Raw genomic sequence first — 55,677 nt, 5'->3', positions numbered from 1 at the left:
TGGAATACCCGCTGGTGCTGCTGCCGTTCATCTGCAGCTGGAAGGAGCTGGACGGCAAGAGCCAGACTCCGCCCAGCTTCCAGGGCGAGGAGGGCAAGGTGATCGAACTGGCGCGCGGCAAGGACCTGGCCGAGGCCGCCTACCGCCTGGCCAACGACGAACGCCTGGGCGAGGACATGCGCCTGCTCTACGTGGCCCTGACCCGCGCCCGCCATGCCCTGTGGCTGGGCGTGGCGCCGCTGGTGGCGGGCAACGCGAAGAACCCCGAGCTGCACAAGGGCGCCTTCGGCTACCTGCTCGGCGGCGGCGCGGCCATCGCCCTGGATGGCTTTGCCGGCTGCCTGCAGGCCCTGGGCGGCGGCTGCCCCGGCATCCGCATCGAACCCGTGCCGGCGGTGGACGCCACGGCCTACGACGAGGCCCGCGCCGGCCTGCTCGGCCAGGCCCGCGAACCGCAGCGGCGGGTGGCGGAGAAATGGTGGATCGCCAGCTATTCCGCGCTGGCCACCCTGGACGCCGAAGGCGACGCGCCGGCGCCGGCCAGCGAACCCATCAGCGCCGAAGAGGCCACCCTGCGCGAAGGCGACGCCGACAGCGCCGCGGCCGAACTGGCCCAGGCCGCGCCGGCCGCCGGCAGCCTGCACGCCTTCCCGCGCGGGCCCAACCCCGGCAGCTTCCTCCATGGCCTGCTGGAATGGGCCGCCGACGAGGACTTCGCCGCCGTGGCGGAGCAACCCGAGGCCCTGCGCGACCTGATCGCCCGGCGTTGCCAGCTGCGCGGCTGGGAAGCCTGGATCGAGCCCCTGGCGCAGTGGCTGCCGGCCTTCCTCCAGGCCAGCCTGGCGGTGCCCGGCGCGGCGCCGGTGCAACTGGCGGCGCTGGCCAGCTACCAGAAGGAAATGGAGTTCTGGTTCGCCGTGAAACCCACCGACAGCACCCGCCTCGATGCCGCCGTGCGCGCCCACGTGCTGCCCGGCGAGGCGCGCCCGGCGCTGCAGCCGACGCAGCTGGGCGGCATGCTCAAGGGCTTCATCGACCTGGTCTTCGAACACGAGGGGCGCTACTACGTGGCCGACTACAAATCCAACTGGCTCGGCCCCGACGCCGCCGCCTACACCGCGCCGGCCCTGCGCGCGGCTGTGCTGGAGCACCGCTACGACCTGCAGTACGCGCTCTACCTGTTCGCCCTGCACCGCCTGCTCAAGGCGCGCCTGGCGGACTACGACTACGACCGCCACGTGGGCGGCGCGCTCTACCTGTTCCTGCGCGGCGGCGAGCACGGCGTGTTCCACGAACGCCCGCCGAAGGCGCTGATGGAGGCGCTGGAAGCGCTGTTCAGCCAACACGCCGAGGAGGTGCCGGCATGACCCGCGAGCAACTGCTGGAACTGCTCGGCCAATGGGCCGAACGCGGCTGGCTGCGCGAGCTGGACCGCGCCTTCGCGGCCTTCCTGGTGGAACAGGCGCCCGACGCCGAGCCGCTGCTGATCCTCGCCGCCGCCCTGGCCAGCCACCAGCTGGGCCGCGGCCACGTGTGCCTGGACCTGGCCGCGACCCTCGCCGACAGCCGCTTCGCCCTGTCGCTGCCGCCGGACGGCGAACTGGAAGGCACGCCGCTGACTCTGCCCGGCGAACTGCTCGACGGCCTCGACCTGGCCGCCTGGCAGGCCGCCCTGGCCGACCCGCGCCTGGTGGGCGAGGGCCCCGGCGCCACGCCGCTGGTGCTGGCCGGCCCGCGCCTGTACCTGCGCCGCTACTGGCAGTACGAACGCGAGGTGCGCGCCGGCATCGACCAGCGCCTGGCCCGCGGCGAGGCCCTGCGCGCGGCATTGCCGGTGGATGCCCTGCGCCAGGCCCTGGACGCGCTCTTCCCGAAACGCCCCGGCGCCCCGGCGGACTGGCAGAAACTGGCCTGCGCCCTGGCCGCCGGCAACGCCTTCGGCATCGTCACCGGCGGCCCCGGCACCGGCAAGACCACCACCGTGGTGCGCCTGCTGGCGCTGCTGCAGAGCCTGGCCCTGGGCGGCGAGGGCGGGCGGCCACTGCGCATCCGCCTGGCGGCGCCCACCGGCAAGGCGGCGGCGCGGCTCAACGAATCCATCGCCAACGCTGTGGACCGCCTGGACCTCGGCGCCTTCGCCAACGGCGAGCAGATACGCCAGCAGGTGCCCAAGGAAGTCACCACCCTGCACCGCCTGCTCGGCAGCCGCCCGGACAGCCGCCAGTTCCGCCACCACCCCGGCAACCCGCTGGCGCTGGACCTGCTGGTGGTGGACGAGGCCTCCATGGTCGACCTGGAAATGATGGCCGCGCTGCTCGGCGCGCTGCCGGACAAGGCGCGGCTGATCCTGCTCGGCGACAAGGACCAGCTGGCCTCGGTGGAGGCCGGCGCGGTGCTCGGCGAACTGTGCAGCCGCGCCCGCGAGGGCCACTACCGTGCGGCGACCCGCGATTGGTTGCAGGCGGTCAGCGGCGAGCACGTCGACGACGACCTGCTCGACGCCCACGGCCAGCCCCTCGACCAGGCCGTGGCCATGCTCCGCCACAGCCACCGCTTCAGTTCCGCCAGCGGCATCGGCCAGCTCGCCGAGGCGGTCAACGCCGGCGACGTGGCGGCCATGCGCGCGGTCTGGGAACAGGGCTACGCCGACCTGGCGCGCCTGGCCCTGGACGCCCGCGACGACCGCGGCCTGCGCGAACTGGTGGTGGAAGGCGGCGGCCGTTATTTCCTCGACGCCGCCGCCCGCCCGGATGTGGCCCCGCCCCAGGGCTACCGCCACTACCTGCAGGTGCTGCGCGACACCCGCCCGGCGCCGGACGCTGCCCAGGCCGAGTTCGACGCCTGGGCCGGGCGCGTGCTCGCCGCCCACGGCCAGTTCCAGGTGCTCTGCGCCCTGCGCCGCGGCCCCTGGGGCGTGGACGGGCTGAACCTGCGCATCGCCGACCTGCTGCAGGACGAGGGGCTGATCCAGCCCCACGGCGGCGCCTGGTACCTCGGCCGCCCACTGCTGGTCACGCGCAACGACTACGGCCTGGGCCTGATGAACGGCGACATCGGTATCACCCTGGCGCTGCCCCGGGAGGAGGGCGGCGAGCGCAAATGGCCGCTGCGCGTGGCCTTCGCCGACGGCCGCGGCGGCATCAAGTGGGTGCTGCCCAGCCGCCTGCAGGCGGTGGAAACGGTGTTCGCCATGACCGTGCACAAGTCCCAGGGCTCGGAATTCACCCACGCCGCCCTGGTGCTGCCCGACGCGCTCAACCCGATCCTCACCCGCGAGCTGGTCTACACCGGCATCACCCGCGCGCGCAGCTGGTTCAGCCTGGCCAGCGCCGGGCGCGGCCAGTGGGTGCTGGAGGCGGCGATCGAGCGGCGGGTGCAGCGGGCCAGCGGGTTGCTGGAAGCTTGAGGGGCAAAATTGCGATAGGCATCACAATTAGAATTGTCTGATGTCAGATTGAGGTCATTGCCTACAAGCTGACGGGATGAAGTTAGGACAATTCCTTCGTCCGCTGGACGCCTCCTTTTCCACTCCCAGCGCCGCCCGCAAACTGCTGCGCCTGCTCAGCGGCGCGCTGCTGCTGTGCCTGCTGTGCAGCCTGGCGTTCGCCCTGAGCATGGCGTTCAACCATGAGGTGTCGATCCGCCGCCGCGACATGAATGCGGCCATGTACGAGGCGCAGCTGTACTTCAGCCAGCGCGAGTCGCTGCTCGACTACCTCGGCCGCGGCCAGTTGCCGCTGGCCACGCCGGCCGGCGCGGCCACGCGGCTGCCGGCCTGGCCCGGCGAAGGCCCGGCGCCGCTGTTGCTGCCGCTGCCTGGCGCCGCGCGGGCGCTGCTGCTGTTCCCCGGCGACCTGGCCGAGCTGCGCGACAAGCGCCTGGGGCTGATCCACGTGGCGTCCGGCGCTACGCCGCAGGTCAGCCGGCTCAACGAGGCGGGCCACCCCGACGCCGCGCTGCCGGCCGGCGTGCTCGCCGCCCTGGCGGGCAGCTCCGGGGCGGGGCCGGGCACGCGCTGGCTGGCCGACCCCGGCGACCCGCTGGGTCGGCTGTTCCTGTTCAAGCGCCTGGAGGACGGCTGGCTGGGCCTGGAAATCCGCGGCGACGACCTCGACGCGGCGCTGCAGCGGCCCGAGGCCGGCGACTACCTGCTGCTGGACCGCCGGCACCGGGTGGTTTTCTCCAGCCCCGCCGAAAGCCCCGACGGCGAGGTGTTCCGCAACCTGTGGAATGGCGACTGCTTCGACTTCGTCGGCCTGGGCCCGATTCCCCTGCAGGTGGCCCTGCTCAAGCACCTGGGCGCCTCGAACTGGGCGCTGGTCTACCACCAGGGCGTCGGCCAGCTGCTGGTCGCCCTCTGGCTGCCGATCCTGCTGGCCAGCGGCCTGGCGCTGGCCGCCGGCCTGCTGCTGCAGCGCCTGGGGCAGCGCATCGACCAGCGCCTGATCCGCCCGGCGCAGCAGCGCCTGGAGGCGCTCAAGGAAAGCGAAGCCTTCTCCCGCGCGGTCATCCGCGCAGCCCCCGTGGCGCTGTGCGTGCTGCGCCGCGCCGATGCCGCGGTGGTGCTGGAGAACCCCCAGGCCGAGCAGTGGCTGGACGGCGGCCAGGTGATCCCCCGCGACGGCGTGCGCTGGATCGCCCAGGCCTTCGCCAGGGAGGGCGGCGCGGCCTGCGAGGAACTGGCGGTGGGCGGCGGGCGTCACCTGTACCTGAGCTACACGCCGACGCGCTACAACGGCGAGGACGTGCTGTTCTGCGCCTTCAGCGACATCAGCGCGCGCAAGCAGGCCGAGGCCGAGCTGTCCCGCGCCAAGCAGCTGGCCGACGCCGCCAACCAGGCCAAGACGCTGTTCCTGGCCACCATGAGCCACGAGATCCGCACGCCGCTGTACGGCGTGCTGGGCACCCTGGAACTGCTCGGCCGCACCCGCCTGGATCTGCAGCAGACCGGCTACCTGCAGGCCATCCAGCGTTCCTCCTCGACCCTGCTGCAGCTGATCAGCGACGTGCTCGACGTGTCCAAGATCGAGGCCGGGCAACTGGTGCTGGAGCCGGAGGAATTCTCGCCCCTGGAGCTGACCGAGGAAGTGGTCCAGTCCTTCGCCGGGGCGGCGCGGGCCAAGGGCCTGCAACTGTTCAGCTGCATCGACGCGCAGCTGCCCCTGCGCCTGTCCGGCGACGCCACGCGCATCCGCCAGATCCTGGGCAACCTGCTGAGCAACGCGCTGAAGTTCACCGACAGCGGCCGCGTGCTGGTGCGCGTGCGCCAGCGCGGCGAGGAGGGCGGCAAGGCGATCCTGGACTGGCAGGTGATCGACAGCGGCTGCGGCATCGCCGCCGAGGAGCAGGTGCGGCTGTTCGAGCCCTTCTACCAGGTTGGCGGCAGCGCCCGCCAGGTGGGCGGCACCGGCCTGGGCCTGTCGATCTGCAAGCGCCTCACCCGCCTGATGCACGGCCGCCTGCGGGTGGTCAGCGACCTCGGCCTGGGCAGCAGCTTCACCCTGAGCCTGCCGCTGGAGCCGGTCGAGGCCGCGGCGCAGCAACCGATACTGGAGGACGGCCCGGTGCTGGTGCTCTCGCCCATGCGCGAGCTGGGCGAGGCGCTGTGCGGCTGGATCGCCCGCTGGGGCGCGCGGGCGCGGATGGCCACGCCGCAGCTGCTGGCCGAGGCCGACGACCAGTCGGTGCTGGTGGAGGTCCGCCTGCACGGCCCGGCGGCGGCGCCGCTGGAGGGCTGGCCGGGCTGCCGCGTGGTGCTCAGCGCCGAGGGGCACCTGCAGCCGGCGCGCCTGGGCTGCGACTGGCTGGTCGGCCTGCACAGCCTGGGCGCCCTGGGCCGGGCCATCGGGCTGGCCCAGGGCTGCCTCAGCGGCGGCGCCCAGCGCGAACGCCCGGCGGGCGCCGCGCGCGACCTGCTGGGGCTGCGCGTGCTGGTGGTGGAAGACAACCAGATCAACCAACTGATCCTGCGTGACCAGCTGAACGCCCTGGGCTGCCGCGTGGAACTGGCCGGCAACGGCCAGGAAGCCCTGCAGCGCGGGCGCGCCGAAGACATCGACGTGGTCCTCACCGACCTCAACATGCCACGCATGGACGGCTACCAGCTGGCCAGCGAACTGCGCCAGCGCGGCTGGCAGCAGCCGATCATCGGGGCCACCGCCAATGCCATGCGCGAGGAGCGCGAGCGCTGCCTCGCCGCCGGCATGGACGACTGCCTGCTCAAGCCGGTGGACCTGGAGACGTTGTACCGCTGCCTGGCGGCAGCGAAGGAGATTTCATGAACCCCCTGCCTTACCGGGTGCTGGTCGTCGAAGACCAGGCCTTCCAGCGCGAGTACCTGCTGGAGCAACTGCGCACCCAGGGCGTGTGCTACCTCGAGGCGGCCGCCGACGGCGCCGAGGCCATCGAGCGCCTGGAGCGCCAGCGCTTCGACCTGGTGCTCAGCGACCTGCTGATGCCGGGGATGGACGGCGTGCAGCTGATCCAGCACCTGTCCACCCTGGAGTGGCGCCCGCAGCTGGCGCTGATGAGCTCGGCGCCGCAGCGGGTGCTCGGCGGCGCCTGCCAGGCGGCCCGGGCGCTGGGCCTGTCGGTGCTCGACCTGATCGCCAAGCCGGCGCCGCCGGCGGCCATCGCGCGGCTGCTGGAGCGCCTCGGCCAGCGCCAGGGCGCCGCGCGCGAACCGGGCCGGCAGGCGACCTGCTTCAGCCGCTCGCAACTGCTGCTGGCCCTGGCGCGGGGCGAGCTGCAGGCCTGGTTCCAGCCGAAGAAGTCGCTGCGCGACGGGCGCATCGTCGCCGCCGAGGCCCTGGTGCGCTGGCTGCACCCGGAGCACGGCCTGCTGCTGCCCGGCGCCTTCATCGACGACCTGGCCCGCCACGGCCTGGAGCAGGTGCTGCTGTGGACCATGATCGAGCAGTCGCTGCGCGCCCAGGCCGGCTGGCGCCAGCAGGGCTACCGCATACCGGTGTCGGTGAACCTGCCGACGCACCTGCTGGACGACCCCGGCCTGCCCGACCGCCTGGCCGACTTCGTCGTGCTGCAGGGCGGCGAGCCGGCCTCGCTGTGCTTCGAGTTGACCGAAAGCAGCACCACGCGCCGGCCCGGCAACTACCATGCCGGGGCCTGCCGCCTGCGCATGAAGGGCTTCGGCCTGGCCCAGGACGACTTCGGCCAGGGCTACAGCTCGCTGTACAACCTGGTGTCGACGCCCTTCACCGAGCTGAAGATCGACCGCGCCCTGGTGCACGGCAGCGTCGAGGACGAATCCCTCGCCGCGGCCCTGGAGAGCACCGTGGCCCTGGGCCACCGGCTGGGCCTGGAAGTGGTCGCCGAAGGCGTGGAGAGCACCGCCGAGCTGAGCCTGCTGCGGCGCCTGGCCTGCGACCGGGTACAGGGCTTCCTGATCTCCGAGGCGGTGTGCGCCGAGGCCTTCGACCGCCTGCTGCACGAAGACGGGCCGGCGGGGGCTCCCTGAGCCTCGTCCGGCGCCGCGCCGGCGGCGCAGCCTCGCGGGCTCGCCCGGGGCCATCTACAGTCAGCGAATCATGTTCTGCATGTTTCATGCGCGGAGCCCATTGCACCTTGGAACACAACGAAGGCTCGATCGGCAAGCTGGCCCGCAGCTCGCAGCGCCTGAACTTCTGGCTGTTCGGGCTGCTGGCGCTCAGCCTCGGGCTGGTGGGCGTGAGCTTCTGGGCGATCAAGCGCGTGCTGCAGGAGGAGTACGACAAGATCGACTTTCACTTCTCCCGGCTGATGGGCGACATCCGCGAGCACGAGGCGTTCCTGCTGCGCATCGCCCAGCAGAGCGACGAGGCCACGCGCAAGCGCGACCAGGACGTGGTGCCGCTGCAGCTCTCGCTGCAATGGCGCGAGGGGCCGATGGAGGTCTACGAGGGCCGCGAGTTCTCCTTCGCCATGCCCTTCACCCTGGCCGCCCGCGACCATGCGCCGGCGGACGGCGTTTCCACCGGGCCGTTCTCCCTCGGGGTGATGCTGGCGAACTTCTACTCCAGCGTCTGGAGCACTTCCAGCTACCCGGCGCCGCAGGCGCTGCTGTTCGACCTGGACGGCACCACCAGCATCGCGGTGCCGGCCCTGGCCAGCTCCCCGGGGCGCGGCGGGCTGGCCCGCGACACCTTCCTCGAAGTGGCCGCGCGGGTCGCCGCCGGCGTGCGCGAGCGCCCGCCCCCCGCGCACGACTACCAGGTGCACTGGGGCCGCGCCGACACCTACCACGGCGACAGCCGCGCGCTGCTCGGCTACGTCACCGTCGACCTGCCGGACAGCCTGTGGTGGGAAGGCGAGCGCGAGCGCCAGGTGATCGCCGCCAGCCTGCTCGACCTGGACCGCATCAACGACTACGAGCAGACCCTCCTGCGCCCGCTGTTCGGCCAGCTGACCCTGCTGGCGCCGGACGGCCGCCAACTGATGGGCCCGCCGCGCCCGGCGGAGCTGGACGACGGCCTGAGCCTGGGCAGCCGCGGCATGCTGTTCAAGCTGCGCAGCCAGCCCCACGGCGGCTGGGTTGCCGTCTACGGGGTGGACTACACGCTGTTCTTCCGCAACCTGGAGTGGCTGTTGCTGAGCCTGCCGGCGCTGGTGCTGACGGGCGTGGGCATCGGCCTGTACAGCGTGCGCTGGTACGCGCGGCGGGTGGTGGGGCCGGCCAGCGCGGCGCACCTGCGGGTGGTGGAGAGCGATGCCTTCAGCCGCACGGTGATCGACACCGCGCCGGTGGCCCTGTGCGTGCTGGGCCGCCATGGCCAGCAGCTGATCATCCACAACCAGCTGGCCGCGCAGTGGCTGGGCAGCGAGGCCGACATCCTCGCCCTGGCCCGCGACTGGCGGCTGTTCGACGGCGGCTGGCAGCACGGCGAGCTGTGCATCCGCAACGACGGCCTGTACCTGCAGGCGGCCTTCGCCGCCACCCGCTACCACGGCGAGGAAGCGCTGCTCTGTGTGTTCCGCGACATCACCGCCTACCACCAGGCCCAGGGCGCGCTGGCCGAGGCCAAGCGCGCGGCGGACTCGGCCAACGCCGCCAAGACGCTGTTCCTGGCCAACATGAGCCATGAGATCCGCACGCCGCTGTACGGCGTGCTGGGCACCCTGGAACTGCTCGCCCTCACCAGCCTGGACGTGCAGCAGCGCGGTTACCTGCAGGCCATCCAGGGCTCCTCGACGACCTTGCTGCAACTGATCAGCGACATCCTCGACGTGTCCAAGATCGAGGCCGGGCAGATGCTCCTCACCGAAGAGGACTTCAGCCCGCTGGACCTGGCCGAGGAAGTGATGCGCGGCTTCGCCGTCGGCGCCGCGGCCAAGCACCTGCAGTGGTACGCCTGCATCGACGCCGAGGTGCCGGCGCGCCTGCACGGCGACGCGGCGCGCCTGCGCCAGGTGCTGAACAACCTGCTGAGCAACGCGCTGAAGTTCACCGACGTCGGCCGCGTGGTGCTGCGCCTGAAGGTGCTCGGCCGCAGCGGGCAGCGGGTGCGCCTGCAATGGCAGGTCACCGACACCGGCATCGGCATTCCCGAGCACCTGCAGCCGCGCCTGTTCGAACCCTTCTTCCAGGTCGCCGAGGGCCACGGCAGCCTGGGCGGCACCGGCCTGGGCCTGGCCATCTGCTCGCGGCTCACGCAACTGATGGGCGGCGAGCTGCGCCTGGTCAGCGAGCCGGGCCTGGGCAGCAGCTTCTCGCTGTTCCTCGACCTGCCCGAAAGCGGCGAGGGCGGCAGCGCCCTGGCCGAGGTGCAGCTGCAATCCGGGCCGGTCTACCTGCGCGGTGCCGTGCGCGAGCTGGCCGGCTGCCTGGAGGCCTGGCTGCAGCGCTGGTGCTGCCTGGTGCTGCCCGGCGAGCCGCCGCCCGGCAGCGAGGCGACGACGGTGCTGCTGGAGCTGTTTCCCGATGCCCTGGAGCGCTGCGACTGGTCGGGGCCGCGGGTGCGCGTCCTGGCCGAGGCCGCCGGCCAGCCGCAGTTCGAGCGCGGCGCCTGGTGCGTCAGCCCGCTCAGCCTGCGCGGCATCGCCCGGGCCCTGGCGCTGGCGCAGAACGGCGAGGAGCAGCTGCCGGCGGTGGCCGAGCCGCCGCGCTTCGGCAAGCTCGGCCTGCGGGTGCTGGTGGCCGAGGACAACCCGGTCAACCAGGTGCTGCTGCGCGAGCAACTGGAGGAGCTGGGCTGCCAGGTGCGCCTGGCCGGCGACGGCCGCGAGGCATTGCGGCAGTTCGAGGGCGAGACCTTCGACGTGCTGCTCACCGACGTCAACATGCCGCACTGCAACGGCTACCAGCTGACCCGCGAATTGCGCGAGCGCGGCCTGGCGCTGCCGATCATCGGCGTGACCGCCAACGCCATGCGCGAGGAGGGCGAGCGCTGCCGGGCGGTGGGGATGAACGCCTGGCTGGTCAAGCCGCTGAGCCTGCAGGTGCTGCACGACACCCTGCGCGCGCTGGCGGCGCCCGGCGTGGCGGCCGAGGCGACGGCCGGCGCGGCGGCTGGCACTGCGCAGGCGCCGCAGGCCGCGGCGGGGCTGCAGGTGCCGGCGCACATGCTGCGGCTGTTCGTCGACACCATGCGCCAGGACCTGGAAAGCGCCGCCCAGGCCCGCCAGGCGGGCGACGCGGCGGCGCTGTGCCAGGCCCTGCACCGCATGGCCGGAGCCCTGGCGGTGGTGCGCGGGCAGGCCCTGGTGCGCAGCTGCCGGCTGCTGGAGGAGGGCCTCGGGGAAGGCCGCGTGGACTGCGACGATCCGCGGGTGGCGCGCCTGCTGGCGCGGATCGACGAGGCTCTGTGCAGCCTCTGAGGGCTAAGCTGAGAAGGACGGCCCGTCGCTGCGGCGGGCAACAGGCATGACCAAGAGACCGTTATGGAAAAACTCAGAATCGTGGTGGCCGATGATCATTCGATCGTACGGATGGGCGTGCGCGAAGTGGTGCAGGGGGACCCGCGCTTCTCCATCGTCGGCATGGCCGCCAACTCCAGCGAACTGGTGCGCCTGTACGGCGAGCTGGCGCCGGACATCGTCATCGCCGACTACAACATGCCCGGCGACGAGCAGTACGGCGACGGCCTCAAGCTGGTCGGCTACCTGCTGCGGCAGTTCCCGGGCACCCGCGTGCTGATCTACACCATGCTCAGCAACAACCTGATCTTCTCCAGCCTCTACGATCTGGGCGTGGCCGGGGTGGTGCCCAAGAGCAGCGACCCGGAGGAAATCCTCGCGGCGCTCGACGCCATCGCCGGCGGGCGCATCTACCGCGGCGCCTGCATGCAGGACCCGAACAGCGTGCTGCCCGGCGGCGACGACATCGAGGGGCGCATCGCCAGCCTCTCGACCAAGGAGTACGAAGTGCTGCGCCACTTCGTCTCGGGCCTGAGCGTGCGCGACATCGCCCGGGTGCTCAACCGCAGCGTGAAGACCGTCAGCGCGCAGAAGATCGCCGCCATGCGCAAGCTGGAGGTGGACAGCGACCAGGCGCTGCTGACCTTCTGCATCAAGGCCGAGCTCTTCCAGTGAGAGGCTGTAGGAATCTTCTCGTTACATTCATAGGAAGAGTTTGAAATTCCTTTGAGATTTGTCTGATTAAAGCCTTCCTGCGCACTCCCTAAAGTATGCGGCGTCGAGGCTGCCGGCCCTCCATCGCCACTGTGCTGGAAGGCGGTGGCGAGGAACCTTCGAGTGGCTCGGGTTCCTCGGGCGGGCCATTGCCGCTCGGCAGGCAGCCAGCGCAACCGCATTCAATTGGAGTTCGATCATGCACAAGAACCTGCTCGCCGCCCTGATCGTGGCCGGCGCCGGCCTGTCGCTAAACGCCCAGGCGGCCCAGACCGGGCAGATCCAGATCACCGGCAAGGTGGTGGACACCACCTGCTCGGTGGACGCCGGCTCGGGCAATGTCCAGGTGACCCTGCCCAACGTCGACAAGTCGCTGCTGCAGAACCCGGGCAGCAACACCGGCATCACCCCGTTCTCGGTCAAGGTCTCCGGCTGCACCGGCAGCTCCGGCACCGGCGCCGATACCGTGTCCATCGCCTTCGTCCCGGACGCCAACGTCGACATGAACGGCAACCTGGTCAACACCGGCGGCGCCAGCGCCGTGGCGGTGCAGCTGCTGGACAAGAACCAGCAGCCGATCAACATCCACAACGACAGCTACAGCGCCCAGGTGGCCCGCGGCGAGTCCACCGACGTGTCCGGCGGCGACATCAACCTGAACTACTACGCCCGCTACTTCTCCGCGGCCGGCGGGGCTGGCGCGGGTGACGTCGCGACCCAGGCGAACTTCCAGCTGATCTACCAGTGATCCACCCGTGATCGACCTGCCCGAGGCTCCGCCCCGGGCATCGAGGTACCCATGAAACAAGTCTTCCCCTCGCTGCGGCCGGCCTGGCTGCTGGCCGGCTTCCTGCTGCTCGCCTTCGGCGCGCCCCTGGCCCGCGCCGGGGTGGTCATCGACGGCACGCGGGTGATCTACCCGGCGAAGGAACGCGAGGTCACCCTGCGCCTGACCAACCAGGGCAAACAGCCGGTGCTGATGCAGGTCTGGGCCGACCGCGGCGACGAACGCTCCACGCCGCAGACCGCCAACGCGCCCTTCCTCATCACGCCGCCGATCTTCCGCCTGGACCCGCAGAAGGGCCAGAGCGTGCGCCTGATGTTCACCGGCGAGAAGCTGCCGCAGGACCGCGAGTCGCTGTTCTGGTTCAACGCCCTGGAAGTGCCGCCCATGCCCCAGGGCGCCGAGGCCAACTACATGCAGATCGCCGTGCGCTCGCGGCTGAAGCTGTTCTACCGGCCGGCCGGGCTGCCCGGCGACGTGGGCAGCGCGGTGGGCCAGGTGCGCTGGCAGCTGGTGCGCCAGGGCGCGGGCTATGCCCTGCGCGGCGACAATTCCAGCCCCTACCACCTGTCCTACAGCGGCCTGACCCTGGTCCAGGGCGGCCGCGACTACAAGGCGGCGGGCGGGATGATCGCGCCCTTCGCCAGCCAGACCTTCGCCCTCGACGGCTTCGCCGGCGGCACGGGCGCCGGGCAGGTGCGTTACCGCTGGATGAGCGACTACGGCGCCGCCCCGGAACGAACCGCCAGCCTGCATTGACCCCGGCCGCGCCTGGCGCGCGAGGGCCGATCCGACAAGGTACATCGATGTCTCGTCATTCCCGCCGTATTCCGGCCGCGCGCCGGCGCGCCTGGCCGTGCCCGGGGCCGCTGGCCCTGGCTATCGCCGCGGCCTGGGCCGCCTTCCCGGCGGACGCGCCGCGGGCCGCCGAGGACGCGCTCTACGCCGCCTTCAACCCGGCCTTCCTGCGCGGCCCCGACGGCCGCCCGCTGGACGTCACGCGCTACGAGCACGGCAACCCGGTCACCCCCGGCAGCTACCGGGTGGACGTCTACGTCAACCAGACCTGGACCGGCCGCCAGGAACTGCGGGTGCGCGGCGGCGAGGGCGACGCCCCGCCCAGCTACTGCTTCAAGCGCAGCCAGCTGCCGGCCCTGGGCCTGGACAGCGCCCGGCTGCCGGACGCCAAGGCCGCCGCGCGCGCCCTGGAGGACGCCGACTGCGTGGACGTGGTGCGCCTGGTGCCCGGCGCCCGCGCGGACTTCGTCCAGGGCGACCTGCGCCTGGACCTGAGCATTCCCCAGGCCTACCTGGGCCGGGTGTCGCGCGGTTACGTCGACCCGCGCGACTGGGACCGCGGCGTCACCGCGGCCTTCGTCGACTACAACGCCAACGCCTACCGCACCGAGGCCGGCGGCACCCAGGACCAGTACTACGCCGGCCTCAACGCCGGGCTCAACCTGGGCGACTGGCGCCTGCGCCACAACGGCAGCTACAGCCAGAGCCAGGGCGACCGGCAGAAGAGCACGCGGCACTACGACGCGATCAGCAGCTACGCCCAGCGCGACGTCACCGCGCTGAAATCGCAGCTGACCCTGGGCGAATACTTCACCCCCGCCGACCTGTTCGACAGCGTGCCCTACAGCGGCGTCCAGCTGGCCTCGGACGACCGCATGCTGCCCGACTCGCAGCGCGGCTTCGCCCCGGCCATCCGCGGCACCGCCGAGACCAACGCCAAGGTCACGGTGCGCCAGGGCGGCAACGTCCTCTACGAAACCAGCGTGGCGCCCGGGCCCTTCGTCATCGACGACCTGTACAACTCCGGCTACGCCGGCGACCTGGAAGTGACGGTGACCGAGGCCGACGGCCGCGTGCGCCAGTTCACCGTGCCCTTCGCCAGCGTCGCGCAGCTGCTGCGCCCGGGCGTGTCGCGCTACAGCGTCACCGCCGGCAAGTACCGCGACGACCGCCTGGACGACACCCCGAACTTCGTCCAGGGCACCTACCAGCGCGGCATCTCCAACCTGTGGACCGGCTACACTGGCAGCATAGTCGCCGAGAACTACCTGGCGCTGCAGGGCGGCCTGGCCCTGAGCACGCCGGTGGGCGCCTTCGCCTTCGACGTCACCCAGTCCCACGCCAGCGGCCTGAAGGCCGGCGACCAGGGCGGCAGCGCCAGCGGCCAGAGCTTCCGCCTGAGCTACAGCAAGCTGCTGGAATCCACCCGCACCAACTTCGCGGTGGCGGCCTACCGCTTCTCCAGCGACGGCTACCTGAACTTCGCCGACTTCGCCTACGCGCGCTCGCCGGAAGACGCCAACTACATCGCCTGGCGCCAGCGCAACCGCTTCCAGGTCAACCTCAGCCAGCCCCTGGGCGAGCGCCTGGGCAGCCTGTACCTGAGCGGTTCGGCGCAGAACTACTGGAACACCGGCAAGGGCAGCGACATGAGCTACCAGGCCGGCTACTCCAACAGCTTCAGCTGGGGCAGCCTGAGCCTGTCGGCCAACCGCACCCGCGCGCTGTCCGGCGAGACCGACACCCAGTACATGCTCAACCTGTCGCTGCCGCTGGGGCGCTCCAGCCACGCGCCGTACCTGAACAGCACCACCACGCGCAACAGCAACGGCGATATCAACAGCCAGCTGAGCGTGGCCGGCTCGCTGGGCGACTACAACCAGTTCAGCTACGGCGTGTACGGCTCGCGCAGCCGCATCGACGGGCAGAGCAGCAACACCGGCGGCGCCAACGTGCAGTACCGCGCGCCGCAGACCAACCTGTCGGCCAGCTACAGCGAAGGCGAGGGCTACCACCAGTACGGCCTGGGCCTGACCGGCAGCGTGGTGGCGCACCCCGGCGGGATCAACTTCAGCCAGGCCCAGGGCGAGACCCGCGCGGTGATCGAGGCCAGGGGCGCGGCCGGCGCTGCGCTGGTCAACAGCAGCGGCGGCGCGGTCGGCGGCAACGGCTACGGGGTGGTCTCCAGCCTGATGCCCTACCGCGAGAACCAGGTGGCGCTCGACCCCAAGGGCCTGCCCGACGACGTCGAGCTGCAGACCACCGCGCAGAACGTGGCGCCGCGCTACGGCGCGGTGGTGATGCTCAAGTACCCCACCGTCAGCGGCCAGCCGCTGCTGCTGCGCCTGCTGGACGAGCAGGGCAACAGCCTGCCGGTGGGCGCCGAGGTGCTCGACGCCCAGGGCAACAGCCTGACCCTGGTGGGCCAGGGCAGCCGGGTGTTCCTGCGCCTGCGCGACACCAGCGGCGAGCTGCAGGTGCGCTGGGGCGAAGGCCCGCATCGGCAATGCCGGGCGCGCTACCAGGTGCCGGCCGCGGCCGGCGACGGCAAACCCTTCCAGCAGGCCGAGGCGGTGTGCGTGCGCCCGTCCGCCGGCGGTGAACTGGCGGCCCGCTAGGCGGCCGCGTTCGACGAGGTATCCATGAAGAAGATTTTCCTGTTCTGCCTGCTGCTGTTGCTCGGCGGCCTGTCGACCACGGCCTGGGCGAGCTGCAGCTTCGACTCCGGCTACATGACCTCGCAGCTGAACATCAGCCTGCCGGCGACCATCAGCGTGCCCGTCGATGCCACGCCGAACACCGAGCTGTGGAGCAGCGGCTGGGTCTCCGCCAGCGGCAACAACATCAGCTGCAACAGCACCGGCGTCGTCTCCGGCGTGCTGGCCGGCGGCATCGGCGCGGCGGTGCCGGGCTTCACCAACAGCAGCGGCTACCCCTCGGTGTTCAAGACCAACATCGACGGCATCGGCATCTCGGTCTACTGGTGCAACAACGCCAACTGCAACCCGAACTACAACAACGTGACGCCCATCGCCAGCCTGGCCTGGCCGGTGAGCGCCACCCAGTACCCGCTGAAGAACTCCTGGTGGGTGCGCCTGGTGAAGACCGGGCCGATCCTCAATGGCGGCCAGCTGCAGGTCAGCGGCACCTCCACGGTGTCGTACCAGAACCTGACGGTGGCGCAGCTGACCTTCACCGGCGCCACCGCGGTCACCTCGCGGGCCTGCGAGATCAACCCCGACAGCCAGGGCATCACCGTGCCGCTGCCGACCGTGCTCAAGAGCGACTTCCCCGCCGGCCTCGGCGTGCTGGCCGACAACGGCAAGGCCCGCGCCTTCCACATCAACCTGCGCTGCGACAGCGGGGTGAAGGTCTGGTACCGCATCGACGGCGCCAGCAGCGGCAACCAGGTCCTCGACAACGCCAGCGGCGCCGGCATGGCCGGCGGCGTCGGCGTCCAGCTGTTCTTGGGCGACGCCAGCAGCATCCTGGTACACCCCCTGGCCACCCGCTCGCTGGCGGCCACCACCACGAACGCTGGCCAGGCGGTGAGCATTCCCCTGGCGGCCAAGTACTACAAGACCGCCAGCACGGTGACGGGCGGGCAGGTGGCGGTCACCGCGACCTTCACCATGACCTACGAATGAGCGACCGCTCGTCCGTTGGCGGGGGATAAAACCGACCTGCTGTCGATCCCCTCCGGCCCGGCGCGACTATAGGTATCTGCGTCCCACCGCCGGAGGAGCCGAGGATGAAATACCTGTGCCTGATCTACCTGGACGAGAAAGCCGCCGCGCAGCTGCCCGCCCATGACTACCGCGCCGTGGTGGAAGAGTGCCTGGGCTACGAGCAGCAGTTGCGCGAGCGCGGCCAGCTGGTGGCGGTGGAGGCCCTGCAGTCGGTGGAGAACGCCACCACCCTGCGCCACCGCGACGGCCAGCTGTCGGTCACCGACGGGCCCTTCGCCGAGACCCGCGAGCAGCTCGGCGGCTTCTACCTGATCGAGGCGCGCGACCTCAACGAGGCCATCCAGATCGCCGCGAAGATCCCGCCGGGGCGCCTGGGCTGCATCGAGGTGCGGCCGATCCGCGACTGGGAGCAGCACTTCGCCGCCCAGGGCTGAGCCCCGCCACCCGCCGCGGCGGCGAGCCGCGCGAAGAGGAGAGCCAAGCATGAGCATCGACAACTTCACCCTGCCGCCCGTGGTGCCCCGCGAAGACTGGCTGGCCGCGCGCAAGCGCCTGTGGCGGCTGGAGCGCGAGGCCACCCACGCCCGCGACGCCCTCAACGCCGAGCGGCGCAAGCTGCCGCTGGTGCGCATCGACAAGGACTACCGCTTCGAAGGCCCCAGCGGCCCGCTGCGCCTGCTCGACCTGTTCGAGGGGCGGCCGCAGCTGATCGTCTACCACTTCATGTTCCACCGCGACCGTGGCGAGGGTTGCGAGGGCTGCTCCTTCCTGGTCGACAACCTCGGCCGCCTGGAGCACCTGCACGCCCGCGGCACCACCCTGGCCCTGGTGTCCCGCGCGCCGCTGGCGGAGATCGCGCCGTTCCGCGCGCGCATGGGCTGGCGGCTGCCCTGGTACTCGTCCTTCGGCAGCGACTTCAACTACGACTTCCACGTCACCCTCGACGAGAAGGTGGCGCCGATCGAATACAACTACCGCGACCTGGACGAGTTGCGGCGCCTGGGCCAGGACTACCACATCCAGGGCGAGCAGCCCGGCATGAGCGTGTTCCTGCGCGACGGCGACAGCGTCTACCACAGCTACTCCGCCTACGGCCGCGGGCTGGAGGCGCCGCTGTTCACCTACCACCTGCTCGACCTCACGCCCCTGGGCCGCGGCGAGGGCTGGGGCGGCATGGCCGACCTCGACGGCAAGGGCATGAACTGGCTGCGCTACCATGACCGCTACGACGACAAGCAACCGCCGCACGGCTGCTGCGCGTCCTGAAGAGGAGGAATCGCCATGGGAAGTCCCATCGACCCGGCCATCCAGCGCCTGCTGGACGGCTGGCTGGAAGCGGTACAGGCCGGCGACGTCGCGGCCATCGTCCGCCACTACAGCGACGACGTGCTGGCCTTCGACGCCGTGGCTCAACTGCAGTTCGTCGGCCGCGAGGCCTACGCGCAGCACTGGCGCGCCTGCCTGCAGGCCTGCCAGCAGACGCGCTTCGAGCGCCACCACCTGGCGGTGGAGCAGGGCGGCGACGTCGCCTTCGGCCACTACCTGTCGTACTGCGGCGGCAAGGACGAGAAGGGCGAGGAGAAGGCCTCCTGGGCGCGGGTGACCTTCGGCCTGCGGCGGGTAGACGGGGAATGGAGGATCGTCCACGAGCATTTCTCCATCCCCTTCGACATGCACACCGGGCAACTGCTGTTCGACGCCCAGCCATGAGCCGGCCGCATGCATGACTACGCGCCGCCTTCGCTGCAGGATACGGTGGATGACATCTACCGCCGCGAATCGCGGCGCGTGCTGGCCACGCTGATCCGCCTGCTGGGCGACTTCGACCGCGCCGAGGAAGCGCTGCACGACGCCTTCGCCGCCGCCGTGGAGCAGTGGGGGCGCGATGGCCTGCCGCACAACCCGCGGGCGTGGCTGGTCTCCGCCGGGCGCTTCAAGGCCATCGACCACCTGCGCCGGCGGGTGCGCTTCGACGCCTCGCTGGAGCAGATCGCCCGCCAGCTGGAGATCGATGCCCAGGGCGAGGAGGAGACCGAGCACGAAGGCCTGGAGGACGACCGCCTGCGCCTGGTGTTCACCTGCTGCCACCCGGCGCTGGCCGCCGACGCCCAGGTGGCGCTGACCCTGCGAGAAGTCTGCGACCTGCGCACCGAGGAAATCGCCCGGGCCTTCCTGGCAGCGCCCGCGACCATCGCCCAGCGCATCGTCCGCGCCAAGCAGAAGATCCGCGACGCGCGCATTCCCTACCAGGTGCCGGAGCCGGCCGAGTTGCCGCAGCGCCTGGCCAGCGTGCTGCGCGTGGTGTACCTGGTGTTCAACGAGGGCTACGCGGCTTCTAGCGGCGAATCCCTGACCCGCGCCGAGCTTTCCGCCGAGGCCATCCGCCTGGGCCGGCAACTGCTGGAACTGCTGCCGGAGCCGGAAGTGCTGGGCCTGCTGGCGCTGATGCTGTTGCAGGAATCGCGGCGCGCCGCGCGCAGCGACGAGCACGGCGAGCTGGTGCTGCTGGAGCACCAGGACCGCTCGCGCTGGGACGCCGGGCTGATCGCCGAGGGCCAGCGCCTGGTCGGCCTGGCCCTGGCCAGCCGCCGCTTCGGTTCCTACACCTTGCAGGCGGCCCTGGCCGCGGTGCACGCCGAGGCGGCGGACCTGGCCAGCACCGACTGGCCGCGGATGCTGGCGCTGTACGACGCGCTGCTGCAACTGCAGCCCTCGCCGGTGGTGGAACTCAACCGCGCCGTGGCCCTGGCCATGCGCGACGGCCCCGAGGCCGGGCTGGCAGCGCTGGACGCCATCCTCGCCCGCGGCGAACTGGCCGACTACCACCTGGCCCACGCCGCCCGCGCCGACTTCTGCCGACGCCTGGGCCGCCCCGCCGAAGCCCGCGAGGCGTACCAGCGCGCACTGGCGCTGACGCGCCTGGAACCGGAGCGACGTTTCCTCGAACAGCGCCTGCGAGAGTTGGAAACGTAGGGCGTATAACCGTTCGCGGTTATACGCCGTTTAACCCACGCCGCAGTCAACGCCAAGGTCAGCCCAGGTGCCGCCTGAGACCAAGGTCAAACGGCGGATAACGTCGAACGTTATCCGCCCTACGCCGCGCCGAGGTGCTCTTCGTAGGAGCGAGCTTGCTCGCGAACCAACCCCGCTGCGAGGCCGGGTTCGCGAGCAAGCTCGCTCCTACGAAAAGCCGTGCTCGCCTGTAACGCAGGGCACCATCAACCCTGCGCCGCCATCTCCCGCAACTTCTCCAGCGAGACGATGCGCAACTGCCGGTAGCCCAGCTCCAGCGCGCCGCCGGCCACCAGCTCGCGCAGTTCCAGGGACAGCGTCTGGCGGCTGATGCCGAGCATCATCGCCAATTCGTCCTGGCTGATGCGCACCAGCTGGCGCTGCTCGCCGTCGATGCTGCCGTCGCCGCGCGCCAGCTGTTCCAGGCGGCTGGCGATGCGGGCGCGGGTGGAGCGCAGCATGGCGTCTTCCAGCAGGCGGTAGACCAGGCGCGTGTGCTGCGCCTGGAGCACGCAGACGGCGCGGGCGAAGCCGTTGTCGAGCATCAGCCGGTCGAAGGTCGCCTGGTCCACGCCCAGCACCTCGCTGTCGCGGCTGGCGAGCACGTCGTGGGTGCGCGGCAGGCCGTCGAGCATCGAGGCCTCGCCGAACCAGTGGCCCGGCTCCAGCACCGCGAGGATCGCCTCCTTGCCGTCCTCGCGCAGGGTCGAGGCCTTCAGCTTGCCCTGCAGCAGGGTGAGGAAGTGCTCGCCGCGGTCGCCCTGGCGGAACACGAACTCGCCGGCGCGCAGGCGCAGGCGCCGGCCCTCGGCGGCCAGGGCATGGCGCACCGCGGGGGCGAGGCGGGCGAACCAGGGGTTGGCGTCCAGCTGTTGCAGCAGCGCTTCGGTGTCGGTCATGGGGCGGGTTCGGGCAGTGGGTCGAGGCACTTTGACCGCCTTGCCCGGCCGCTGCAAGCCATGGCAATTGTCGGGTTTCCGGCAGTCCTGCATCGCGCGCTGGCCTAGCCTGCCTGGCAACGCGGGCGGTGTGCGCCCGCAGGCCAAGGAGAACAACAAGATGAGTTTCGCAGCCAAGGTAGTGTGGATAACCGGCGCGTCGTCCGGCATCGGCGAGGCGCTGGCGCTGGCATTGCTGGAGCAGGGCGCCGAGGTGATCCTCTCCGGCCGCCGCGTCGAGGCCCTGCAGGCGCTGGCCGGACGCGCCCCGCAGCGGGCGCTGGTGCTGCCCTTCGAAAGCACCGACTACGAGCGCCTGCCGGCCCTGGTGGAGCAGGCCTGGGCCTGGCGCGGGCGCATCGACCTGCTGGTGAACAACGCCGGCGTCAGCCAGCGCAGCCTGGCCCTGGACACTGGCCTTGCGGTGTACCGGCAACTGATGGAAGTGGACTATCTGGCCCCGGTGGCCCTGACCCAGGCCCTGCTGCCGCGCCTGGTGGAGCAGCGCGGCGGCCAGTTGGCGGTGGTCAGCTCGGTGGCCGGCAAGGTCGGCGCGCCGCTGCGCACCGGCTACTGCGGCGCCAAGCACGCGGTGGTCGGCTACTTCGAGGCGTTGCGCGCGGAAGTGGAGGCGGCCTACGGCATCGGCGTCAGCGTGATCCTGCCGGGCTCGGTGCGCACCGCCATCGCGCTGAACTCCCTGGAAGGCAACGGCACCCAGCGCGGCCGCTCGGACACCAACATCGACAACGGCATCGACCCGGCGGTGGCGGCCCAGACCATCCTCGCCGGCCTGGCTGCGCGGCAGCACGACATCGTGGTGGCCGAGGGGATGGAGAAGCTGGCACTGCAGTTGCGGCAGGCTGATCCGGAGAAGCTTTTTGCGCTGGTTGCGCAGGAGGGGGCGCGTCTGGCGCAGCAGCGGGAGGCGTTGGGGGCTGGGGCGTCTATCGATCCGGGGGATGTGAGTCGGTTGCAGGGGTGAGCCCGGCGCGGCCTGGGGCCATCGCGGACGGAGTCCGCTCCTACGACCGTGCTTTCCTGGACCCTCTGCGGGCGTCTCCGGGGCACCGGGGCGCTTTTCGTAGGATGGGTTGAGTATTGGCGAAACCCATGCGGCCACGGCGATGGGCATCGCTTCGCTCGACCCATCCTACGGGGCATATTTGCCGGGGGTAGGAGCGGACTCCGTCCGCGATTATTCGTCGTTGGCACGGCGGCGTCTTTGCTAAGCTCCCCGGCGCCGCAATCCATTCGAGGTCCCGCCATGCGCCGTTCCCCCCTGCTAGCCACCCTTGGCCTGCTCGCCATCCTCAACGCCCCCGCCGTCTTCGCCCACGCCCACCTGAAGAGCGAAACCCCCGCCGCCGACAGCACCGCCGCCGCCCCCAAGGAACTGCGCCTGACCTTCTCCGAGGGCGTCGAGGCGAAGTTCACCAAGGTCACGGTCACCGCCGTCGACGGCAAGGCCGTGAAGGTGGCCGGCATCGCCACCACCGAGGGCGACGCCAAGGTGCTGGTGGTGACCTTCGACCAGCCGCTGCCGGCCGGCGAGTACAAGGTGGAATGGCACGCCGTTTCGGTGGACACCCACAAGAGCAACGGCAGCTACGCCTTCAAGGTCGCGCCCTGAACCATGAGCCGCATCCGCCATGGATGACGCCCTGGTTTTCTGCCGTTTCCTGCATCTCGCCCTGACCCTGACGCTGTTCGGCGTGGCGCTGTTCCGTGCGGTGCTGCGCCGCCAGGAGCCCGCCGTGCTCGCTGCGCTGGACGGCCGCGTGCTGGCCGGGCAACGCATCGCCGCCGCGCTGGCGCTGTTCAGCGGCCTGGCCTGGCTCGGCCTGGTGGCGGCGAGCATGGCCGGCGACTGGTCCGCCGCCCTGGACGGCCCGACGCTGCGGCTGGTGCTGGGGCAGACCTTCTTCGGCCAGGTCTGGGCCTGGCACCTGCTGGCGAACGTCGCGCTGCTGGTTGCGCTGTGCCTGCCGCTGTCGGTGGACAACCCGCTACGCGTGCTGCTGTCTGGCGCCGTGCTGGCCAGCCTGGCGCCGGTGGGCCATGGCGCCATGCTCGACGGCTGGGCTGGTGTCGGACTGATGCTCAACCAGGCCCTGCACCTGCTCTGCGCCGGCGCCTGGCTCGGCGGCCTGCTGTTGCTGGCGGCGCTGCTGTACCGCGCGCCGGATTCCACCCATGGCGAGGCGCTGCGGCGCTTCAGTGGCGTGGGCTACCTGCTGGTGGCCGGCGTGGCAGCCAGTGGGCTGGTGAACGTCTGGGCGCTGGTCGGGCAATGGCCGGACCCGCGCACTTCCACCTTCGGGCTGGTGCTGACGATCAAGCTGCTGCTGGTGGCGGGGATGCTCGCCCTGGCCCTGCTCAATCGCGTGGCCCTGGCCTTCCGTGAGAAGCGCCTGCTGGCGCTGCGGCGCAGCGTGGTGCTGGAGTGGGTGTGCGGGGTGGCTGCGGTGGCCGTCGTATCGCTGTTGGGGACGTTGTCCCCGGCGGGTTGATTCGGCGGGTTCGCGAGCAAGCTCGCTCCTACAGGTGCGCGGCTCTTCGTAGGAGCGAGCTTGCTCGCGAACAGGTGTTTCAACGCGCCGGCAGGATCACTCCGCGGCACTCGCCGAAGCCGATGCGCGGGTAGCCTTCGCGCTCGCACCAGGCGCGCAGGATCACTTCGTCGCCGTCCTGCAGGAAGGTGCGCTGCTCGCCGCCGGGCAGTGCCAGCGGCTGCTTGCCGCCGACGGTGCTCTCCAGCAGGCTGCCGAAGGCTTCCTGCGCGGGCCCGGAGAGGGTGCCGGAGCCGAACAGGTCGCCGGCCTGCAGCTTGCAGCCGCCGACGCTGTGGTGGGCGACCATCTGCGCCACCGTCCAGTACATGTTCTGTGTGTTGCTCAGCGCCAGGCGCAGCGGCTCGATGCCCTGCTCGCGCATGGCGGCGGTCTGCAACAGCACTTCCAGCTGGATGTCGAACGCGCCGTGGGCCTGGTCGTGTTCGTCCAGCAGGTACGGCAGCGGCTGTGGGTCGCCTTCGGGGCGCGCCGGTTGGGCCTTGCGGAACGGCGCCAGGGCCTCGGCGGTGACCACCCAGGGCGACACGCTGGTGGCGAAGTTCTTCGCCAGGAACGGGCCTAGCGGCTGGTATTCCCAGGCCTGCACGTCGCGCGCCGACCAGTCGTTGAGCAGGCAGTAGCCGGCCACGTGCTGCTCGGCCTGGCCGATGCCGATGGCCTCGCCCATCTCGTTGCCCGGGCCGATCCAGATGCCCAGCTCCAGTTCGTAGTCCAGCCGCTTGCTCGGGCCGAAGCCCGGGGCCTCGGCGCCCGGCGCCAGGGTCTGGCCGTTGGGCCGGCGCACCGCGGCGCCGGAGGCGACCACGGTGGAGGCGCGGCCGTGGTAGCCGATGGGCACGTGCTTGTAGTTGGGCAGCAGCGGGTTGTCCGGGCGGAACAGGCGGCCGACGTTGTTGGCGTGGTGGATGCCGACGTAGAAGTCGGTGTAGTCGCCGACCTGGGCCGGCAGGTGCAGCTGGCAGCCGGCCTGGGCCGGCAGCAGGCTGGCGCCCAGTTCCTGCATCCGCGCCTGCTGCGGGCTGCCTTCGGCCAGCAGCGCCTGCAGTTGCTCGCGCAGCACACGGCGCGGGCCGGCGCCCAGGGCGAAGAAGGCGTTGAGGCTGGCGCCGCTGGCGGCTTCGGCGGCGTGGCGGGCCTCGCCTTCGAACAGGTCGGCGGCCAGCGCCGCCTTCAGGTCGAGGATGTGCTCGCCGATGGCCACGCCGCCGCGCGGCTCGCGGCCGGGGCTGCTGAACACGCCCAGCGGCAGGTTCTGCAGGGGGAAGTCGGGGTGGCCGTTGGCGGAGTCGAGCCAGCTGCGGCGGGTGTCTGCCTGGTTCATGGGGTTCAGTTCCTCTGGAAGGTCTTGGCCATGCCGCCCCAGCAGGCGTCGTAGTCGCGCTGCAGTTGCGGGCATTCGAGAGCGTAGCGGCTCGGGCGCAGCACGCGGCCGGTCTCGAACATGAAGGCCATGGTGTTTTCGATCTTGTGCGGTTTCAGCTCGGCGGCGATGGCTTGCACGGTGCTGGCGTTGTCCGGGCCGTGGGCGCTCATGCAGTTGTGCAGCGAGGCGCCGCCGGGGGCGAAGCCGTCGGCCTTGGCGTCGTAGGCGCCGAGGAGCAGGCCCATGAATTCGTTCATCAGGTTGCGGTGGAACCACGGCGGGCGGAAGGTGTTCTCGGCCACCATCCAGCGCGGCGGGAAGATCACGAAGTCGACGTTGGCCATGCCGTGGGTGTCGCTGGGCGAGGTGAGCACGGTGAAGATCGACGGGTCCGGGTGGTCGTAGCTGACCGTGCCGAGGGTGTTGAACAGGCGCAGGTCGTATTTGTAGGGCACGTTGTTGCCGTGCCAGGCGACCACGTCCAGCGGCGAGTGGTCCAGCTCGCAGGCCCACAGCTCGCCGAGGAATTTCTGCACCAGCTGCACCGGCGCGTCGATGTCCTCGTAGTGGGCCACCGGGGCGAGGAAGTCGCGCGGGTTGGCCAGGCCGTTGCTGCCGATGGGGCCCAGGTCGGGGATACGCAGGGCGGCGCCGTGGTTCTCGCAGATGTAGCCGCTGGCGCTGGCGTCGAGCAGTTCGACGCGGAACTTCATGCCGCGCGGGATCACCGCGATCTCCAGCGGCTCGATGTCCAGCCGGCCCAGCTCGGTGGCCAGGCGCAGGCGGCCCTGTTGCGGGACGATCAGCAGCTCGCCGTCGGCGTCGTAGAACACCCGGTCCATGGAGCGGTTGGCGCGGTACAGGTGCACGCTGACGCCGCTGGCCTGCTCGGCGTCGGCGGTGGCGGCGAGGGTCAGCAGGCCGTCGAGGAAGTCGGTGGGCTCGCCGGGGATGTCCTGGGGGTTCCAGCGCAGGCGGTTGGGGTTCACCTGGCCCGGCTCGCGGCCGGGAATCTGCCGCGCCAGGCGCTCGAAGCGCGGGTGGCTGGCCGAGGGCTTGATGCGGTACAGCCAGGTGCGCCGGGCCTCGCTGCGCGGCACGGTGAAGGCGGTGCCGGAAAGCTGCTCGGCATAGAGCCCAAAGGGCACCTGCTGCGGCGAGTTCTGCCCGTGGGGCAGGGCGCCGGGCAGGGCCTCGCTGCTGAACTGGTTGTTGAAACCCGACAGGTAGGTGAGCGATTCGGCGGACGACATGGCGACCTCGTTGTTTTTGTAATCGAATTACGAATAACGTAATTTGAACGCCGGAAGGGGTCAAGCTATAACAGCGCCTCCATCGACGAACGAGTCATTGCATGGCCATTCCCAGGGACACCGGCGACGCGCCGAAACGCCAGAAAGTGCAGGCCGCCGAAGTCGGCACCGACATCCTCAAGGGCCTGGCCGACCTGGCCCCGGCCACTTCGCTGTCGCGCCTGGCCGAGCACGTGGGCATGCCCGCGGCCAAGGTCCACCGCTACCTGCAGGCACTGATCGCCAGCGGCTTCGCCGAGCAGGACGCGGCCACCAACCACTACGCCCTGGGCCCGGAGGCGCTGTTCGTCGGCCTGGCCGCCATCGGCCGGCTGGACGTGGTGCGCGCCGCCACGGCGCACCTGAGCGCCCTGCGCGACGAGCTGAACGAAACCTGCTTCCTCGCCGTGTGGGGCAACAAGGGCCCGACCGTGGTGCAGGTGGAGCAGCCGCTGCGCGCGGTGACCCTGGTCACCCGCGTGGGCTCGGTGCTGCCCTTATTGGGCTCGTCCACCGGGCTGGTATTCAACGCCTACCTGCCCGACGGCGAGACCGCACCGCTGCGCGAGGAGGAGAAGGGCATGCCTGGTGCGCTGGACGAGGCGGAGTTGCACAAGCAGACGGCGGAGATCCGGGCCACGGGTCTGCACCATGTGCATGGGTTGTTGATGCCGGGGGTGAATGCGCTGTCGGCGCCGGTGTTCGCGGTGGGTGAGCAACTGGCGGGGGTGGTGACGGTGGTGGGGGCGGCGAGTGCCTTTCGTGCCGAGACCCAGGGGCGGGCGGCGGAGTTGCTGAAGGAGGCTGCGGCGGCGATTACCGCGCGGATGGCGGGGCGTAGGCCGGAGTAGGGGGCTGTTCGTGCCACCGGGGCGTCCGGCGTGGCCGGTGAATCTAATCGCGGACAAAGTCCGCTCCTACGCCCGTGCTTCCCTGGAGTCGTAGGAGCGGACTCTGTCCGCGGTAGGAGCGCGCCGTGCGCGCGAATCGCGGGCACGGCCTCTCGTAGGAGCGAGCTTGCTCGCGAACCGCATGGCACCGCATTTGTTCGCGAGCAAGAACTAGGCGTCCCCCTCGCTCCTACGAAGAGCACCTCGGCGCGGTTTATTTCGTCTCCAACACCCCACGGCGGATCTGATCCCGTTCGATCGATTCGAACAGCGCCTTGAAGTTGCCTTCGCCGAAGCCGTCGTCGCCCTTGCGCTGGATGAACTCGAAGAACACCGGGCCCATCAGGGTTTCCGAGAATATCTGCAACAGCAGCCGGCGGCTGCCGCCCTCGGAGGTGCCGTCGAGGAGGATGCCGCGGTTGCGCAGTTCTTCCACCGGCTCGCCGTGGTTGGGCAGGCGCTCTTCGAGCATCTCGTAGTAGGTCGCCGGCGGCGCGGTCATGAAGCGCATGTCCAGGCCCTTGAGGGCGTCCCAGGTCTTCACCAGGTCGTCGGTGAGGAAGGCCACGTGCTGGATGCCCTCGCCGTTGAACTGCATGAGGAATTCCTCGATCTGCCCGGCGCCCTTGGAGGATTCCTCGTTGAGCGGGATGCGGATCATGCCGTCCGGCGCGGTCATGGCCTTGGAGGTCAGACCGGTGTACTCGCCCTTGATGTCGAAGTAGCGGATCTCGCGGAAGTTGAACAGCTTCTCGTAGAAGTCCGCCCAGTAGGCCATGCGCCCGCGGTACACGTTGTGGGTGAGGTGGTCGATGATCTTCAGGCCGGCGCCTTTGGGGTGGCGGTCCACGCCTTCGATGAACTCGAAGTCGATGTCGTAGATCGACGAGCCCTCGCCGAAGCGGTCGATCAGGTACAGCGGCGCGCCGCCGATGCCCTTGATCGCCGGCAGGCGCAGCTCCATCGGCCCGGTGGGGATTTCCACCGGCTGCGCGCCCAGCTCCAGGGCGCGGGCGTAGGCCTGGTGCGCGTTCTTCACGCGGAAGGCCATGCCGCACACCGAGGGGCCGTGCTCGGCGGCGAAGTAGGCCGCCAGGCTCTTGGGCTCGTTGTTGAGGATCAGGTTGATCTCGCCCTGGCGGTACAGGTGCACGTCCTTGGAGCGGTGGCTGGCCACCTTGGTGAAGCCCAGGCTGGCGAAGATGGGTTCCATCACGCCGGAGGTGGGGGAGGCGAATTCGATGAATTCGAAGCCCATGAGGCCCATGGGGTTGTCGAAGAGGTCTGCCATGTTCGTGTTCCTCGCGGTGGACGCGCTCGGCGGCGCGTCCGGGATTCGGAAAGTCGTGGGGTCAGCTGCGCGGCTGGCGCGGCGGCGAGCAGGGCACGCCGCGTACGCTGCGGGCGAGGAAGTCGCCGATGGTGACTTTGAATCCGAGGCTTTGCATGGCGCGCTCCTCAGGCCGGCTTGTCGGCCTGGACGTCCGGGTGGGCCTGGCGGAAGGCCGGGTGCTCCAGGGCCAGGCGCTCTACCCTGAGTATGCGCGGGAATGGGCTCAGGTCCACCTCGAAGCGGCGGGCGGCGTACAACTGCGGCAGCAGGTAGACGTCGGCCAGGCCCGGCTGCGGGCCGCAGCAGAAGCCCTCGTCGCCGATCAGCGCTTCCACGGCCTTCAGGCCTTCGCCGATCCAGTGGGCGATCCACTGGTTCACGCCGTCCTCGTCTATGCCCAGCGCGCGCAGGCGGTTGAGCACGGCGACGTTGTGCAGCGGGTGGATGTCGCAACCGATGAGCGCCGCCACGCCGCGCTGGTGGGCGCGCTGCAGGGCGTCGGCCGGCAGCAGGGCGGGCTCGGGGTAGCGTTCTTCCAGGTATTCGATGATCGCCGGCGACTGGATCAGCAGCTCGCCTTCGTCGGTGCGCAGGGCCGGCACGCGGCCTTGCGGGTTCAGTGCAAGGTAAGCGTCCTGGCGGTGCTCGCCCTGCAGCAGGTTGACCGGGACGTGCCGGGGCTGCAGGCCCTTGAGGGCCAGGGCGATGCGCACGCGGTAGCTGGAGGTGGAGCGGTAGTAGGTGTAGAGGTCCATGGACTCTCACTCGCAGGCAGCGTGCGCGTCGTGGCGGGCACTGTTGTTTTCGTAATTGCCTTACACTCTGCGTAATTTTTCCGCCGAGGGCAAGCCCCCGCGCTCCTTCGGGGGCTCGCCGCGCTGCCTTCAGTCGATGCGTTCGAAGGGCAGGCCGACGTAGTTCTCGGCGATGCAGGTGCGCCCGGCCTGGGAGTCGAGGAAGTAGGCCAGTTCAGTATCGAGCATCTTCTGGGTGAAGGCGTCGTTGTCGGGGAATTTGTGCAGCATGCTGGTCATCCACCAGGAGAAGCGCTCGGCCTTCCAGATGCGCCGCAGGGCGACTTCCGAATAGCGCTGCAGCAGCTCGACGCGGCCTTCGCCGTAGACCTTCACCAGGATGCGGTACAGGGCGTCGACGTCGCTGGCCGCCAGGTTCAGGCCCTTGGCGCCGGTGGGCGGGACTATGTGCCCGGCGTCGCCGACCAGGAACAGCTTGCCGTACTGCAGCGGCTCCACCACGAAGCTGCGCAGCGGGGCGATGCTCTTCTCCAGCGACGGGCCGGTGACCAGGCGCGCGGCGGCGTCGGCCGGCAGGCGGCGCTTGAGTTCGTCCCAGAAGCGCTCGTCGGACCAGTCCTCGACCTTCTCCTCCAGGCCCACCTGCAGGTAGTAGCGGCTGCGGGTGGCCGAACGCATGCTGCTGAGGCTGAAGCCGCGCTCGCTGCTGGCGTAGATGAGTTCGTGGTTGACCGGCGGGGTGTCGCTGAGCAGGCCGAGCCAGCCGAAGGGGTAGACGCGTTCGTAGGTCTTGAGCTTGTCCGCCGGGATGGTCTGCCGCGACACGCCGTGGAAGCCGTCGCAGCCGGCGATGTAGTCGCAGTCCAGGCGCGCCGTCTCGCCGTCCTTGGTGAAGGTGACGTAGGGCTTCTCGCCCTGCACCTCGTGCAGTTGCACGTCGCCGGCTTCGTAGATGCTCAGGGCGCCGCTGGCCTGGCGGGCTTCCATGAGGTCGCGGGTGACTTCGGTCTGGCCGTAGACCATCACGTTCTTGCCGCCGGTCAGGCCCTTGAGGTCGATGCGCTCGCGGCGGCCGTCCAGCACCAGCTCGAAGCCGTCGTGGGGCAGGCCCTCGGCGTCCATGCGGGCATTGGCGCCGGCCTCGCGCAGCAGGTCCACGGTGCCCTGTTCCAGCACCCCGGCGCGGATGCGCCCGAGCACGTAGTCCGGGCTCTGGCGTTCGAGGATGACGTTGTCGATGCCGGCACGTTGCAGCAGTTGGCCGAGCAGCAGGCCGGAAGGGCCGGCGCCGATGATGGCAACCTGGGTTTTCATTGTTGTTTTCCTCGTCGTCGCGGGCCGGGGCCTGGTCGTAGGCACGCCCCCTGGCCGCGTAGTTGTTATTGGCACCTGCATTTTTGGTGGATGAATCGCCGCGCAGAAGGCAATATCCAACAGATAACCTGGATTTTTCGTGGATAGCCCCGGCGGCCTATAAATGCACAAGACGCCCGCTTCGAATCCGGTCCCGGTGTTCCAGCTCTACGGCGAGACCCACGCCTGGCCGACACCCGACCCCCTGCACTGCGAGACCATTCCGTCGCGCAGCAGCCTCTACGACTGGGAGATCCGCCCGCACCGCCACGCCGACCTGGTGCAGCTGCTCTACGTGCGCGCCGGCGAGGCCGAGCTGGAAGTGGAGGGCAGCGTCACCCGCGTGCGCGAGGCCACAGTGCAGGTCTCGCCGCCCCTGTGCGTGCACGGTTTCCGCTTCACCGCGCAGATCGACGGCTACGTCCTCAGCCTGGCCCAGCCCTTCGCCGAGGAGCTGCTGCGCCAGTTCGACCGCGCCGTGCTGGAGCAGCCGCAGTGCTACGCGGTGGGCGAGGACGAGCGCTACCTGAGCACCCTGTTCGACTCCATCGAGCGCGAATACGCGCGCCAGGAGCCGGGCCGCGAGCTGATGCTGCGCTCGCTGGTCAGCGCCCTGCTGGTGTGGCTGGGCCGCCGCCACCTGCAGGCCAGCCACGCCGCCAGCGCCGCGCCGGATCGCGGCCGCGAGCACCTGCAGGCGTTCCGCCGGCTGGTGGAGGAGCACTTGCGCGAGCACCTGCCGATCGAGCGCTACGCCGAGCGCCTGGGCATCAGCGCGGCGCACCTCAACGCCCTGTGCCGGCGCCTGGCCGGCGTCTCGGCGCTGCAGCTGATCAGCCAGCGCCTGCTGCTGGAGGCCAAGCGCAACCTGGTGTACACGGACATGACCGTGCAGGAGGTCTCCGACCAGCTGGGCTTCTCGGAGCCGGCGTACTTCTCGCGATTCTTCAAGCGCGGCACCGGGCAGTCGCCCAGGGCCTTCCGGGGTAACCGATGAACATCGACTCACGCATCAAGTTCCGCCACCTGCTGTGCTTCCTCGAAGTGGCCCGCCTGGGCAGCCTGGCGCGCGCCGCCGACCGCCTGGCGGTGAGCCAGCCGGCGGTGTCGAAGACCCTCAAGGAGCTGGAGGAAGTGCTCGACGCCAGCCTGTTCGAGCGCGGCAAGGGCGGCGCCGTGCTGACCGAGGCCGGCATCGCCTTCCTGCGCTACGCCGGGCCCTGCGTGCAGGCCCTGCGCGACGGCGTGGAGAGCCTGCGCGGCGGCGAATACGCGGCCAGCAGCGCGCGCCTGGGCGTGCTTTCCACCGTGGAGGGCGCCTTCCTCCCGGAAGTGGTGCGGCGCCTGCACGCGCGCCACGGGGCGCTGGTGGTCAGCGTGGTCACCGGGCCCAGCGCGCACCTGCTCTCGCAACTGCGCGTCGGCGAGCTGGACCTGGTGGTCGGGCGCATGACCGACAGCCCGCAGATCCAGGGCCTGACCTTCGAGCACCTGTACAACGAGCCGCTGACCCTGGTGGTGCGCGCCGGCCACCCGCTGCTGGGGCGGCCGCTGGACGCCGCGGAGCTGGAGGAATACCCGCTGGTGCTGCCCACCGCCGGCACCACCATCCGCAAGCGCGTCGACAGCCTGTTCGTCGAGCACGGCCTGCGCCAGTCGTCGCGGCGCCTGGAAACCCTCTCGCTGAGCCTGAGCCGGCGCTACGTCGACGACAGCGACGCGGTGTGGATGGCGCCGCTGGACGCGGTGCGCGCGGCCCTGGGCAAGGGCGAACTGGCCGAACTGGCGCCGCAGCTGCAGGAGGCCGGCGGCTCGGTGGGCATCTGCAGCAACGCCTCGCTGCCGCTGTCCCTCGGCGCGCACTGGTGCCAGGAGGTGCTGCGCGAGGTGGGGCAGGCGTATCGCGAAGGGGTTTATCCATAACCAATTGGTTAAGGATGGCGGGCAGCTTTTCAATTTTCCTGCGCGCCGAGCTGGCGGAAACTGCGGAGCACATGCCTGATGCTCTACAGGCTCCTATAACTCCAACAACAGGAGACCGCCATGTCCGAAGTGGACAACAGCCGGTTCGTCATCCGTGACCGCAACTGGCACCCCAAAGCCCTCACCCCCGACTACAAGACCTCCGTCGCCCGCTCCCCGCGCCAGGCGCTGGTGAGCATCCCGCAGTCGATCTCCGAGACCACCGGCCCGGACTTCTCGCACCTGAAGTTCGGCGAGCACGACAACGACCTGCTGCTCAACTTCAACACCGGCGCGCTGCCCATCGGCGAGCGCATCGTCGTCCACGGCCGCGTCGTCGACCAGTACGGCAAGCCGGTGCCCAACACCCTGGTGGAAATGTGGCAGGCCAACGCCGGCGGCCGCTACCGGCACAAGAACGACCGCTACCTGGCGCCGCTGGACCCGAACTTCGGCGGCGTCGGCCGCGCCATCACCGACAGCGACGGCCGCTACATCTTCCGCACCATCAAGCCCGGCCCCTACCCGTGGCGCAACGGCCCCAACGACTGGCGCCCGGCGCACATCCACTTCTCCATCAGCGGCCCGTCCATCGCCACCCGGCTGATCACCCAGCTGTACTTCGAGGGCGACCCGCTGATCCCGATGTGCCCCATCGTCAAGTCGATCGCCAACCCCGAGGCGGTGCAGAGCCTGATCGCGCGCCTGGACATGGGCATGGCCAACCCCATGGACTGCCTGGCCTACCGCTTCGACATCGTCCTGCGCGGCCAGCGCCAGACCCACTTCGAGAATCGCTGAGGAGGTTCGCCATGCCCGTTCAACTGCTCCCCGAAACCCCCTCGCAGACCGCCGGCCCGTATGTGCACATCGGCCTGGCCCTGGAAGCGGCCGGCAACCCGACCCGCGACCTGGAAATCTGGAACCAGATGGCCAAGCCCGGCGCCGCCGGCGAGCACATCCTGCTACTGGGCCACGTCTACGACGGCAACGGCCACCTGGTGCGCGACTCCTTCCTGGAGTTCTGGCAGGCCGACCACGAAGGCAACTACGACAGCCGCTACGACGCCGAGAAGGCGTTCAACGGCTTCGGCCGCACCGCCACCACCTTCGATGCTGGCGAGTGGACGCTGAAGACCATCAAGCCGGGCGTGACCAAGGCCGCCGACGGCCGTCCGCAGGCGCCGCACATCAACGTGTCGCTGTTCGCCCGCGGCATCAACATCCACCTGCAGACGCGCCTGTACTTCGAGGACGAGGCCGAGGCCAACGCCAAGGACCCGGTGCTCAACCTGATCGAACAGGCGCCGCGCCGCGAGACCCTGGTGGCCCGCCGCTGCGAAGTGAACGGCCAGTTGGCCTATCGTTTCGACATCCGCATCCAGGGCGAAGGCGAGACGGTGTTCTTCGATTTCTGATGCGTTCCGGCGCCTGAACGGGCGGGCCGCGCGAGCGGTCCGCCCGTCGGCGTTCACGGCATGGCGTAGGCTGTGCCTGATGACGAAGAAAACTGGAGCCCTTGCGTGAGCAACCGACTTTTCGACGCCTACTTCACCCAGCCGGCGATGCGCGAGCTGTTCTGCGACCGCGCGCGCCTGCAGGGCATGCTCGACTTCGAGGCCGCCCTGGCCCGCGCCGAGGCGCGCTGCGGGGTGATCCCGGCCAGCGCGGTGGCACCCATCGAGGCCGCCTGCCGCGCCGAGCTGTACGACTTCGACGCCCTGGCCACGGCCATCTGCAGCGCCGGCAACTCGGCCATCCCCATGGCCAAGGCGCTGGGCCGCCAGATCGCAGCGACGGACGCGGAAGCCGAGCGCTATGTGCACTTCGGCGCCACCAGCCAGGACGCCATGGACAGCGGCCTGGTGCTGCAACTGCGCGCCGCCGTCGGCCTGCTGGAAGACGACCTGGCGCGCCTGGGCGCGGCCCTGGCCGAGCAGGCGCGCCAGCACGCCGACGTGCCCATGGCCGGGCGCACCTGGCTGCAACACGCCACCCCGGTGACCCTGGGCATGAAGATCGCCGGCTGGCTCGGCGCGCTCACCCGCCACCGCGAGCGCCTGGCCGAACTCAAGCCGCGCCTGCTCAGCCTGCAGTTCGGCGGCGCCTCCGGCAGCCTGGCGGCGCTGGGCGACGACGGCTTCGCCGTGGCCGAGGCGCTGGCCGAGGAACTGCGCCTGCAATTGCCGGAACAGCCCTGGCACACCCAGCGCGACCGCCTCGTCGAATTCGCCGCCTGGCTCGGCCTGGTGGCCGGCAGCCTGGGCAAGCTCGGCCGCGACCTCAGCCTGCTGATGCAGACCGAGGCCGGCGAAGTCTTCGAACCTTCCGCGCCGGGCAAGGGCGGCTCCTCGACCATGCCGCACAAGCGCAACCCGGTGGGCGCCGCCGTGCTGATCGGCGCCGCCACCCGCGCGCCGGGCCTGGTGGCGACGATGCTGAGCGCCATGCCCCAGGAACACGAGCGCAGCCTCGGCCTGTGGCACGCCGAGTGGGAAAGCCTGCCGGAACTCTGCTGCCTGGTCTCCGGCGCGCTGCAGCAGGCGCTGCTGGTGGTGCCGGGCCTGGAAGTGGACGCCCAGCGCATGGCCCGCAACCTCGACCTGACCCGCGGCCTGGTGCTGGCCGAGGCGGTGAGCATCGCCCTGGCCCGGCGCATCGGCCGCGACGCCGCGCACCACCTGGTGGAGCAGTGCTGCCGCCAGGCCGTGGCCGAAGGCGCGCACCTGCGCCAGGTGCTGGGCGGCAACGCCGAGGTTCGCGCGCAATTGAGCGAAGCCGAGCTGGACCGACTGCTGGACCCAGCCCATTACCTGGGCCAATGCCGCCGCTGGGTGGAACGCGCCCTGGAAGAACACGCGCGCCTCGGCTGAGGCGCGACAGACAAGCGAGAGAGAACCCGATGGACGAGAAACAACGCTACGAAGCCGGCATGCAAGTCCGCCGCGCGGTGCTGGGCGACGCCCACGTCGACCGCAGCCTGCAGAACCGCACCGCCTTCAACGAAGAATTCCAGGAAATGATCACCCGCCATGCCTGGGGCGACATCTGGACCCGCCCCGGCCTGCCGCGGCACACCCGCAGCCTGGTGACCATCGCCATGCTCATCGGCATGAACCGCGAAGGCGAACTGAAACTGCACCTGCGCGCCGCCCGCAACAACGGCGTGAGCCGCGAGGAGATCAAGGAAGTGCTGCTGCAGAGCGCGATCTACTGCGGCATCCCGGCGGCCAACGCCACCTTCCACCTGGCGGAGGAAGTGTGGAACGAGCTGGGGACGGAGTCGCTGGAGGGGTGAGTCGCTCGCCGGGATTGGGCCGGGCCCGGCTTCGGCGTTGGCTGTGGCTCCGGTGTAGCGGCGTATAACCGCGAACGGTTATACGCCCTACGGCATGGTCGGGCCTGGCGTAGGGCGGATAACGTTCCACGTTATCCGCCGTTTGGCCTTGGTTCCCGGCGGCTCCGGGGCTGGCCTTGGCGTTGGCTATGGCCTCGATTCCCGGCGGCTCCGGGGCTGACCTTGGCGTTGGCTGTGGCTTCGGTGTATCGGCGTATAACCGCGAACGGTTATACGCCCTACGGCATCCGATCCGCCACGAAATCCGCCTCCGAACGCGCCTCCAGCTGCCCCTTGCGGCAAGCCCGCTGGAACCGCTCGAAGTCCCGCTCGTTCTGCAACGCATAAGCCTTGGCGTAATGCACCAGCGCATCGTTCAACGCATCGCTCTTGCCGATGTAGCCGGCGATCCGCGCCGCCTGGCCGCCGGACTTGGCGTGGGCGCAGGCCAGGGCGCGGCCGCAGACGCGAGCGTAGGCGAGGAAGGCGTTTTCGTCGAAGGTCTCCAGTTCCGCCGAAACCTTCATGTCGCGCAACTGGCGCACGTAGAAGTGGCGGCCGCCGGGGCCGGTGGTCCAGCCGAGGAAGAGGTCGCTGGCCGACTGCATCAGGCGCTGGCCGTCCACCACCCGCTGGCCCTGGTGGCGGGTGCGCAGCTTGCTGCGCACGTAGCCGGCCAGCACCGAGGGACGGGCTTCCTTGTACTGCAGGAACAGCGGCTGTTCCTGGGCGTCGATCAGCAGCGCCACCAGGCAGCGGGTGCCGACGCTGCCCACGCCCACCACCTTGAACACCAGGTCCTGCACCTCGAAGCGGTCCAGCAGGTCGCGGCGGTCGGCCTGCAGGGTGGAACGGTAGTCGCGCATGAAGGTGTCGTGCAGGTCCTGCCAGTGCTCCAGGTCCATCCAGTCGTCGTCCTTGTCCAGCAGCGAGGTCGAGGCGTGCAGGTGGAAGATTTCCGGCAGGTCGTCGCGGATCTGCAGGCGGCCCTTGGCGTCGCGCTCGGCGATCTTCGGCAGCAGCTCGGCGTGGGTGCGCCGGTTGGCCTTCTCGATGGCGCGCTGCACGTGCTCGCGCAGGTCCTTTTCCTTCTCCTGCTCCAGCGCCACCTCGTAGTCGATGCGCCCATACCACAGCTCCAGGGCGCCCATCTCGGCGCACTCGGCCATGTTCTGCTGGTAGGAGGCGACCAACTCGTGGCAGGCGTTCTCCTCCACGGTCTCGCCGTGGCGCAGGTCGCGGGCGGCGATCAGGAAGCTCGCCACCAGGCGCTTGAGGTCCCATTCCCAGGGGCCGGGGTGGACCTCGTCGAAGTCGTTGACGTTGAACAGCAGGTTGCGCTCGGGGGAGGCGAAGCCGCCGAAGTTCATCAGGTGGCAGTCGCCGCAGATCGGCAATTCCATGCCCATGTCCGGGGTGCCCGAGAGGTCGTGGGCCTGGAGCAGGGCGCTGCCGCGGAAGAAGGTGAAGGGCGACACCAGCATGCGCCCGTAGCGCAGCGCCACCAGCGACTGCACGCGGCCGGCGCTGGAGGCCTCGATCAGCGGCAGCGGGTCGCGGTCGATCTTCCCGGGTTCGGCGTGGCTGCTGCGCGGGCACTTGTCGCGGGCGTCCTTGCCCTGCTTGCGGAGTTCCTTGATGTCCATCGTTCACCTCCAATCCCGGGACCATGAATTCGAGCTTAGAGGCTGGCCAGGGGCCTGCAAGTCGGCGCATCGGGCTGGCCTGGAAAGGGCATTTCTGCGATGGTCGCGGCGTCTCGTCGTCAGGAAGCGTCCATGTCCGCCATCGCCATTGTGCTCGCCCGTCCCGCCAAAATGCCCTGGCGCGCCCTGGGCATCGCCCTCGGCCTGCTGGCCCTGGCCGGCTGCAGTTCGCAGTCCGCCCGCCAGGCGCCGGAGCCGACGCCGGCGCAGGTGCGCGCCACCCTGGCGCAGTTGCTGCCGGCCAAGGTGAGCGACCGCAGCGGCTGGGCCACGGACATCCAGGCGGCCTTCGCCGCCCAGCGCATCCGCCCGAGCACCGAGAACCTCTGCTCGGTGCTGGCGATCACCGAGCAGGAATCCAACTTCCAGGCCGACCCGCAGGTGCCGGGCCTGGGCCGCATCGCCCGCGGCGAGATGCAGAAGCGTGCCGCGCGCCTGCACGTCCCCAGCTTCCTGCTCGACGCCGCGCTGGCGCTGAAGTCGCCCACCGGCAAGAGCTACAGCCAGCGCCTGGACGCGGTGCGCAGCGAGCGCGAGCTGAGCGCCATCTTCGACGACTTCATCGGCATGGTGCCGCTCGGCCAGCAACTGTTCGGCCGCTTCAACCCGGTGCGCACCGGCGGTCCCATGCAGGTCAGCGTGGCCTTCGCCGAGCAGCACGCCGAGGGCTACCCGTACCCGCTGAAGGGCAGCGTGCGCCAGGAAGTGTTCAGCCGCCGCGGCGGCATGTACTTCGGCATCGCCCACCTGCTGGGCTACCCGGCGGACTACCAGCGGCCGCTGTACCGCTTCGCCGACTTCAACGCCGGCTGGTACGCCAGCCGCAACGCCGCCTTCCAGCGCGCGGTGAGCCTGGCCACCGGCATCCCGCTGGCGCTGGACGGCGACCTGATCCGCTACGACTCCAGCGCCGCCGGCGCCACCGAGCTGGCGGTGCGCACCCTGGGCCCGCGCCTGGGCCTGAGCGACAGCCAGGTCCGCCGCGATCTGGAGCAGGGTGAGCGCGCCGAATTCGGCGAGACGAAGCTCTACGCCAAGGTCTTCGCCCTGGCCGAGAAGAACGAAGGCAAGCCCCTGGCTCGGGCGGTGCTGCCGGGCATCACCCTGCACAGCCCGAAGATCACCCGCAACCTCACCACCGCCTGGTTCGCCCAGCGTGTGGACGAGCGCTACCAGCGCTGCCTGGCGCGGGCGGGGAAGGGCTGACCGCCGCGGGCCGCCTTGCGCTGCTCGCCCGGCGCCGCGAATAATCCCGGGCCCACTCCCGACGAGGCGCCCGGCATGCCCGCATCCTTCCCTCCCGTCCTGCTCGATGCCCTGCGCCAGGCGCGGCACTTGGTGGTGTTCACCGGAGCCGGAGTTTCCGCCGAGAGTGGCATCCCCACCTTCCGCGATGCCCTGAGTGGCCTGTGGCAGCGCTTCGATCCCGCCCAGTTGGCCACCCCCGAAGCCTTCGCCGAAGACCCGGCGCTGGTCTGGGGCTGGTACGAATGGCGGCGCATGAAAGTGCTGGCCGCGCAGCCCAACCCGGCGCACCGGGCCATCGCCGAACTGGCCGCGCGGGTACCGCGCCTGAGCCTGGTGACGCAGAACGTCGACGACCTCCACGAACGCGCCGGCAGCCCGGCGGCGATCCACCTGCACGGCAGCCTGCACCAGCCGCGCTGCGTGGCCTGCGGCCGGGCCCACGACGGCCTTTCGACGAGCCTGCGGGAACCGGAAGAGGGCCGCCGTCTGGAACCACCACGCTGCGTCCATTGCGGCGAGCGGGTGCGCCCCGGCGTGGTGTGGTTCGGTGAAATGCTCCCGGAAGCCGCATTGGAGGAAGCCTTCGCCGCCGCCAGGGCTTGTGACTGCCTGCTCTCCATCGGTACCTCCGGCGTGGTCCAGCCCGCCGCGATGATTCCGCAACTGGCCGCGGAAAGCGGCGCCGTGGTCGCCCACGTCAACCCGCAGCCGGTGAGCGTGCGCGGGCCGCGGCAGTTCAGCCTGGAAGGGCCTGCCGGGGTGGTGTTGCCGGCGTTGAGCGAGGCGGCTTTTGGTTATCGGGGGCAGGTCTGAAGGAGGGGGGCTTCGGGTAGCTACCAGGAGTCATAGGGAATGCCTTGTTCTCGGATATAGGCCTGGGCGGCTTCGGTCGGCGGACGGTAATAGATCCCCTTTGAATGCCCTTCATAGGGGCCCCGCTTATCGATGACTCCCTTGAAACGCCCGATTTCCTTCTCCTCGAGGCAGGGGCCGCCGACCCAGGCCTTGGCGATGCCGCCAGGGGCCATGCCGATGGAGATCATCTTGCGGTAGTCAGTTACCCAACTCCTGTCGCCCAGGCAGTAGGCCTGCTGGGGTTTGAGCATCTCATCGCGGACCCACTGCGAGATGTTGATGCGCACGTTGTAGGTCTGGGGTTCCACGAGGGACTGCCAGCGGATGAAGATGATTTCCGGCAGATCGACGCCTGTTACCGGCTTCAATTTGCCCATGCCGTTCTTGGGCCAGCCGACAGGGCTTCCGCTGTAGCCGACTACACCGGCATGAACGCGTTCATAGGCCAGCCCACGTCTGTCCACCACATCGACGCTTTCGACCCAGACTTCCATGTATTTCGGCGCACCTATGCCGACGGACCTGGCGTTGTAGGGCAGCTTGGGGCGACCTTGGCTTGTGCTGCAGCCCGTAAGCGTGGCTGCTGTAATGCAGAGCAGGAGCGCGTTCGTGATGGGCAGTCGCCTTTGTCGCCGATTACCAGGAGTCATAAGGAATACCGTGCTGGTCGATGTAGCTCCTAGACGCTGGTTCCAGGGATGGCCACGCATATTGCCCGTTGGTCTTGCCTTGCGATGGGCCGAGTTTTTCAATCACCGCCTTGTAGCGGCCGATTTCCTTTTCTTCGAGGCAAGGGCCGCCGATCCAGGCCTTGGCGATGCCGCCAGGGGCCATGCCAATGGAGATCATCTTGCGGTAGTCAGTTACCCAACTCCTGTCGCCCAGGCAGTAGGCCCGCTGGGGTTTGAGCATCTCATCGCGGACCCACTGCGGGATGTTGATGCGCACGTTGTAGGTCTGGGGTTCCACGAGGGACTGCCAGCGGACGAAGATGATTTCCGGCAGATCGACGCCTGTCACGGGCTTCAATTTGCCCATGCCGTTCTTGGGCCAGCCGACAGGGCTTCCGCTGTAGCCGACTACACCGGCATGAACGCGTTCATAGGCCAGCCCACGTCTGTCCACCACATCGACGCTTTCGACCCAGACTTCCATGTATTTCGGCGCACCTATGCCGACGGACCAGGCGTTGTAGGGCAGCTTGGGGCGACCTTGGCTTGTGCTGCAGCCCGTAAGCGTGGCTGCTGTAATGCAGAGCAGGAGCGCGTTCGTGATGGGCAGTCGCCTTTGTCGCCGATTACCAGGAGTCATAGGGAATGCCGTGGTCTTTGACATACGCCTCGGCTTTCTCGGAAAGGTAGTAATACTTGCCGCCCGAGAGACCTTCGTATGGTCCACGCTTGTCGATAACGGCCTTGTATCGGCCGATTTCCTTTTCCTCCAGGCAAGGTCCGCCGATCCAGGCCTTGGCGATGCCGCCAGGGGCCATGCCAATGGAGATCATCTTTCGGTAGTCGGTTTCCCAACTCTTGGTGCCCAGGCAGTAGGCCTGCTGAGGTTTGAGCATCTCATCGCGGACCCACTGCGGGATGTTGATGCGCACGTTATAGGTCTGGGGCTCCACAAGGGACTGCCAACGGACAAAGATAATTTCCGGTAGGTCGACGCCTGTCACGGGCTTCATCTTGCCGCCGCCGCTCCACCAGCCAGCGGTCTTGTTGTTGTAGGCCACGACGCCGGCATGAACGCGTTCATAGGCTAGCCCGCGCCTGTCCACCACATCGACGCTTTCGACCCAGACTTCCATGTATTTCGGCGCACCTATGCCGATGGACCAGGCGTTGTAGGGCAACTTGGGGCGACCTTGGCTTGTGCTGCAGCCCGTAAGCGTGGCTGCGAGGGCAATACATAAAAGCTTTTTCATTGTGGCTGGCCTTCCTCTGGCTTGTTGCTATAGGTCAGGCGCCGATTCGGCGCGGGCTTGTTGACCATTGCTCCGTAGCTGGGCGACCAGTGGGCAGACAAGTGGATATAGCGAGCCTTGAGCAGGCGATTTTCTGCTTTGCTCAATCGAAAGGGCGCGCCTTGGGCATAGGCGAGAAGGCTGGCGGATATGGTCTGTAACTCCATGGGTAACCTGAGATTCGGATCATCTTCGAGAATCCGGCCAAATGGCACGTCATGTAGCAGGGCCAATTCACGCATCACCCGAAGCGCCACCCGCGACAGTTCACCTCGTACCCGACGCTGAATGGCTATGGCAACCAACGCCCTTTGCGACACGTCGTGTTCATTGGCGTTGGGGAAATGCCAGCCGACCGGCTCCATCTGGCCATCACCGGGCAGTCCGTCCAGTTCCAGCCGGGCGACTTCAAGCTGGGCCTCCCGCCACACCGAACTGCGTTCCAGGGGCATGTTGGGGCTGACCCGGGTGGCGCGTGGCCGGCTCAGCAGCAGTTTCTCCTGCATCAGAGCCGGGTAGCCGCCGCCGATGTCCGAATGTGCGCCGGGCAGGGAAATCTCCTGGTGGTGCGGGGCTACGCTGGTCAGGGGAAAGTTCCAGCGGTGTTCGTCGGCCGCGGTCAATTGCACGACCTTGCGCGCGCAACCGGGGGGCAGGTAGAGGTTGATGCCGGGGTTGAGGTCGTTGGCTGGGCTCCAGTCGCCGCGCAGTGGGTCGACGATGGCGGCCACGGTATCGAACAGGCCGATGAAGTTGATGCAAACGTCGGTGCTCCAGTCGAAATCCGCCTGCAGGCCGAACTGCCCGGGCTTTAATACTTCGCCCAGGATGCCGCCATCGGGCTTGAGCACTTCGTTGGCGAAGTGGCGGGCTGCTGCCGCGCCGCGGCTGAAACCGAAGAGGTCGAATTCGAGACGGGCTACATGGATGCCTGGGTTGGTTCTTACGAATAGCAGCAGTTGGTCTTTGATCGCCGCAGGGCTTTGTATTACGCGTTGCAGTACGCCGGTTTCCCCCCGCCCCGTCGCCTGGCTGACACGCGAATCCGGCGCGCCGCTGGTGGTGCCTATGCCTTCGATGTATATCGGCACGTAACCGATAGTCGCATCTGGCTCCAGGGGAATGCTGGTGTTGTCCAAGTAGAGTTCGGATAGCAGGGCCACATTGCTCGGTGCATTCCCGTAGCTGTCGTTCGGATGGCTCTGGAAGACGCCATGCTCGTCCGGGGCGCTGAAGCCGAAGCGTTCGCAGATGGCGATGGTGTCCAGCAGGGTTTCCTCGCCGAGCTGCTGACGGTCGTCTTGGCGGCAGCGCTCGGTCAGTGCTGCGTTGGCCAGGTTGTTGCCGGTGCCGTCGAAGAAGGCTGCCAGGCGCAGGGTCAGGCCTGGCGTCTCGTCCAGCTCTTCTTCTTCGTCTTCTTCTTCCGGTTCTTCCTGGTCAACGGCTACTCGCACGGCCTGGCCGTCGAGCTCGAGTTGCTGGAATGCCTGCAAGGCCTCCAGGCTGGGGAAGCGCAGGTGTACGCCGCTGGCCATTTCGCCTGGCGGCTGCCAGTCCAGGCCGACGCTTTCCTCGGCCATCAGGGTGTGGGTCTGGCTGGCGATCAGTCGATGGCTGCCGGGCGGGCAGCCGCAGTTGACCACATGGTCATGGCCGGCCACCGGTTCACCGTTGGCCAGCCAGGTCGGGTTGCCTTCGGCGATCAGCCCGATGCTGCCACATCTCGGACAGCGCACCGGGTCGTTGCGCCTCGCCGCGAGGCGATGGCCGATGATCAGGTCGGGGGAGCCGGCGAGCACCTGGCCGCCGGTGGTAGTGCTGTCGTCCTTGCGAACGACGAAACGCTGGCCCATGTTGCAGCTCCTACAAGCATTCGGATGAGTCCGGCTGGCAGGAAATGCCTTTGTCGAGGGTTTGGCTGTCGGTGGTTTCTTGGCTGGGTGAGAGGCTTTTCCGGTTGTTTGCAGATTCGATCACAGTGCTCAGGCAATGCCGTCCGGCCGGGCGATTTCCAACTCCGGCAACGGCTTGCCCAGCAGCACCCCGACCAGCACGGCGAACGCCAGCGCCGCCACGCCGGCCACCTGCAGCAGCGTCTCGAAACCACCGATGAAGGCCTGCCGCGCCAGCGGCGCCAGGGCCTCGCGCAGGGCCGGGTCGACCAGCGCCAGGGCCGCCGGCAGGTCACCGGCTGCTACGCGGGTGGCCATGTCCGCGGCCTTGTCCAGTTGCGCCGGCGCCACGTTGGCGAGGGCTTCGCGCAGCAGTTGGGCGCTGCGCGCGGCGAGCACGCCGCCGAGGATGCCGATGGCCAGGACGATGGCGCCGAAGCGCGTGGTGGTGCTCAGGCCCGAGGCCATGCCGGTGCGTTCGCGGGGCACGCAGGCCATGATGTTCTTCTGGGTGTCGCCGTTGAGCAGCCCGGCGCCGGCGCCCAGCAGCAGGCTGGCCAGGGCGAAGGCCGGGTAGCCGCCGTGGCCCGCCGCCACGGCGCAGAGCAGGTTGCCCGTGCCGACCAGGGCCAGGCCCAGGGCGAACAGCTGCGCCGGACTCAGGTGCGCGGCCAGGCGCAGGCCCAGGCGCGGGGCCAGCAGCATGGCCAGGGCGAAGGGCAGCATGCCGGCGCCCGCGGCCACCGCCGTCAGTTGCAGGCCGTTCTGCAGGTACAGCGGCAGCAGCGTCATCATCACCTGGGCGCAGGCTGCGTAGGCGAACATGCCCAGCAGCGCGCCGATGAAGCGGGCATTGCGCAGCAGGTGCAGGTCGACCATGGGCCGCGCCTGGCTGCGCTCCACCAGCACGAACAGGCTGAGCAGGAAGCCGCCCAGCAGCAGGCGCGCGAGGGTCGGGGCGCTGTCCCAGCCGGCGCGGTTGGCGTCGATCAGCGCCCAGATCAGGTAGCCCAGGCCGCCGGCGAAGGTCAGGCTGCCCAGTGGGTCGAGGCGCGCGGCGGCGCTGTCGCGGGATTCCTCGATGCTGCGCAGGGCCATGGCGCCCAGCAGCGCCACCAGTGGCAGGTTGAGGTAGAAGATCCAGCGCCAGCCCAGGCTGGCGGCGATCAGCCCGCCCAGCAGCGGGGCGAAGGTGATGGTGGCGCCCATGCAGGCGCCCCAGAAGGCCCAGGCGCGCAGGCGCTCCCGTGGCTCGTGGAAGCGGTGGCCGATGGCGGCCAGGGCGGAGGTCAGCAGCAGCGCCGCGCCGATGCCCTTGGCCGCCCGCGCCAGGTCGAGGAACGCCAGGTTGGGCGCGGCGCCGCAGGCCAGCGAGGCGGCGCCGAACAGCGCCAGGCCGAGCAGCAGCATGCGCCGGCGGCCGAAGCGGTCGGCCAGGCTGCCGGCCGGCAGCAGGCAGGCGGCGAAGGCCAGCAGATAGGCGCTGACCACCCATTCGATGTCGGCGAAGGCGCCGGACAGGTCGCGGGCGATGCTCGGCAGGGCGACGGCGACTATGTTGGTGTCGAGGATGATCAGCGCGCACACCACCGAGGCGGTCAGCAGGGTGAAGCGCGCGGAAGGGCGGTTGGACATGGCGAGGCTCCGGAGCGGTGCCGGCGCCGGACTTTGCCGCGCGGCGCCGGCCTTGTAGTGTTGCTGCCACGGTAACGCCAGCGCGCGCCGGGCTTGTTAGGCGCGGCGGCCTGCGTCATTAGCCCGCAGCTAACGAGGCCCCATGGAAATCCGCCATTTCCGCTATTTCATCAGCGTCGCCCGCCACGGCCACTTCACCCGCGCCGCCGAGCAGCTGGGCATCGCCCCGCCGACCCTGAGCCGGCAGATCCAGGACATGGAGAAGGAACTTGGCGTGCGCCTGTTCCAGCGCAGCCAGCGCGAGGTGCGCCTGACCGCCGCCGGCGAGGCGCTGCTGGCCGAGGCCGAGCAGGCGGTGCGCCAGTTCGATGCGGCGCAGCTGGGCGCGCAGCGCGCCGGGCGCGGCGAGGCCGGGCACATCGAGCTGGGCTACGTGGCCTCGGCGGCCTATTCCGGGGTGCTGCAGCGCCAGGTGAGCGATTTCGCCGCGGCGTACCCGGCGGTGCTGCTGAACATCCGCGAGGCGCCCATGGCCGAGCTGCCGGCGCTGGTGCGCGACGGCCAGCTGGACCTGGCCTACGTGCGCTCGCCCATGGAGCTTCCGGCGGAGCTGGAGGCCATCCGCCTGCACGACGAGGGTTTCGTCCTGGCGTTGCCGGAGGCCTCGCGGCTCAACGAGCTGGCGGAGATTCCCGCGGCGCGCCTGGCGGGCGAGACCTTCATCCTCCCCGAGCAGATTTCCGGCACCCTGGAGGTGGCCGCCCAGGGCGGCTTCGTGCCGCGCCTGGGGCCGCAGCCGGGCAGCCTGGTGGCGGTGATCGCCCTGGTGTCCCTGGGCCAGGGCGTGGCCCTGGTGCCGGAGTCGGTGCTGCGGCGCATCAGCCTGCCGCAGGTGAACTACCGACGTGTCGCCGGCAGCCGGGCCAGTTCCTGGCTGTCGCTGTTGCACCGGCGCTTCGAGAAGGCGCCGGCGGTGGCGCGCTACATCGAGCGGGTGCGCCTAGCCGCGGCCCAGGCGCGCCAGTAGCGCGGCCTTCACCGCCGGCCACTCGTCGTCGATGATGCTGAAGCGCAGCGAGTCGCGCTTGCGCCCGTCGGGCATGATCCGTTCGTGGCGGACGATGCCTTCCTGCGCCGCGCCCAGGGGCAGGCGCTTGCCGGTTTCGCCCGCGCCTGGAAAGCCGGGGCGGTGGTTGCGAATCGCGCGCAGGAGGGGGCTGACCAGTCGGCTGCGCCGAGGTGCTCTTCGTAGGAGCGAGCTTGCTTGCGAATGAACCCCGCTGCGGAGTCTGTTCGCGAGCAAGCTCGCTCCTACGAGAAGCCATGCGAGCGGGCTCTGCCCGCGATTTCGCGCGCAGGGCGCGCTCCTATAGGAGGCATCGAGGTGGTTTTCGTAGGATGGGTTGAGTTTGCGAAACCCATGCGGTTGCGGCGATGGGTATCGCTGCGCTCCACCCATCCTACGAGAGGCCATGCTCGCCTGCTCAGCGCCCGCCCAACTGGCCGCGGCGGTACTCGCCCTGGCGTTCGAGCATCCAGCCGGGGTACTCGGCCGGCAGGGCGCTGACCTGGTCGAGGGTGGCCAGTTCTTCGGCATTCAGCTCGACCTGGGTGGCGGCTATGTTGTCCTCGAGCTGCTCCAGGCGCTTGGCGCCGATGATCACGCTGGTCACCGCTTCCTGGTGCAGCAGCCAGGCCAGGGCCACCTGCGCCACCGATACGCCCTTGGCTTCGGCGATGCCGCGCATGGCGTCGATGCAGTCGTAGGCGCGTTCGCGGTTCACCGGCGGGAAGTCGAACTGGGTGCGCCGGCTGCCGGCCTCGGCCTCGCCGCCGCGGCCGTACTTGCCGCTGAGCAGGCCGCCGGCCAGGGGGCTCCAGACCATCAGACCGACCTTCTCGCTGCGCAGCAGCGGCACCAGTTCGCGCTCCAGGTCGCGGCCGGCGATGCTGTAGTAGGCCTGCAGCGACTCGAAGCGGGCCAGGCCGAGGCGCTCGGCGGTGCCCAGGGCCTTCATGATCTGCCAGGCCGCCCAGTTGGAGACGCCGACGTAGCGCACCAGGCCCTGGCGCACCAGGTCGTCGAGGGCGCGCAGGGTTTCCTCGATCGGCGTGGCCGGGTCGAAGCCGTGCACCTGGTAGAGGTCGATGTGGTCCAGCTGCAGGCGCTCCAGGCTGGCCTGCACGCCGCCGGCGATGTGGTAGCGCGACAGGCCGCGGGAGTTGGCACCGCGGGTGCCGGTCTCGCCGAACACCTTGGTGGCGACCACCACGTCCTCGCGGGGCACGCCGAGGTTCTTCAGGGCCTGGCCGGTGATGACCTCGGAGCGGCCCTCGGAATACACGTCGGCGGTGTCGATGAAGTTGATGCCGGCCGCCAGGGCCGCGCCGACCAGCTGCTCGGCCTCGGCCTGCTGCAGCTTGCCGATCTGGCTCCACAGCTGGCCTTCGCCGCCGAAGGTCATGGTGCCCAGGCAGAGTTCCGAGACGAACAGACCGGTGTTGCCGAACTTTCTGTAGCGCATGGCGAGCAATCCTCGGGAGGGGGCAGGGAAGGCGCCGCTGCCTCGCGCAGCGGCGGACGCCACCAGTATGGGCGCCGCGCCCTGGAAGGACGGCGCTCGATGCTGCCGCATTCTTGCCTATTGCTGCCGGCGCCCGCCTCAGGCCATGGGCGGCAGGCGGCGCTTGACCGGGGTCTTCTTGACGATGGCGGTGCTGGTCTCGGCGTAGGCGTTGAGGCGGTCGAGCAGGGTGTCCAGTTGCTCCATGTCGCGCACGCACAGGCGGGCGACGAAGCAGTCGTCGCCGGTGATCTTGTCGCACTCGGTGAACTCGGGGATGGCCTGGATCTGCCGTTCCACCTCGTGCAGCCGGCCGGGCAGCGGGCGCACGCGGACGATGGCCTGGAGCAGGTAGCCGAAGGCCTTCGGGTCCACCTCCAGGGTGTAGCCGCGAATCACCCCGCGGTCCTCCAGTTTGCGCAGGCGCTCGCCGACGCTGGGCGCGGAGAGGCCGCTGACCTGGGCCAGGGCCTTGAGCGACAGGCGCGAGTCTTCCATCAGGGCGGCGATCAGCAATTGGTCGATTTCGTCGGTCATTTTTTGGCTCGTTAGGCGATTGCGGGTGGATGCCTTGATAGTAAAGGCGATATTTGGTGGATGCCTTCCGTTTGCGATGGAAGGACGGGGTGACGCCTTGTCATGCTGTAGGCACACCTTGCAGGAGGAAGCCCCATGGACAAGTCCCTTCAACGCGGCACTCTGGAGATGACCGCGGCCATGCTGATCTGCGGCACCATCGGTTGGCTGGTGCTGGTGTCCGGCCAGCCGGTGCTGGACGTGGTGTTCTGGCGCTGCGTGTTCGGCGCCGCCACCTTGCTGGTCGCCTGCGCCCTGCTCGGGATGCTGCGCCCTGGCGTGCTGAGCCTTTCCGCCTTCGGCCTGGCGCTGCTCAGCGGGGTGGCCATCGTCGGCAACTGGGTGCTGCTGTTCGCCTCCTATTCGCGGGCGTCCATCGCCATCGGTACCGCGGTGTACAACACCCAGCCCTTCATGCTGGTGTTGCTGGCCGCCGTGTTCCTCGGCGAAAAGCTCAGCGCGCGCAAGCTCGGCTGGCTGGGGTTGTCCTTCGCCGGCATGCTGGCCATCGTCAGCGCCCACGGCAGCGGCGGGCCGGGCAGCGACTACCTGGGCGGCATCGCCCTGGCCCTGGGCGCGGCGCTGCTGTATGCCTTTGCCGCGCTGATCGTCAAACGCCTGCAGGCGGTGCCGCCGCATGTGATCGCGCTGGTGCAGGTTTGCAGCGGCGTGCTGCTGCTGGCGCCCCTGGCCAACCTCTCGGCGCTGCCGCAGCAGCCCTCGGCCTGGGCCTGCCTGGCCACCCTCGGCATCGTCCACACCGGGCTGATGTACGTGCTGCTCTACGGCGCCATCCAGAAACTGCCGACGGCGCTGACCGGCGCGCTGTCGTTCATCTACCCGGTGGCGGCGATCCTGGTGGACTGGGTGGTGTTCGGCCACCGCCTGGGCCTGGCGCAGTGGCTGGGCGTGGCGGCCATCCTCCTGGCCGCGGCCGGCATGCAGCGCGACTGGGGGCTGCCGCGGCGGTTGGCTGCGCGCTTCGCGCTGCGCGGGACGGATTACGGAAAGCGCTGAGGCGTGGGAATTTTTCCCCAGGCGGTGACTCCAACTCCCACCAAGTCATGCCATGGGTGAATGATGAACTACAAGCTGTTGCCAATGATCGGTGTCGCGGTGCTGCTCGGCGCCTGCGGCGGCAAGGAGGCGGAGGTGTGCGCCAGCAAGGACATGCGCGACCAGTTGGTGAAGGTGTTCACCGACGGCCCGCTGTCCGGCCGCGGCGACCTGCTCAAGGACGTGGAGCTGCGCGACGCGGCCATCCTCGAGAAGGACCCGGACAGCGGCGTGCTCGAATGCGTGGCCACCTTCCGCGTGCCGGTGGGGCAGCAGGTGGTGCAGGGGCCGCTGGAGTACCGCATCGCCCCGGCTGCGAAGTCCGATCATGACTATCTGTTGCTGTTCACCAAGAGCGAGCGGGCGTTGGCGCTGGCCGATCGGATTCAGCGGGTGTTCCCGGCGGCGGGGACGTCGCAGTGATGATGAGGGTGTAGGAGCGAGCTTGCTCGCGAACCTCCTGGCGGCTGCGGTGTATTCGGTTGACTCCGTTCCCTCACCCCAGCCCTCTCCCGGAGGGAGAGGGGGCCGTTCGGCGTGAGTGGTGAATCCAGAGTCAGCCTGAAATGCCTATCTGTCCCTGCGTTCGCGGGAATGGTGAGGGTAGGAGCGAGCTTGCTCGCGAAGGGTGCTTCCTTGCGACTGCGGTGTATTCGGTTGACTCCGTTCCCTCACCCCAGCCCTCTCCCGGAGGGAGAGGGGGCCGTTTGGCGCGAGTGGTGAATCCAGAGTCAGCCTGAAACGCCTGTCTGTCCCTGCGTTCGCGAGAGTGGCGAAGGGGAAGGATGGTGCCTGACCTCCAGGCCGCTCAGGACAGCCCCCTCTCCCGCTTGCGGGAGAGGGTTGGGGTGAGGGCGCTCTTGAGTCAGGCGCCTGCGCCACCGGCAGCTTCCATTCGCGAGCAAGCTCGCTCCTACGAAAAGCCATGCCCGCTCATACAGTCGGAGCGGACTCGGTCAATGCCGCACAAACGAAAAAGCCGTTCCCCCATGAGGAGGAGCGGCTTTTTCATCAGCGCCTTTCGGCGCCCGCTCAGGCAGCGTTGCCGTAGCGGGCCTGCTTCTTCTTGACCTGCTGGCGGCACGCGTCGCCGAAGGCCTGGAAGATTTTCACCGAGTCGGGGTTCTTCAGCGCCTGCCATTCCGGGTGCCACTGCACCGCGAAGAGGAAGGGCGAGAGCGTCGGTGCGTGGATCGCCTCGACCAGGCCGTCTTCGGCGTGGGCGATGGCTTCCAGGCCCTTGCCGAGGGTCTTCAGGCCCTGGCCGTGCAGCGAGTTGACCTGGATCGAGTCGGTCTGCAGCAGCTTGTGCAGCCAGGTGTTCTGCGCCACGCGCACGCTGTGCGCCGGGGCGTATTGCACCTCGACCGGGTCTTCGGGGTTTTCCCGGTGGTCGTTGAAGCCGGGCTCGGCGTAGACCTTCTGGTAAATGTCGCCGCCCAGCGCCACGTTGATTTCCTGCATGCCGCGGCAGATGCCGAAGATCGGCAGGCCACGGGCGATGGCGGCCTTGATCAGGGGCAGGTCGAAGAGGTCGCGCTGCTTGTCCTGGGCCTTGCCGGGGGTTTCGTTTTCCTGGCCGTAGAGGGCCGGATCGATGTTGCTGCCGGCGCCGGTGAGGTAGACGCCGTCGGCCATGTCGAGGTACTGCTCGAGATCGTCGATGCCGCAGCAGGTCGGCACCAGGACCGGCACGCAACCGGCGATGTCGGTGATCGGGGTGATGTACTTGTGGGTCATCACCTGATAGTCGTGGCCCTTGCGTTCCTGGGCGCCCATGGACATCAGGACGACGGGCTTGCGGAGTTTCTGATTGTTATTGCCAATGTTGCTGTTGGACATATGTCACCTTGGGACAGGCTCGGCCTGTCGTTTATGTGCAGGCGCGGCCGGGAGGGCGCTACCTGGGGCTCCGAGCACTGCCGTAGCGGGGCTGGAAGCGCCCGCAAACGGTCGAAGCCTGCCCACCAGCCTGCCAGAGCCGTAAAATATGTCAAACAATTTCGCTTTCGATCGTTAAAAATAATGGCCGAAATTCATGGCGATTTCATTTTCAAGATGCTGTATTTAAAGGATTTTTTCTTTAATTCGATAAATATCGGTCCATTATTTTTTACGGATCAGACCTTTCCGTGAAAATTATACTGAACATTTTCACGGAAAATCGCCGGGCACGCGCCGGCCGCGCCCTTGAGCGGGCGCCGCGTCTGAAGCTTTCCTGCGGGGGCGCTGGCGCCCCGGCCCGTCAGCCGGGCAGTTCGACCTTGCCGGGCGGCAGCGGCGCCTTGGCCGGGTCGCCGCTGAAGGCTTCCACCCGGTTGCGCCCGCCGTGCTTGGCGGCGTACAGGGCCACGTCGGCGTTGCCCACCAGGGCTTCCTGGCTGGCCACCGGGCCCTGGGCGGTGGAGGCCACGCCGATGCTCACCGTCAGGTGGCCGCGGGCGGCCCAGGCGTGGGGCAGCTGCAGGGCCTCGACGGCGGCGCGGATGCGCTCGCCGATGGCGCAGGCGCTGGCCAGGTCGGCGCCGGGCATGACCACGGTGAACTCCTCGCCGCCGAAGCGCGCGACGAAGTCGCAGTGCTCGCGCACGTTGTCGCGGATGGCCTCGGCCACGCGGCGGATGCCGACGTCGCCGGCGAGGTGGCCGTAGCCGTCGTTGTAGAGCTTGAAGTGGTCGATATCCAGCATCAGCACGCTCAGCGGCTCGGCGTGCCGCGCGCAGCGGTGCCATTCGCGCTTGAGCGTCTCGTCCAGGTGGCGCTTGTTGGCGATGCGGGTGAGGTCGTCGGTGCGGCTGAGCACCGCCAGCTCCTGGTTGGCCAGCGCGTACTTGTGCGCCAGCACCTGGTGTTCCCAGGCCAGCTTGAGCGCCTCGTTGAAGCGGATCTGCAGGCGCCGGCCCATTTCCGCGATGAAGGGGCAGACGATCCAGGCGGAGATCGCCAGGAAGGTCGCCTGGGGTTCGGGGTCGCGGAAGTAGGCGATGCCCAGGAAGAAGAACATGGGCACGTGGAAGGCCAGGTGCGCCGGCCAGTAGGACACGTTGCTCATGGCCACCATCACCGAGGCCAGGGCGATGCAGCCGTAGATCACGTCCTCGTAGGGCGTGCCGTAGCTCATCAGCCAGATGGCGCCGATGCCCCAGGCCAGCCCCACGGCGCCGCACTGTAGCATGGTCAGCCGCGCCCAGATGTGCGGCGCCAGGCGCTGCGGGTTGCGTCGCCAGGCATGCACCAGGCCCAGGCGCACGGCCATCAGCAGCACCAGCACGGCGAGCCACAGGCAGCGCCCGAGCAGGGGCGCGCTGGCATGGTAGACGCCGAACACCATGGTGCCGGAGAACACGTTGCCCACCGCGGTGGACGGGCTGGTGGAGAACAGCGTGGCGACGCGCTCGGCGAGGTAGTCCTCGGCGGGGCGCTCGGGCAGCGGTGGCGGGTTGGTATCGGCGAAGGCGGTCATGCCTGGGCTCCTGGGTGCGCCCCGGGGCGGTGCAGCGGGGGCGGGTGCAGGCACGCGCCGGCCCGGCGCGCTGGCGCCGCGGTCCATGGCGGTGCGGTTGCCCGGCCCGACCGATGGCTTCCGTTGCGCGGGAAAATGCAGTGATGTCTCAGTGCCATCATGCCTGGAGTACGATGGGAATTCGAGCCCGCGGACGACGGAAGGCAGCGCCGCCGGGCGGAAGCGGAAAGCGAGACGCCCCCTCTCGCTGGGCGAAAAGGGGGCGTTTTTCTTGCCGTGGCACCATCCTGGTGCGTTATCTCCCGGGGCGGCTTACTTGCCGGTCTTGATGGTGGTCCAGCTGCGGGTCATCAGGCGCTGGGTGTTGGCCGGCAGGTCCGGGAAGGCGTACAGCTTCTTCATCACCTCTTCCTTCGGATAGATGCCCGGGTCGTTGCGGATTTCCTCGTTCACCAGCGCGGTGGCGGCAGCGTTGCCGTTGGGGAAGGAGGTGACGTTGCTGATCTCGGCGATCACCTGCGGCTCGAGCAGGAAGTTGAGCCACTGCAGCGCGCCTTCGGGGTTCTCGGCGTCCTTCGGAATGGCCACGGTGTCGAAGAAGGCGCCGGCGCCTTCCTTCGGAATGTTGTAGAGCACGTGGACGTTGTTCTTCGCTTCCGCGGCGCGGGCCTTGGCCTGGTAGACGTCGCCCGAGTAGCCGACGGCGACGCAGATGTTGCCGTTGGCCAGGTCCGAGATGTACTTGGAGGAGTGGAAGTAGGTGATGTACGGACGGATCTTCTGGTACAGCGCGGTGGCCGCCTTGATCTCCTTCGGATCATTGCTGTCGGGCTTGTAGCCCAGGTAGTGCAGGGCCGCCGGCAGCATCTCGGTGGGCGAGTCGAGGAAGCTCACGCCGCACTGCTTGAGCTTCTGGATGTTCTCGGGCTTGAACACCAGGTCCCAGGAATCCACCGGGGCGTTGTCGCCGAGCACGGCCTTGACCTTGTCCGGGTTGTAGCCCAGGCCGATGGTGCCCCACATGTAGGGGATGGCGAACTTGTTGCCCGGGTCGCTGATCTCGAGGGTCTTCATCAGGTCCGGGTTGAGGTTCTTCCAGTTCGGCAGCTTGGACTTGTCCAGCGGCATGTAGACGCCGGCCTTGATCTGCTTGGCGAGGAAGTTGTTCGACGGCACCACCACGTCGTAGCCGGACTTGCCGGCCAGCAGCTTGGCTTCCAGCACTTCGTTGCTGTCGTAGACGTCGTAGACGACCTTGATGCCGGTGGCCTTGGTGAACTTGTCGACCGTGTCAGGGGCGATGTAGTCGGACCAGTTGTAAACGTGCAGCACTTTGTTGTCCGCCTGCGCCATACCAGCCACAGCGCCCGCCAGAGTCACGGCGAGCAGGGTCTTGCCGAAGGTCTTGAACATGCAGGTTGCTCCGATTTTCTTCTATCCGTGCGTAAGTTGGGTCTTCCGCACGGATCGACAGCAAGAACCATTCCCGATAATGGCCCCCGGCCATTTACCGGCGGCCGGCCCCCGGTGGCTCTAGCCTGGCGCCAAGGGGCGGGAGGAGGGCAGGCGGGCGCGGCGACGGAATCCCGGCGCGGGCTGTTACAAGGCGTACCGTCGTACCAGGTGGCTCAATCGAGCCGGTAACGCGCGAGGTCCTGCGTGGAAAGCACGCGCATGCGCCCCGGCTCGATGGCCGCCATGTCGTCCAGCAGGGCGACGGGCACGTCCATCTCGCGCAGGTAGGCGGCCGGGCTGTAGCGGCTGGCGCCATCGGCCAGCCAGGAATCGCCGCCGGGGAAGTAGGGACGGTGCAGGCCGACATAGCCGCGCACCCGCCGCGTGTGCCCGGCGGCCAGCAGGTAGACGCAGCTGCCCTGGCACACGCTGTTGCGCGGCACCCAGGTATCGAACCCGGCCTCGCGCAGCAGCCGGCCCATCTTGATGGCCTCGCCCAGGCTGCCGCCGATGGAGTCGAGCAGGGCGATCCTGCGGGCGAACTTGCCGGGGTTGCGCTTCAGTCCCTGCAGCAGGCGCTCGTAGTCCCCCGGCGCGATGTCCTCGGTGACGCGCACCGCCAGGGTGAGCCCCAGCGACTTGTTCTGCACCGGCGCAACCTCGACCCGCGCGAGAGCCGCCGTCGAACACAGCACCGAAAGACCGAGCACGGCCGCGCGCACCAGGGTATTGCCCATGAACCTGCCTCGCCTTGAACCCAGCGGGAAATCGATGGGAGCGGAAGATACCGCCGATGCTGGCATTTGGCATCCCCCGGCACAGCCGAATCGGCGAATGCCCCGAAGTGCAGCACCAAGGCTTCACTCCGCCCGCGCCTTCTGGTAAAAAGGCACCCCCAAGCGGGCGTCGTATAATGGCATTACCTGAGCTTCCCAAGCTCATGACGAGGGTTCGATTCCCTTCGCCCGCTCCAGAACAAACCCAGCCAAGCCCCTGAAATGCCTAGCGTTTCGGGGGCTTTGCTTTTTCGGGGCCAGGAAGGTGTCGAAAAAGTGTCGAAGAGTCTGGCCAGGCGGAGGGCACTGAGCCTTGCAGGCGTTGAGCTCTTCCTGAGTCTCCAGATGTGTTTCGATGCCCAAGCGGTATTTGCAGTAATCACGCACCGTGGCCCGCTCCAGTGGGCTCAACTGCTCCAGGGGCTTGTCATCCGCATCGCTGGTAACTCAACCTGCTGGGATGGCGCGGATATTTCTCACGAGTTCCATGCCTCTGCTGCCAGAGCAACCTATCTCTTTTTGCAAGCGTCTAGCTCGGTTTGCGATTGAAGCCTGGTCTCGATGCCCAGCCGATAACGGCAATAATCGATCACCAACTGTCGCTCTTCGGCGGAGAGCTCTTGCAGGGGCTTGCTGTCCGCATCGTTGGCGAAAAGATTTACAAACTCCATCTGAAACGTTGGATGTCGTTTGATGAAGAAATTGGTATTCAGCTCGGCGTCGTCAATGGACTCGTAGTAGCCCAAAAAGAGCCGCGCGACGACTAGCAGCACCACTGGATAGATCAGTTTTTTCATGAGCTTGGAGGTGGCAGCAGTTGGGTTTTGGTGCGGATATTGCG

49 protein-coding genes, 1 tRNA gene and 1 pseudogene (2 of these 51 running past the window's edge) are annotated in these 55,677 nt (G+C 69.2%); 30 read left to right on the top strand and 21 right to left on the bottom strand.

Going from position 1 to position 55,677, the window contains the following annotated elements:
- The 14 genes from recB to M8R19_RS09875 form a co-directional block, all read left to right on the top strand.
- Nucleotides 1-1,367 carry the 3' end of an exodeoxyribonuclease V subunit beta gene (gene recB, locus M8R19_RS09940; protein WP_249917709.1) on the top strand. Its footprint begins 2,314 nt before the window's first position, so 1,367 of the gene's 3,681 nt are visible here — the last part of the coding sequence; its start codon lies off the left edge, out of view; its stop codon occupies nucleotides 1,365-1,367.
- Nucleotides 1,364-3,406: an exodeoxyribonuclease V subunit alpha gene (gene recD / locus M8R19_RS09935; protein WP_249917708.1), complete on the top strand. Its 2,043-nt coding sequence runs from the start codon at nucleotides 1,364-1,366 to the stop codon at nucleotides 3,404-3,406. The genes recB and recD overlap by 4 nt, the downstream gene beginning before the upstream one ends.
- Nucleotides 3,407-3,482: 76 nt before the next feature.
- Nucleotides 3,483-6,281, top strand: a complete 2,799-nt coding sequence (locus M8R19_RS09930; RefSeq protein WP_249917707.1) for an ATP-binding protein — start codon at nucleotides 3,483-3,485, stop codon at nucleotides 6,279-6,281.
- Complete coding sequence (gene pvrR, locus M8R19_RS09925; protein WP_058072747.1) at nucleotides 6,278-7,477, top strand: response regulator cyclic di-GMP phosphodiesterase PvrR; 1,200 nt, start codon at nucleotides 6,278-6,280, stop codon at nucleotides 7,475-7,477. The genes M8R19_RS09930 and pvrR overlap by 4 nt, the downstream gene beginning before the upstream one ends.
- A 107-nt stretch (nucleotides 7,478-7,584) precedes the next feature.
- Complete coding sequence (locus M8R19_RS09920; protein ID WP_249917706.1) at nucleotides 7,585-10,812, top strand: hybrid sensor histidine kinase/response regulator; 3,228 nt, start codon at nucleotides 7,585-7,587, stop codon at nucleotides 10,810-10,812.
- Nucleotides 10,813-10,875: 63 nt separating this feature from the next.
- Nucleotides 10,876-11,526 carry a response regulator gene (locus M8R19_RS09915; protein ID WP_043272408.1) on the top strand — a complete coding sequence of 217 codons (651 nt, stop codon included), beginning with the start codon at nucleotides 10,876-10,878 and terminating at the stop codon, nucleotides 11,524-11,526.
- 238 nt (nucleotides 11,527-11,764) lie between these two features.
- Nucleotides 11,765-12,313, top strand: a complete 549-nt coding sequence (locus M8R19_RS09910) for a fimbrial protein (RefSeq protein ID WP_058072749.1) — start codon at nucleotides 11,765-11,767, stop codon at nucleotides 12,311-12,313.
- 51 nt (nucleotides 12,314-12,364) lie between these two features.
- Entirely contained in the window at nucleotides 12,365-13,108 is a 744-nt protein-coding gene (locus M8R19_RS09905; protein WP_116422554.1) for a fimbrial biogenesis chaperone, read from the top strand.
- Nucleotides 13,109-13,155: 47 nt separating this feature from the next.
- Nucleotides 13,156-15,765 (top strand): fimbria/pilus outer membrane usher protein, encoded by a 2,610-nt coding sequence (locus tag M8R19_RS09900; RefSeq protein ID WP_249917705.1) that lies wholly within the window; start codon nucleotides 13,156-13,158, stop codon nucleotides 15,763-15,765.
- A gap of 24 nt (nucleotides 15,766-15,789) precedes the next feature.
- Nucleotides 15,790-16,794 (top strand): fimbrial protein, encoded by a 1,005-nt coding sequence (locus M8R19_RS09895; RefSeq protein ID WP_116422553.1) that lies wholly within the window; start codon nucleotides 15,790-15,792, stop codon nucleotides 16,792-16,794.
- Between the two features lie 104 nt (nucleotides 16,795-16,898).
- Nucleotides 16,899-17,270, top strand: a complete 372-nt coding sequence (locus M8R19_RS09890) for a YciI family protein (protein ID WP_116422552.1) — start codon at nucleotides 16,899-16,901, stop codon at nucleotides 17,268-17,270.
- Between the two features lie 49 nt (nucleotides 17,271-17,319).
- The gene (locus tag M8R19_RS09885; RefSeq protein WP_249917704.1) at nucleotides 17,320-18,102 is read left to right on the top strand and encodes a DUF899 domain-containing protein; all 783 of its coding nucleotides are present in this window, start codon (nucleotides 17,320-17,322) and stop codon (nucleotides 18,100-18,102) included.
- A gap of 15 nt (nucleotides 18,103-18,117) precedes the next feature.
- The gene (locus tag M8R19_RS09880) at nucleotides 18,118-18,546 is read left to right on the top strand and encodes a YybH family protein (RefSeq protein ID WP_249917703.1); all 429 of its coding nucleotides are present in this window, start codon (nucleotides 18,118-18,120) and stop codon (nucleotides 18,544-18,546) included.
- A 9-nt stretch (nucleotides 18,547-18,555) separates the two neighbouring features.
- Nucleotides 18,556-19,809 (top strand): RNA polymerase sigma factor, encoded by a 1,254-nt coding sequence (locus tag M8R19_RS09875; RefSeq protein WP_249917702.1) that lies wholly within the window; start codon nucleotides 18,556-18,558, stop codon nucleotides 19,807-19,809.
- A gap of 245 nt (nucleotides 19,810-20,054) precedes the next feature.
- Here the strand turns inward: M8R19_RS09875 and M8R19_RS09870 are convergent, their stop codons facing one another.
- Nucleotides 20,055-20,747: a Crp/Fnr family transcriptional regulator gene (locus M8R19_RS09870; protein WP_249917701.1), complete on the bottom strand. Its 693-nt coding sequence runs from the start codon at nucleotides 20,745-20,747 to the stop codon at nucleotides 20,055-20,057.
- A 160-nt stretch (nucleotides 20,748-20,907) separates the two neighbouring features.
- On the opposite strand from M8R19_RS09870, the gene M8R19_RS09865 reads away from it, so the two are divergent.
- The 3 genes from M8R19_RS09865 (at nucleotide 20,908) to copD (ending at nucleotide 23,299) form a co-directional block, all read left to right on the top strand.
- Nucleotides 20,908-21,771, top strand: coding sequence for an SDR family NAD(P)-dependent oxidoreductase (locus M8R19_RS09865; RefSeq protein WP_061563208.1), 864 nt, complete (start codon nucleotides 20,908-20,910; stop codon nucleotides 21,769-21,771).
- A gap of 282 nt (nucleotides 21,772-22,053) precedes the next feature.
- Nucleotides 22,054-22,419, top strand: a complete 366-nt coding sequence (gene copC / locus M8R19_RS09860) for a copper homeostasis periplasmic binding protein CopC (protein WP_249917700.1) — start codon at nucleotides 22,054-22,056, stop codon at nucleotides 22,417-22,419.
- 19 nt (nucleotides 22,420-22,438) lie between these two features.
- Complete coding sequence (gene copD, locus M8R19_RS09855; RefSeq protein ID WP_249917699.1) at nucleotides 22,439-23,299, top strand: copper homeostasis membrane protein CopD; 861 nt, start codon at nucleotides 22,439-22,441, stop codon at nucleotides 23,297-23,299.
- Nucleotides 23,300-23,378: 79 nt separating this feature from the next.
- Here the strand turns inward: copD and fahA are convergent, their stop codons facing one another.
- On the bottom strand, nucleotides 23,379-24,683 hold the full coding sequence (fahA, locus tag M8R19_RS09850) for a fumarylacetoacetase (RefSeq protein ID WP_249917698.1): 1,305 nt from the start codon (nucleotides 24,681-24,683) through the stop codon (nucleotides 23,379-23,381).
- Between the two features lie 5 nt (nucleotides 24,684-24,688).
- Nucleotides 24,689-25,978, bottom strand: coding sequence for a homogentisate 1,2-dioxygenase (gene hmgA, locus M8R19_RS09845; protein ID WP_249917697.1), 1,290 nt, complete (start codon nucleotides 25,976-25,978; stop codon nucleotides 24,689-24,691).
- A 101-nt stretch (nucleotides 25,979-26,079) separates the two neighbouring features.
- On the opposite strand from hmgA, the gene M8R19_RS09840 reads away from it, so the two are divergent.
- Nucleotides 26,080-26,868: an IclR family transcriptional regulator gene (locus tag M8R19_RS09840; protein WP_074982998.1), complete on the top strand. Its 789-nt coding sequence runs from the start codon at nucleotides 26,080-26,082 to the stop codon at nucleotides 26,866-26,868.
- Between the two features lie 253 nt (nucleotides 26,869-27,121).
- Here M8R19_RS09840 and hppD read toward each other — a convergent pair whose 3' ends face one another.
- The 3 genes from hppD to pobA form a co-directional block, all read right to left on the bottom strand.
- Nucleotides 27,122-28,198: a 4-hydroxyphenylpyruvate dioxygenase gene (gene hppD / locus M8R19_RS09835; RefSeq protein ID WP_074983001.1), complete on the bottom strand. Its 1,077-nt coding sequence runs from the start codon at nucleotides 28,196-28,198 to the stop codon at nucleotides 27,122-27,124.
- A 167-nt stretch (nucleotides 28,199-28,365) separates the two neighbouring features.
- Nucleotides 28,366-28,995 (bottom strand): maleylacetoacetate isomerase, encoded by a 630-nt coding sequence (gene maiA / locus M8R19_RS09830; RefSeq protein WP_074983006.1) that lies wholly within the window; start codon nucleotides 28,993-28,995, stop codon nucleotides 28,366-28,368.
- 129 nt (nucleotides 28,996-29,124) lie between these two features.
- A complete protein-coding gene (pobA, locus tag M8R19_RS09825) occupies nucleotides 29,125-30,309 on the bottom strand; it encodes a 4-hydroxybenzoate 3-monooxygenase (RefSeq protein ID WP_074983008.1) in 1,185 nt (394 codons plus the stop codon).
- Nucleotides 30,310-30,472: 163 nt separating this feature from the next.
- Between pobA and M8R19_RS09820 the strand changes: the two genes are divergently transcribed.
- The 6 genes from M8R19_RS09820 to pcaC all read left to right on the top strand — a co-directional run bounded on the left by M8R19_RS09820 (nucleotide 30,473) and on the right by pcaC (nucleotide 35,608).
- A complete protein-coding gene (locus M8R19_RS09820) occupies nucleotides 30,473-31,345 on the top strand; it encodes a helix-turn-helix domain-containing protein (protein WP_249917696.1) in 873 nt (290 codons plus the stop codon).
- The gene (pcaQ, locus tag M8R19_RS09815) at nucleotides 31,342-32,271 is read left to right on the top strand and encodes a pca operon transcription factor PcaQ (protein WP_116422540.1); all 930 of its coding nucleotides are present in this window, start codon (nucleotides 31,342-31,344) and stop codon (nucleotides 32,269-32,271) included. The genes M8R19_RS09820 and pcaQ overlap by 4 nt, the downstream gene beginning before the upstream one ends.
- A gap of 120 nt (nucleotides 32,272-32,391) precedes the next feature.
- Nucleotides 32,392-33,111, top strand: a complete 720-nt coding sequence (gene pcaH, locus M8R19_RS09810) for a protocatechuate 3,4-dioxygenase subunit beta (protein WP_009618056.1) — start codon at nucleotides 32,392-32,394, stop codon at nucleotides 33,109-33,111.
- Between the two features lie 11 nt (nucleotides 33,112-33,122).
- Entirely contained in the window at nucleotides 33,123-33,728 is a 606-nt protein-coding gene (gene pcaG, locus M8R19_RS09805; protein WP_009618058.1) for a protocatechuate 3,4-dioxygenase subunit alpha, read from the top strand.
- Between the two features lie 105 nt (nucleotides 33,729-33,833).
- Nucleotides 33,834-35,183, top strand: coding sequence for a 3-carboxy-cis,cis-muconate cycloisomerase (locus M8R19_RS09800; protein WP_301499853.1), 1,350 nt, complete (start codon nucleotides 33,834-33,836; stop codon nucleotides 35,181-35,183).
- 29 nt (nucleotides 35,184-35,212) lie between these two features.
- Nucleotides 35,213-35,608 carry a 4-carboxymuconolactone decarboxylase gene (pcaC, locus tag M8R19_RS09795; protein ID WP_058072711.1) on the top strand — a complete coding sequence of 132 codons (396 nt, stop codon included), beginning with the start codon at nucleotides 35,213-35,215 and terminating at the stop codon, nucleotides 35,606-35,608.
- 278 nt (nucleotides 35,609-35,886) lie between these two features.
- On the opposite strand, the gene M8R19_RS09790 is transcribed toward pcaC, so the two are convergent.
- On the bottom strand, nucleotides 35,887-37,293 hold the full coding sequence (locus M8R19_RS09790; protein ID WP_249917695.1) for a DUF2252 domain-containing protein: 1,407 nt from the start codon (nucleotides 37,291-37,293) through the stop codon (nucleotides 35,887-35,889).
- Between the two features lie 171 nt (nucleotides 37,294-37,464).
- On the opposite strand from M8R19_RS09790, the gene M8R19_RS09785 reads away from it, so the two are divergent.
- Together M8R19_RS09785 and M8R19_RS09780 are read left to right on the top strand one after the other, a co-directional pair.
- A complete protein-coding gene (locus M8R19_RS09785; protein ID WP_249920152.1) occupies nucleotides 37,465-38,559 on the top strand; it encodes a DUF1615 domain-containing protein in 1,095 nt (364 codons plus the stop codon).
- A 75-nt stretch (nucleotides 38,560-38,634) separates the two neighbouring features.
- On the top strand, nucleotides 38,635-39,414 hold the full coding sequence (locus tag M8R19_RS09780) for an SIR2 family NAD-dependent protein deacylase (RefSeq protein WP_249917694.1): 780 nt from the start codon (nucleotides 38,635-38,637) through the stop codon (nucleotides 39,412-39,414).
- Nucleotides 39,415-39,434: 20 nt separating this feature from the next.
- Here the strand turns inward: M8R19_RS09780 and M8R19_RS09775 are convergent, their stop codons facing one another.
- The 5 genes from M8R19_RS09775 to M8R19_RS09755 all read right to left on the bottom strand — a co-directional run bounded on the left by M8R19_RS09775 (nucleotide 39,435) and on the right by M8R19_RS09755 (nucleotide 44,946).
- Nucleotides 39,435-40,106, bottom strand: a complete 672-nt coding sequence (locus tag M8R19_RS09775; RefSeq protein WP_502942831.1) for a DUF2931 family protein — start codon at nucleotides 40,104-40,106, stop codon at nucleotides 39,435-39,437.
- Nucleotides 40,093-40,767 (bottom strand): DUF2931 family protein, encoded by a 675-nt coding sequence (locus M8R19_RS09770; protein ID WP_502942830.1) that lies wholly within the window; start codon nucleotides 40,765-40,767, stop codon nucleotides 40,093-40,095. The genes M8R19_RS09775 and M8R19_RS09770 overlap by 14 nt, the downstream gene beginning before the upstream one ends.
- On the bottom strand, nucleotides 40,754-41,380 hold the full coding sequence (locus tag M8R19_RS09765; RefSeq protein ID WP_074983024.1) for a DUF2931 family protein: 627 nt from the start codon (nucleotides 41,378-41,380) through the stop codon (nucleotides 40,754-40,756). Before M8R19_RS09765 ends, M8R19_RS09770 begins: the two co-directional genes overlap by 14 nt.
- Nucleotides 41,377-43,272 (bottom strand): type VI secretion system family protein, encoded by a 1,896-nt coding sequence (locus M8R19_RS09760; protein WP_249917692.1) that lies wholly within the window; start codon nucleotides 43,270-43,272, stop codon nucleotides 41,377-41,379. Before M8R19_RS09760 ends, M8R19_RS09765 begins: the two co-directional genes overlap by 4 nt.
- Before the next feature lie 129 nt (nucleotides 43,273-43,401).
- Nucleotides 43,402-44,946: an MFS transporter gene (locus tag M8R19_RS09755; protein ID WP_249917691.1), complete on the bottom strand. Its 1,545-nt coding sequence runs from the start codon at nucleotides 44,944-44,946 to the stop codon at nucleotides 43,402-43,404.
- A gap of 142 nt (nucleotides 44,947-45,088) precedes the next feature.
- Here M8R19_RS09755 and M8R19_RS09750 point away from each other — a divergent pair, with 142 nt between their 5' ends.
- Entirely contained in the window at nucleotides 45,089-45,973 is an 885-nt protein-coding gene (locus M8R19_RS09750; protein WP_116422532.1) for a LysR family transcriptional regulator, read from the top strand.
- On the opposite strand, the pseudogene M8R19_RS09745 reads toward M8R19_RS09750, so the two are convergent.
- The 3 genes and pseudogenes from M8R19_RS09745 to M8R19_RS09735 all read right to left on the bottom strand — a co-directional run.
- A pseudogene (locus M8R19_RS09745) lies at nucleotides 45,947-46,096 on the bottom strand (GNAT family N-acetyltransferase); the annotation flags it as partial. The gene M8R19_RS09750 and the pseudogene M8R19_RS09745 overlap by 27 nt on opposite strands.
- Nucleotides 46,097-46,430: 334 nt before the next feature.
- Complete coding sequence (locus M8R19_RS09740; protein ID WP_074983035.1) at nucleotides 46,431-47,471, bottom strand: aldo/keto reductase; 1,041 nt, start codon at nucleotides 47,469-47,471, stop codon at nucleotides 46,431-46,433.
- A gap of 138 nt (nucleotides 47,472-47,609) precedes the next feature.
- Complete coding sequence (locus M8R19_RS09735) at nucleotides 47,610-48,047, bottom strand: Lrp/AsnC family transcriptional regulator (protein ID WP_009618069.1); 438 nt, start codon at nucleotides 48,045-48,047, stop codon at nucleotides 47,610-47,612.
- Nucleotides 48,048-48,182: 135 nt separating this feature from the next.
- Between M8R19_RS09735 and M8R19_RS09730 the strand changes: the two genes are divergently transcribed.
- Both M8R19_RS09730 and M8R19_RS09725 read left to right on the top strand, forming a co-directional pair.
- Nucleotides 48,183-49,103, top strand: a complete 921-nt coding sequence (locus tag M8R19_RS09730) for a DMT family transporter (RefSeq protein WP_074983036.1) — start codon at nucleotides 48,183-48,185, stop codon at nucleotides 49,101-49,103.
- A 60-nt stretch (nucleotides 49,104-49,163) separates the two neighbouring features.
- Complete coding sequence (locus M8R19_RS09725) at nucleotides 49,164-49,565, top strand: hypothetical protein (protein WP_009618073.1); 402 nt, start codon at nucleotides 49,164-49,166, stop codon at nucleotides 49,563-49,565.
- A 609-nt stretch (nucleotides 49,566-50,174) separates the two neighbouring features.
- Here the strand turns inward: M8R19_RS09725 and M8R19_RS09720 are convergent.
- The 4 genes from M8R19_RS09720 to M8R19_RS09705 form a co-directional block, all read right to left on the bottom strand.
- The gene (locus tag M8R19_RS09720; RefSeq protein WP_249917690.1) at nucleotides 50,175-50,984 is read right to left on the bottom strand and encodes a gamma-glutamyl-gamma-aminobutyrate hydrolase family protein; all 810 of its coding nucleotides are present in this window, start codon (nucleotides 50,982-50,984) and stop codon (nucleotides 50,175-50,177) included.
- Nucleotides 50,985-51,387: 403 nt separating this feature from the next.
- Nucleotides 51,388-52,605 carry a GGDEF domain-containing protein gene (locus tag M8R19_RS09715; RefSeq protein ID WP_249917689.1) on the bottom strand — a complete coding sequence of 406 codons (1,218 nt, stop codon included), beginning with the start codon at nucleotides 52,603-52,605 and terminating at the stop codon, nucleotides 51,388-51,390.
- A gap of 312 nt (nucleotides 52,606-52,917) precedes the next feature.
- A complete protein-coding gene (locus tag M8R19_RS09710; protein WP_074983041.1) occupies nucleotides 52,918-54,018 on the bottom strand; it encodes a polyamine ABC transporter substrate-binding protein in 1,101 nt (366 codons plus the stop codon).
- Between the two features lie 215 nt (nucleotides 54,019-54,233).
- Nucleotides 54,234-54,797: a COG3904 family protein gene (locus M8R19_RS09705; RefSeq protein WP_249917688.1), complete on the bottom strand. Its 564-nt coding sequence runs from the start codon at nucleotides 54,795-54,797 to the stop codon at nucleotides 54,234-54,236.
- Nucleotides 54,798-54,959: 162 nt separating this feature from the next.
- On the opposite strand from M8R19_RS09705, the gene M8R19_RS09700 reads away from it, so the two are divergent.
- Nucleotides 54,960-55,033 (top strand) — tRNA-Gly (locus tag M8R19_RS09700).
- 312 nt (nucleotides 55,034-55,345) lie between these two features.
- Here the strand turns inward: M8R19_RS09700 and M8R19_RS09695 are convergent.
- On the bottom strand, nucleotides 55,346-55,633 hold the full coding sequence (locus M8R19_RS09695) for a hypothetical protein (RefSeq protein ID WP_249917687.1): 288 nt from the start codon (nucleotides 55,631-55,633) through the stop codon (nucleotides 55,346-55,348).
- On the bottom strand, nucleotides 55,630-55,677 hold the 3' portion of the coding sequence (locus tag M8R19_RS09690) for an N-acetylmuramoyl-L-alanine amidase (protein ID WP_249917686.1). 669 nt of this gene lie beyond the right edge of the window; 48 of the gene's 717 nt are visible here — the last part of the coding sequence; its start codon lies beyond the right edge, outside the window; its stop codon occupies nucleotides 55,630-55,632. The genes M8R19_RS09695 and M8R19_RS09690 overlap by 4 nt, the downstream gene beginning before the upstream one ends.

The organism is Pseudomonas sp. R3.Fl (assembly GCF_023516765.1).
GTDB classification, from domain to species: Bacteria; Pseudomonadota; Gammaproteobacteria; order Pseudomonadales; family Pseudomonadaceae; genus Pseudomonas; species Pseudomonas citronellolis.
The sequence above is the reverse complement of the archived record's forward strand: the minus strand, read 5'-3'. Positions and strand labels throughout refer to the sequence as shown.

Coding starts and splice junctions, on each gene's coding strand:
- M8R19_RS09780 (WP_249917694.1), top strand. CDS start 38,635: ATGCCCGCATCCTTCCCTCCCGTCCTGCTCGATGCCCTGCGCCAGGCG.
- M8R19_RS09750 (WP_116422532.1), top strand. CDS start 45,089: ATGGAAATCCGCCATTTCCGCTATTTCATCAGCGTCGCCCGCCACGGC.
- pcaC (WP_058072711.1), top strand. CDS start 35,213: ATGGACGAGAAACAACGCTACGAAGCCGGCATGCAAGTCCGCCGCGCG.
- M8R19_RS09715 (WP_249917689.1), bottom strand. CDS start 52,605: ATGACCGCCTTCGCCGATACCAACCCGCCACCGCTGCCCGAGCGCCCC.
- M8R19_RS09890 (WP_116422552.1), top strand. CDS start 16,899: ATGAAATACCTGTGCCTGATCTACCTGGACGAGAAAGCCGCCGCGCAG.
- copD (WP_249917699.1), top strand. CDS start 22,439: ATGGATGACGCCCTGGTTTTCTGCCGTTTCCTGCATCTCGCCCTGACC.
- M8R19_RS09880 (WP_249917703.1), top strand. CDS start 18,118: ATGGGAAGTCCCATCGACCCGGCCATCCAGCGCCTGCTGGACGGCTGG.
- M8R19_RS09740 (WP_074983035.1), bottom strand. CDS start 47,471: ATGCGCTACAGAAAGTTCGGCAACACCGGTCTGTTCGTCTCGGAACTC.
- maiA (WP_074983006.1), bottom strand. CDS start 28,995: ATGGACCTCTACACCTACTACCGCTCCACCTCCAGCTACCGCGTGCGC.
- pcaH (WP_009618056.1), top strand. CDS start 32,392: ATGTCCGAAGTGGACAACAGCCGGTTCGTCATCCGTGACCGCAACTGG.
- M8R19_RS09915 (WP_043272408.1), top strand. CDS start 10,876: ATGGAAAAACTCAGAATCGTGGTGGCCGATGATCATTCGATCGTACGG.
- M8R19_RS09785 (WP_249920152.1), top strand. CDS start 37,465: ATGCCCTGGCGCGCCCTGGGCATCGCCCTCGGCCTGCTGGCCCTGGCC.
- M8R19_RS09790 (WP_249917695.1), bottom strand. CDS start 37,293: ATGGACATCAAGGAACTCCGCAAGCAGGGCAAGGACGCCCGCGACAAG.
- M8R19_RS09775 (WP_502942831.1), bottom strand. CDS start 40,106: ATGACTCCTGGTAATCGGCGACAAAGGCGACTGCCCATCACGAACGCG.
- M8R19_RS09900 (WP_249917705.1), top strand. CDS start 13,156: ATGTCTCGTCATTCCCGCCGTATTCCGGCCGCGCGCCGGCGCGCCTGG.
- M8R19_RS09865 (WP_061563208.1), top strand. CDS start 20,908: ATGAGTTTCGCAGCCAAGGTAGTGTGGATAACCGGCGCGTCGTCCGGC.
- M8R19_RS09725 (WP_009618073.1), top strand. CDS start 49,164: ATGATGAACTACAAGCTGTTGCCAATGATCGGTGTCGCGGTGCTGCTC.
- M8R19_RS09705 (WP_249917688.1), bottom strand. CDS start 54,797: ATGGGCAATACCCTGGTGCGCGCGGCCGTGCTCGGTCTTTCGGTGCTG.
- M8R19_RS09910 (WP_058072749.1), top strand. CDS start 11,765: ATGCACAAGAACCTGCTCGCCGCCCTGATCGTGGCCGGCGCCGGCCTG.
- M8R19_RS09760 (WP_249917692.1), bottom strand. CDS start 43,272: ATGGGCCAGCGTTTCGTCGTTCGCAAGGACGACAGCACTACCACCGGC.
- recD (WP_249917708.1), top strand. CDS start 1,364: ATGACCCGCGAGCAACTGCTGGAACTGCTCGGCCAATGGGCCGAACGC.
- M8R19_RS09695 (WP_249917687.1), bottom strand. CDS start 55,633: ATGAAAAAACTGATCTATCCAGTGGTGCTGCTAGTCGTCGCGCGGCTC.
- hppD (WP_074983001.1), bottom strand. CDS start 28,198: ATGGCAGACCTCTTCGACAACCCCATGGGCCTCATGGGCTTCGAATTC.
- M8R19_RS09755 (WP_249917691.1), bottom strand. CDS start 44,946: ATGTCCAACCGCCCTTCCGCGCGCTTCACCCTGCTGACCGCCTCGGTG.
- pobA (WP_074983008.1), bottom strand. CDS start 30,309: ATGAAAACCCAGGTTGCCATCATCGGCGCCGGCCCTTCCGGCCTGCTG.
- M8R19_RS09905 (WP_116422554.1), top strand. CDS start 12,365: ATGAAACAAGTCTTCCCCTCGCTGCGGCCGGCCTGGCTGCTGGCCGGC.
- M8R19_RS09885 (WP_249917704.1), top strand. CDS start 17,320: ATGAGCATCGACAACTTCACCCTGCCGCCCGTGGTGCCCCGCGAAGAC.
- M8R19_RS09735 (WP_009618069.1), bottom strand. CDS start 48,047: ATGACCGACGAAATCGACCAATTGCTGATCGCCGCCCTGATGGAAGAC.
- M8R19_RS09820 (WP_249917696.1), top strand. CDS start 30,473: ATGCACAAGACGCCCGCTTCGAATCCGGTCCCGGTGTTCCAGCTCTAC.
- fahA (WP_249917698.1), bottom strand. CDS start 24,683: ATGAACCAGGCAGACACCCGCCGCAGCTGGCTCGACTCCGCCAACGGC.
- pcaG (WP_009618058.1), top strand. CDS start 33,123: ATGCCCGTTCAACTGCTCCCCGAAACCCCCTCGCAGACCGCCGGCCCG.
- M8R19_RS09765 (WP_074983024.1), bottom strand. CDS start 41,380: ATGAAAAAGCTTTTATGTATTGCCCTCGCAGCCACGCTTACGGGCTGC.
- M8R19_RS09710 (WP_074983041.1), bottom strand. CDS start 54,018: ATGTTCAAGACCTTCGGCAAGACCCTGCTCGCCGTGACTCTGGCGGGC.
- M8R19_RS09720 (WP_249917690.1), bottom strand. CDS start 50,984: ATGTCCAACAGCAACATTGGCAATAACAATCAGAAACTCCGCAAGCCC.
- M8R19_RS09875 (WP_249917702.1), top strand. CDS start 18,556: ATGCATGACTACGCGCCGCCTTCGCTGCAGGATACGGTGGATGACATC.
- copC (WP_249917700.1), top strand. CDS start 22,054: ATGCGCCGTTCCCCCCTGCTAGCCACCCTTGGCCTGCTCGCCATCCTC.
- M8R19_RS09840 (WP_074982998.1), top strand. CDS start 26,080: ATGGCCATTCCCAGGGACACCGGCGACGCGCCGAAACGCCAGAAAGTG.
- M8R19_RS09895 (WP_116422553.1), top strand. CDS start 15,790: ATGAAGAAGATTTTCCTGTTCTGCCTGCTGCTGTTGCTCGGCGGCCTG.
- M8R19_RS09870 (WP_249917701.1), bottom strand. CDS start 20,747: ATGACCGACACCGAAGCGCTGCTGCAACAGCTGGACGCCAACCCCTGG.
- M8R19_RS09930 (WP_249917707.1), top strand. CDS start 3,483: ATGAAGTTAGGACAATTCCTTCGTCCGCTGGACGCCTCCTTTTCCACT.
- hmgA (WP_249917697.1), bottom strand. CDS start 25,978: ATGTCGTCCGCCGAATCGCTCACCTACCTGTCGGGTTTCAACAACCAG.
- M8R19_RS09730 (WP_074983036.1), top strand. CDS start 48,183: ATGGACAAGTCCCTTCAACGCGGCACTCTGGAGATGACCGCGGCCATG.
- pvrR (WP_058072747.1), top strand. CDS start 6,278: ATGAACCCCCTGCCTTACCGGGTGCTGGTCGTCGAAGACCAGGCCTTC.
- pcaQ (WP_116422540.1), top strand. CDS start 31,342: ATGAACATCGACTCACGCATCAAGTTCCGCCACCTGCTGTGCTTCCTC.
- M8R19_RS09770 (WP_502942830.1), bottom strand. CDS start 40,767: ATGACTCCTGGTAATCGGCGACAAAGGCGACTGCCCATCACGAACGCG.